Source organism: Algoriphagus winogradskyi (assembly GCF_900182815.1).
Lineage (GTDB): Bacteria > Bacteroidota > Bacteroidia > Cytophagales > Cyclobacteriaceae > Algoriphagus > Algoriphagus winogradskyi.
This window is the reverse complement of sequence record NZ_FXUA01000004.1, coordinates 173,015-230,685: the sequence shown is the minus strand read 5'-3', so window position 1 is coordinate 230,685 and position 57,671 is coordinate 173,015. Positions and strand designations below refer to the sequence as shown.

General features: G+C 40.2%; 38 protein-coding genes and 1 pseudogene (2 of these 39 running past the window's edge). 19 read left to right on the top strand and 20 right to left on the bottom strand.

Annotated features, from left to right (window positions below):
• A protein-coding gene (locus tag QOL76_RS12430) for a hypothetical protein (protein WP_283413291.1) crosses the window boundary here: on the bottom strand, positions 1 to 1,309 show its 5' portion. Its footprint begins 251 nt before the window's first position; only the first 1,309 of its 1,560 coding nucleotides appear in the window; its start codon is at positions 1,307 to 1,309; the stop codon falls past the left edge of the window.
• 3 nt (positions 1,310 to 1,312) lie between these two features.
• Positions 1,313 to 1,675, bottom strand: coding sequence for a response regulator transcription factor (locus QOL76_RS12425; protein ID WP_283413290.1), 363 nt, complete (start codon positions 1,673 to 1,675; stop codon positions 1,313 to 1,315).
• Between the two features lie 407 nt (positions 1,676 to 2,082).
• Here QOL76_RS12425 and QOL76_RS12420 point away from each other — a divergent pair, with 407 nt between their 5' ends.
• The 6 genes from QOL76_RS12420 to QOL76_RS12395 all read left to right on the top strand — a co-directional run bounded on the left by QOL76_RS12420 (position 2,083) and on the right by QOL76_RS12395 (position 10,489).
• A complete protein-coding gene (locus QOL76_RS12420; RefSeq protein ID WP_283413289.1) occupies positions 2,083 to 3,780 on the top strand; it encodes an amidohydrolase family protein in 1,698 nt (565 codons plus the stop codon).
• Positions 3,781 to 3,784: 4 nt separating this feature from the next.
• Positions 3,785 to 5,170, top strand: coding sequence for an amidohydrolase family protein (locus QOL76_RS12415; protein WP_283413288.1), 1,386 nt, complete (start codon positions 3,785 to 3,787; stop codon positions 5,168 to 5,170).
• 20 nt (positions 5,171 to 5,190) lie between these two features.
• Positions 5,191 to 6,492 (top strand): amidohydrolase family protein, encoded by a 1,302-nt coding sequence (locus QOL76_RS12410; protein WP_283413287.1) that lies wholly within the window; start codon positions 5,191 to 5,193, stop codon positions 6,490 to 6,492.
• A gap of 85 nt (positions 6,493 to 6,577) precedes the next feature.
• Positions 6,578 to 7,747: a C40 family peptidase gene (locus QOL76_RS12405; protein ID WP_283413286.1), complete on the top strand. Its 1,170-nt coding sequence runs from the start codon at positions 6,578 to 6,580 to the stop codon at positions 7,745 to 7,747.
• Positions 7,748 to 7,749: 2 nt separating this feature from the next.
• On the top strand, positions 7,750 to 9,855 hold the full coding sequence (locus tag QOL76_RS12400) for a M28 family peptidase (protein ID WP_283413285.1): 2,106 nt from the start codon (positions 7,750 to 7,752) through the stop codon (positions 9,853 to 9,855).
• A gap of 328 nt (positions 9,856 to 10,183) precedes the next feature.
• On the top strand, positions 10,184 to 10,489 hold the full coding sequence (locus tag QOL76_RS12395) for a DUF3784 domain-containing protein (RefSeq protein WP_283413284.1): 306 nt from the start codon (positions 10,184 to 10,186) through the stop codon (positions 10,487 to 10,489).
• 100 nt (positions 10,490 to 10,589) lie between these two features.
• On the opposite strand, the gene QOL76_RS12390 is transcribed toward QOL76_RS12395, so the two are convergent.
• Both QOL76_RS12390 and QOL76_RS12385 read right to left on the bottom strand, forming a co-directional pair.
• Complete coding sequence (locus QOL76_RS12390; RefSeq protein ID WP_283413283.1) at positions 10,590 to 12,146, bottom strand: S8 family peptidase; 1,557 nt, start codon at positions 12,144 to 12,146, stop codon at positions 10,590 to 10,592.
• A 187-nt stretch (positions 12,147 to 12,333) separates the two neighbouring features.
• Positions 12,334 to 13,245: a helix-turn-helix transcriptional regulator gene (locus QOL76_RS12385; protein WP_283413282.1), complete on the bottom strand. Its 912-nt coding sequence runs from the start codon at positions 13,243 to 13,245 to the stop codon at positions 12,334 to 12,336.
• 232 nt (positions 13,246 to 13,477) lie between these two features.
• Here QOL76_RS12385 and QOL76_RS12380 point away from each other — a divergent pair, with 232 nt between their 5' ends.
• Positions 13,478 to 15,061, top strand: a complete 1,584-nt coding sequence (locus tag QOL76_RS12380; protein WP_283413281.1) for a hypothetical protein — start codon at positions 13,478 to 13,480, stop codon at positions 15,059 to 15,061.
• A gap of 80 nt (positions 15,062 to 15,141) precedes the next feature.
• Here QOL76_RS12380 and QOL76_RS12375 read toward each other — a convergent pair whose 3' ends face one another.
• The 5 genes and pseudogenes from QOL76_RS12375 to QOL76_RS21275 all read right to left on the bottom strand — a co-directional run bounded on the left by QOL76_RS12375 (position 15,142) and on the right by QOL76_RS21275 (position 18,350).
• The gene (locus tag QOL76_RS12375) at positions 15,142 to 16,005 is read right to left on the bottom strand and encodes a DUF5777 family beta-barrel protein (protein WP_283413280.1); all 864 of its coding nucleotides are present in this window, start codon (positions 16,003 to 16,005) and stop codon (positions 15,142 to 15,144) included.
• Positions 16,005 to 16,544 carry a YceI family protein gene (locus tag QOL76_RS12370; RefSeq protein WP_283413279.1) on the bottom strand — a complete coding sequence of 180 codons (540 nt, stop codon included), beginning with the start codon at positions 16,542 to 16,544 and terminating at the stop codon, positions 16,005 to 16,007. Before QOL76_RS12370 ends, QOL76_RS12375 begins: the two co-directional genes overlap by 1 nt.
• On the bottom strand, positions 16,544 to 17,038 hold the full coding sequence (locus QOL76_RS12365; protein ID WP_283413278.1) for a QcrA and Rieske domain-containing protein: 495 nt from the start codon (positions 17,036 to 17,038) through the stop codon (positions 16,544 to 16,546). Before QOL76_RS12365 ends, QOL76_RS12370 begins: the two co-directional genes overlap by 1 nt.
• Before the next feature lie 137 nt (positions 17,039 to 17,175).
• The gene (locus QOL76_RS12360) at positions 17,176 to 17,730 is read right to left on the bottom strand and encodes a hypothetical protein (protein WP_283413277.1); all 555 of its coding nucleotides are present in this window, start codon (positions 17,728 to 17,730) and stop codon (positions 17,176 to 17,178) included.
• Positions 17,731 to 17,984: 254 nt separating this feature from the next.
• A pseudogene (locus QOL76_RS21275) lies at positions 17,985 to 18,350 on the bottom strand (GxxExxY protein).
• A 333-nt stretch (positions 18,351 to 18,683) separates the two neighbouring features.
• Between QOL76_RS21275 and smc the strand changes: the two are divergent.
• The 6 genes from smc (at position 18,684) to QOL76_RS12325 (ending at position 31,784) form a co-directional block, all read left to right on the top strand.
• Entirely contained in the window at positions 18,684 to 22,223 is a 3,540-nt protein-coding gene (smc, locus tag QOL76_RS12350) for a chromosome segregation protein SMC (protein ID WP_283413276.1), read from the top strand.
• Positions 22,224 to 22,497: 274 nt separating this feature from the next.
• Positions 22,498 to 23,133, top strand: a complete 636-nt coding sequence (locus tag QOL76_RS12345; RefSeq protein WP_283413275.1) for a Crp/Fnr family transcriptional regulator — start codon at positions 22,498 to 22,500, stop codon at positions 23,131 to 23,133.
• Between the two features lie 184 nt (positions 23,134 to 23,317).
• Entirely contained in the window at positions 23,318 to 26,488 is a 3,171-nt protein-coding gene (locus QOL76_RS12340) for a TonB-dependent receptor (RefSeq protein WP_283413274.1), read from the top strand.
• A gap of 64 nt (positions 26,489 to 26,552) precedes the next feature.
• Positions 26,553 to 27,911, top strand: coding sequence for an alkaline phosphatase family protein (locus QOL76_RS12335; RefSeq protein WP_283413273.1), 1,359 nt, complete (start codon positions 26,553 to 26,555; stop codon positions 27,909 to 27,911).
• Between the two features lie 1,193 nt (positions 27,912 to 29,104).
• Positions 29,105 to 31,276 (top strand): catalase, encoded by a 2,172-nt coding sequence (locus QOL76_RS12330; protein WP_283413272.1) that lies wholly within the window; start codon positions 29,105 to 29,107, stop codon positions 31,274 to 31,276.
• Between the two features lie 49 nt (positions 31,277 to 31,325).
• The gene (locus QOL76_RS12325; RefSeq protein ID WP_283413271.1) at positions 31,326 to 31,784 is read left to right on the top strand and encodes an ankyrin repeat domain-containing protein; all 459 of its coding nucleotides are present in this window, start codon (positions 31,326 to 31,328) and stop codon (positions 31,782 to 31,784) included.
• 431 nt (positions 31,785 to 32,215) lie between these two features.
• Here QOL76_RS12325 and QOL76_RS21300 read toward each other — a convergent pair whose 3' ends face one another.
• The 4 genes from QOL76_RS21300 to QOL76_RS12310 form a co-directional block, all read right to left on the bottom strand.
• Positions 32,216 to 32,542, bottom strand: a complete 327-nt coding sequence (locus tag QOL76_RS21300; protein WP_465251384.1) for a four-helix bundle copper-binding protein — start codon at positions 32,540 to 32,542, stop codon at positions 32,216 to 32,218.
• A 228-nt stretch (positions 32,543 to 32,770) separates the two neighbouring features.
• A complete protein-coding gene (locus tag QOL76_RS12320; RefSeq protein ID WP_283413270.1) occupies positions 32,771 to 33,142 on the bottom strand; it encodes a PAS domain-containing protein in 372 nt (123 codons plus the stop codon).
• Positions 33,143 to 33,706: 564 nt separating this feature from the next.
• Entirely contained in the window at positions 33,707 to 34,450 is a 744-nt protein-coding gene (locus QOL76_RS12315; RefSeq protein WP_283413269.1) for a LytR/AlgR family response regulator transcription factor, read from the bottom strand.
• 8 nt (positions 34,451 to 34,458) lie between these two features.
• A complete protein-coding gene (locus tag QOL76_RS12310; protein WP_283413268.1) occupies positions 34,459 to 36,228 on the bottom strand; it encodes a tetratricopeptide repeat-containing sensor histidine kinase in 1,770 nt (589 codons plus the stop codon).
• Between the two features lie 143 nt (positions 36,229 to 36,371).
• On the opposite strand from QOL76_RS12310, the gene QOL76_RS12305 reads away from it, so the two are divergent.
• Both QOL76_RS12305 and QOL76_RS12300 read left to right on the top strand, forming a co-directional pair.
• Entirely contained in the window at positions 36,372 to 36,839 is a 468-nt protein-coding gene (locus QOL76_RS12305; protein ID WP_283413267.1) for a hypothetical protein, read from the top strand.
• Positions 36,836 to 37,420 carry a hypothetical protein gene (locus QOL76_RS12300; RefSeq protein WP_283413266.1) on the top strand — a complete coding sequence of 195 codons (585 nt, stop codon included), beginning with the start codon at positions 36,836 to 36,838 and terminating at the stop codon, positions 37,418 to 37,420. The genes QOL76_RS12305 and QOL76_RS12300 overlap by 4 nt, the downstream gene beginning before the upstream one ends.
• Positions 37,421 to 37,511: 91 nt before the next feature.
• Here the strand turns inward: QOL76_RS12300 and QOL76_RS12295 are convergent, their stop codons facing one another.
• The 4 genes from QOL76_RS12295 to QOL76_RS12280 form a co-directional block, all read right to left on the bottom strand.
• Positions 37,512 to 41,645 (bottom strand): ATP-binding protein, encoded by a 4,134-nt coding sequence (locus QOL76_RS12295; RefSeq protein ID WP_283413265.1) that lies wholly within the window; start codon positions 41,643 to 41,645, stop codon positions 37,512 to 37,514.
• A gap of 121 nt (positions 41,646 to 41,766) precedes the next feature.
• A complete protein-coding gene (gene murQ / locus QOL76_RS12290) occupies positions 41,767 to 42,579 on the bottom strand; it encodes an N-acetylmuramic acid 6-phosphate etherase (RefSeq protein ID WP_283413264.1) in 813 nt (270 codons plus the stop codon).
• Positions 42,580 to 42,609: 30 nt separating this feature from the next.
• On the bottom strand, positions 42,610 to 43,467 hold the full coding sequence (locus QOL76_RS12285) for an N-acetylglucosamine kinase (RefSeq protein WP_283413263.1): 858 nt from the start codon (positions 43,465 to 43,467) through the stop codon (positions 42,610 to 42,612).
• A gap of 180 nt (positions 43,468 to 43,647) precedes the next feature.
• Entirely contained in the window at positions 43,648 to 44,283 is a 636-nt protein-coding gene (locus QOL76_RS12280) for a response regulator (protein ID WP_283413262.1), read from the bottom strand.
• A gap of 498 nt (positions 44,284 to 44,781) precedes the next feature.
• On the opposite strand from QOL76_RS12280, the gene QOL76_RS12275 reads away from it, so the two are divergent.
• From QOL76_RS12275 to QOL76_RS12265, 3 genes are all read left to right on the top strand, one after another.
• Positions 44,782 to 48,033, top strand: a complete 3,252-nt coding sequence (locus QOL76_RS12275; protein WP_283413261.1) for a SusC/RagA family TonB-linked outer membrane protein — start codon at positions 44,782 to 44,784, stop codon at positions 48,031 to 48,033.
• 12 nt (positions 48,034 to 48,045) lie between these two features.
• Complete coding sequence (locus tag QOL76_RS12270; protein WP_283413260.1) at positions 48,046 to 49,752, top strand: RagB/SusD family nutrient uptake outer membrane protein; 1,707 nt, start codon at positions 48,046 to 48,048, stop codon at positions 49,750 to 49,752.
• Between the two features lie 91 nt (positions 49,753 to 49,843).
• Positions 49,844 to 51,685: an outer membrane protein assembly factor BamB family protein gene (locus QOL76_RS12265; protein ID WP_283413259.1), complete on the top strand. Its 1,842-nt coding sequence runs from the start codon at positions 49,844 to 49,846 to the stop codon at positions 51,683 to 51,685.
• Between the two features lie 101 nt (positions 51,686 to 51,786).
• Here the strand turns inward: QOL76_RS12265 and QOL76_RS12260 are convergent, their stop codons facing one another.
• Positions 51,787 to 52,002 carry a hypothetical protein gene (locus QOL76_RS12260; RefSeq protein WP_283413258.1) on the bottom strand — a complete coding sequence of 72 codons (216 nt, stop codon included), beginning with the start codon at positions 52,000 to 52,002 and terminating at the stop codon, positions 51,787 to 51,789.
• A gap of 176 nt (positions 52,003 to 52,178) precedes the next feature.
• On the opposite strand from QOL76_RS12260, the gene QOL76_RS12255 reads away from it, so the two are divergent.
• Positions 52,179 to 54,545, top strand: a complete 2,367-nt coding sequence (locus tag QOL76_RS12255) for a DNA topoisomerase 3 (protein ID WP_346771409.1) — start codon at positions 52,179 to 52,181, stop codon at positions 54,543 to 54,545.
• Positions 54,546 to 54,694: 149 nt separating this feature from the next.
• Here the strand turns inward: QOL76_RS12255 and QOL76_RS12250 are convergent, their stop codons facing one another.
• Complete coding sequence (locus QOL76_RS12250; RefSeq protein WP_283413257.1) at positions 54,695 to 56,305, bottom strand: sulfatase family protein; 1,611 nt, start codon at positions 56,303 to 56,305, stop codon at positions 54,695 to 54,697.
• 658 nt (positions 56,306 to 56,963) lie between these two features.
• On the bottom strand, positions 56,964 to 57,671 hold the end of the coding sequence (locus tag QOL76_RS12245; RefSeq protein ID WP_283413256.1) for a RagB/SusD family nutrient uptake outer membrane protein. It continues 918 nt past the right edge of the window; 708 of the gene's 1,626 nt are visible here — the last part of the coding sequence; its start codon lies beyond the right edge, outside the window; it ends in the stop codon at positions 56,964 to 56,966.

Sequence of the window (57,671 nt, the reverse complement as noted above, 5' to 3'; positions counted from 1 at the left end):
GGCTGCTGTTAATTAGTTCTTGGTGACTGGGAACAGCCAAATATTCGAAAGTTTTGATGATCTCAATTTTTTCTTCATCAGTGACAGAAACAAACTTTGTGTCCAAATGTGCTAAAAGATCGACCCGTCCTATCACACGAACTAGTTTGTACCCAAATAATCTGATGCTTTGATTTTTAGAGTCAAATAGATTTTCAATATTCAGCTCTCTATTAGAATGTAGGTATTTGATAATCCTCAAATAATTCATCTGCTGCCAACGTGAAAGCGGAAAAGCCTGATCACGCAGGAAAGAAAGATCAATATGTTCTGATAAATTGAGTACTGTAGCTACCGCCTGGGATCGGATGTGGAAATTAGGAGAATTGACATGCTTCTTTACTTCTTTCAAAGCCTCACTTAAATCCATTTCGTTTACTTCCACCAATCCTGTCACAACAGTATCCCATTTGGAACTATGGAGCTTTTCTATGGTCGCTTTATCCAGTTTAAGCCTTTTGTAAAGTGCTTTAAGCTTTAACTTAAAATCACCCTTCATTTTCTTGTTAAGTGCTAATATTCGCTCAACAAGCACCTGTTTATACAACTGTTTTTTTAAGTGTTTTTCAGGGAAGTTTTGGTGTAGTTCATCATCACTTAGGGATTCTAATTCTTCTAGACTTCTATCAAATAATATTTCTGAAAGTGGTCCTACCACCTGTTCATCATACGATGCTAATAATACTTCTCTCCTATTTCTTTTTGCTTTGAAGATTATCATGAAGAGAATCATTGAAAATGCAAAAACAAAGAAGAGGGACATGATAACAGTGACAGCAAAAATCTTAAAATCCCCAAAATACGCATAAGTACCTGTAATTGAAGGCGTATACTGCTCTCTATAAGCCAGAGAAATTAGGTCTTTACTGTTCAGGGTATCCTGAGTTTTAATTTCTATGTCATTATTCCTCAAAAGGTTCGACACGTATTCTTGGGAGGCGGGGAAGGTATTTGCTTCCTTGTATATAAGAAACTGCACCTCTGCATGAACAGAATCAGATTGGAAAAGACTATCCTTTATTGTCAAGACTTTCGCGTATTCGGAGAACAAACCAAATCTTGAATTAGGATCTAATAAACTGTCCAAAGCTATTCCAGTTTCAGCATTTATCAGGTTAAACTCCAACCCCGGAATTTCTCCCTGCTTTATTAAAAAATCTACAAATGAAGTCGAATCAGATAAAAACGATTTTTCCTGACCAAAAACCTCGCTGGTTTTGATCATTGAAAAAAGTAAGAACACAAGTATCAATGCGCTTTTACCTTTCATAGATCAAGATTTGAGAATTCGTTTAACACGAATAGCCAACTCATTGGGATTAAACGGTTTGGGAATAAAATCGGCAACTCCCAGATTAAAGGCCTCCAATACAATTTTTTCCTCTTCACCTAGTGAACTTAATACTATAATAGGTGTATTAGGCTTTGTTTTAATTGCATGGTGGATGATCTCAATTCCGTTTTTAAATGGAATCATAACATCTGTAATGATCAAATCTAAAGTTTCAGTATCAATTGCGCTGATACCAGCATTGCCATCTTTTACCAAAACTGTCTCATACCCATCTTTTTTCAGACGAAATTGAACTAAGCTAGAAATCAGTAAGTCATCCTCAATGATCAGGATTTTTTTCATTTTTATTGGGGTGATTCTAAGCTCAAATATAAGATGTTCAGTGTAAAACAATAGCCTATCAACCAATCAAATAAATTATCTCCAGGCACTATGATTCTTGAAGAATTAAAAGCGCATTTCAAATCCAATATCCTGCCATTGATCAAATAATAAGGAGTAAAAAATAATTCCAAATGGATTCTGAAATCCCTTTTATTAGCTTGCTTTTCTATTTTCAACCATCAATCTATAGGAACTTGTCATGATTCAACCTTTAAATTCAAATTTCTGGTTATTCTGTCAACCACCCCTATTTACCAAAAACCAAATCAATAATATGAAATCGAGCAGGACTCCAGCGTAGTACCCTGGATCAAGTATCAACCCTGTTAGTTTCCATATGCACATCAAAAAACAATTTTAGACACATGAAAAAACCACTACTGTACGCAGGTGTTTTTTGCTTCATGGTTTCTGGATTGCTTTCTTCTACTTTGGCACTTGCCCAAAGTGATCCCACGGGAAAGAAACCTATCACAGATACTTATGCAATTACAAATGCAACCGTCTTCACCTCACCTGGACAAGCTGGTATGAAAGCCACAGTCCTTATTAAAGGCGGACTAATCCAAGGCGTTGGAAGTAATCTTGCTTTACCGAAAGAAGCTAAAACCATTCCTGGAGATTCCCTTTTTATCTACCCGGGCTTTATAGCTGGGGCAAGTGATGTCGGCATTACCAGACCAAAGGATCCAGATAAGCCAGATGATTTTGTATCATCAAATCCGCCTGATGAAATCGCCGGCATAACTCCATGGAGATCCGCAGTCGATCAATTTTCCGGTAAGGATAGCAAAATCGATGACTTTAGAAAAGTCGGATTCACAGTTGCTCAGATTGTCCCAGAAGGAGGAATGATCCCTGGAAAAGCAGCTATTGTCCTTTTAGGATCTGAAAACTCAACCAATTTGCTGATGGAAAACACAGCGCTTGCGGCCAGTTTTAGAGGATCTAGAGGAATGTACCCAGGAACAGCTGTAGGAGTAATGGCCAAATTCCGGGAGATATATGACAACACAAAGCTTACTTCAGAAAGATCACAGAAGTATAACACTGTGGCGGGGTTGAAGCGACCTGAGATCACTCCTACTTACAGCGCTATGCAGGAGGTTACCACAGGGCAAATCCCTGTAATGTTCACCACTTCTTCCGAATTAGAAATAAGAAGGGCGATCAGTCTGCAAAAAGAAAAGGGTTTCAAATTAGTTCTAACAGGTTTAGAAGATTACGAAGGCGTACTGGATGTGATCAAATCATCTGGGGTAGCGGTTTTAATTAAATTGGAAATTCCTGATGACAAGGCGGTTAAAGCAATGAAAGATGACGCATCTGAGGAAGTGAAGACCTTGAATGCCCGCGTGAAAAAAGCATACGATGACGCAATCGCTCAGGCAAGTAAGTTGGAGGAAGCTGGTATTCCTTTCGCATTCTCTACTGTAGGTGTAAAATCTGGCGATATCATGAAAGCGCTTCAAAAAATGATTGAAAGTGGACTTTCTGAGAAAGCTGCACTTGCTGCATTGACTACGAATCCTGCATCAATCTTAGGCTTGGCTAAAGTAGCTGGGTCAATTGAAAAGGGTAAAATGGCCAATTTGATCTTGAGTACAGATTCTCTATTCACCGAAGACGCTCAATTCAAACATGTGATCGTAGATGGCATCATCTACGATTATGAAACAAAAGCGAAAAAGAAAGCCTCCCAAGACAGTAAAGGCGACGGAGTAGTAAAAATTGAAGGTAATTGGGAATATACTTCTGAAAGTCCTGCTGGATCTTCAGGAGGAAATCTTGTTATTAAAAAAGATGGTGCAGACTATTCTGGAACCATCACCTATGACGATCCTTCTGGCGCTGGTACCGCTACATCTGATATCAAAAATGTGGTGTTAGATGGAAGCAATTTGTCGTTTTCGTTTGATGTATCTGCTAGTGGAATGGACATCACTGTGGACGTATCGGGTGAAGTAAGCGAAGGCAGCTATGACGCATCAATGACGGTTGGTGAATTCGGATCATTTCCTTTCAAAGGTACACTTACTCCAACTCTAATCGCAAACAAGTAAAGACATGCAAAAATTTAATTATTTTCTTGCCGCTCTGTTGGGTCTGAGTATTCAGTTTGCTTCAGCTCAAGTAGAAAAGGGCAGTGTATTGATAAAGAACGCAACCGTTCTTACGGTTACAAAAGGGACTTTGGAAAATTCAGATGTTCTTGTTCAAGATGGCATCATCAAAAAAGTGGGTCAAAATCTTAATGCTCCAAATGGAGTGACGACCATTGATGCTACCGGGAAATACCTAATGCCTGGAATCATAGATGCTCACTCGCACCTTGGTTTGGATGTGGTCAATGAAGCCACTTCCCCAATAGTAGCAGAAGTGAGAATGAAGGATATGGTAAATCCATTTGAAGTAGGAATTTATCGCGCACTTGCCGGTGGGGTCACAATCTCACACGCTATGCACGGATCAGCTAATGTAATCGGTGGCCAGAATGCTACCTTGAAACACAGATGGGGATCTACAGATCCAGCTGACATTATCATGCAGGACGCACCTCGTACGATCAAATTCGCTTTAGGAGAAAATCCCACTCGAGTTCACGGAAGAGGAAATGGTATCCAACCACGTACGAGAATGGGAGTAGAAGCGATTCTTCGTAATGGGTTCAACGAAGCAATTCAGTATAAAAAAGCATGGGCTGCTTACAATTCAGCATCTTCCCAAAAAGGAAGCACTGCAATGCCTCCAGTCCATAACGAAAGACTACAAACGCTAGCTGATATCTTAGATGGAAAGATCATCATTCATTGTCACTCCTATCGTGCCGATGAGATTTACATGTTGATCAATGTAGCCAGAGACTTTGGGATTACTAAGCTGGTATTCCAACATACCAACGAAGGCTTCAAAGTGGCACCAGAAATTGCTGAATATACCATGGGAGCTTCAGTCTTTGCTGACTGGTGGGCATACAAATTCGAAGTGTACTACTCCACTGCATACAATGCAGCAATCTTGACAGAAAATGGAGCGATTACCTCAATCAACTCTGATGATGCTGAATTGATCCGTCACTTATATCATGAAGCTGCAAAAACTCAGCGCTATGGTGGGATGACAGATGAGCAGGCTCTTTCTATGATCACAATTAATCCAGCGAAGCAATTAGGGATTTCTGATAAGGTTGGTTCTATTGAAGAAGGAAAACAGGCTGACTTGGTAATCTTTGAAGGTCACCCACTCTCCTCTTACGCCATTCCTCAGATGACTTTTGTCGATGGTGTAAAATACTTCGATATCAAAGAAGATGCGGATGATCAGCGAATGAAAGTGAGCCCAACAGAGATGGTGGAACCTGTCATGATCTACGAAGGACACGACAGCAGGTGTATGCAGGATACAGAGAGTCTTTTTGAGACTACTGAATCACTTTTCCTTTTAAATCAATAATCACCGTAATCAAAGAAGACATGAAAAGACTAAATAAAACCTTTTTCGCCTTCCTTCTTGCCTTGTTGCCAATGATGGCCATGGCTCAGATTGACGGGGAATTTATCAAACCAAGACCAGGCAAGTTCTTGCTGCAAAACGCTACGGTAGTTACAATTACTAAAGGTGTACTGAACAATACTTCTGTTTTGGTAGAAGATGGAAAAATCAAGGAAATTGGAGCTAATATCTCAGCTTCCGATGCTGAAGTGATTGATTGTACTGGGAAATTTATCTACCCAGGCATGATTGATAGCGGTACCAAACTTGGTTTGGTAGAAGTAAGTTCTGTACCGGAGACTGTCGATTACGCTGAAATAGGAAATTTCTCTCCGAATATGCAGGCATTGACTGCTGTGAATCCTAACTCCGTGGCAATTCCAGTGACGAGAGTTTCTGGAGTTACGACTGTTCTTACAGTTCCTGCAGGTGGATTATTCCCAGGTACAGCCGCTTTGATTAACCTAAATGGCTATACTCCAGATCAAATGTACGCCGGATTTAAAGGGATAGTGATGAACTTCCCTAGCTCAGGACGTAGAGGTAGATTTGACCGCAGGTCTGATGATGACATCAAAAAAGCAAATGAAAAAGCTCTTAAAGAGGCAAACGATCTTTGGGATAACGCAAAAAGCTATGCTTCTATGGCAGCAGATGGTGCAGAATTGGAATACTATCCAGAGATGGAGCAATTTGCAAAAGCAACTACGGGAGAACTTCCGCTATTGATTGAAGTAAATGCTGCTGCTGACATTCAGGCCGCTATCAAATGGGTGGAAGGAAAAGATGCCAAAGTGATTTTCACAGGCGTATCTGAAGGCTGGAGAGTTGCGGACGAAATCGCCAAAGCGGGAATCCCTGTGCTGACTGGTCCAATTCAAGCGTTGCCTACCCGAGAATCAGATCGCTATGACACCCCATATGCAAATGCCGGTAAAATGGCTAAAGCTGGTGTGAAAGTAGCCATCAGAACAAACGGACAGGAGAATGTAAGAAACCTACCTTTCTTCGCTGCTTTTGCTGCTGCTTATGGCATGGGCAAAGAAGAAGCTTGGAAAGCTGTCACCATCAATCCTGCTGAGATATTCGGCTTAGCAGATCAGTATGGTTCTGTAGAAACTGGTAAAGTAGCTAACTTGATCGTGGCTGATGGTGATCCTTTCGAGACCAAAACCAATATCATGCACGTGTTTATCGATGGATACAGAATGCCACTTTCAAACCGTCAGATCAGACTTTACCAAGAGTTCCTAGATCGTTCTCCCGGATTGAAGATGAATTAATCTTCTGTTCTAATTCATTAAATAACCACAAGTAGGGTTCAAAAATTGGGCTTTACTTGTGGTTTTCTTTTATTTTGCCCTTGTTATGAAAATAAAATATATCCCAATTTTAGTATCCCTATTTACTATCCTAATTTCCTGCGAAAGCAAGACTGATAACGAAGAAGTAAATTCTCTTATAGAAGCTAAAAGAGCTGAAGTAGCACCGGATAAACGCGTGGCGCTTTGGGACTTGACTTTTGAAAATGATTCTCTTAAAGGTGAAACTGACCAACCTGAGGCCTTAAAGGCCTTGATTGAAGAACTCAATGCTAAGCAGCTTAGTTTTACTGAAGCGGTTTCAATATTACCTGAAGCTACCTTGGGTGACAAGATCAAAGCTTTAGTCACTATCTCTGTGGCCAACATCCGAAGCAATCCAAAACATTCGGCTGAGCTCGCGACACAAGCTTTGATGGGTACACCTCTCAATGTACTTAAAGAGGATGACGGCTGGTTTCTTGTACAAACACCAGATGGCTACCTTTCTTGGGTAGATAGAGCCGGGATTCATTTAATGACTGAGGAAGAATTAGAGCGTTGGTTTAGAGAGCCGAAAGTTGTTTTCACGTCTTTGATTGGCTATGTCTGGAAAACTGAAGATCAATCGGAAATGGTATCCGACCTTGTTGCCGGTGATATTCTGACAATATCGGAAGAAACCAAAGATCAGTTGAAAGTTAACCTTCCCGATGGTCGCCAGGGCTGGATCTCTGCGTCAGACGCTCAGGACTGGGAAAGCTGGATTGCATCGAGAAATACCTCGCCGGAGGCGTTAATTACAACAGCAAAGCAAATGATGGGAACTCCTTACCTCTGGGGTGGCACATCTATCAAAGGTGTGGACTGCAGTGGTTTTACCAAAACAATTTATTACCTGAATGGACAGATTATTCCCCGTGATGCCTCCCAGCAAATCAACGAAGGTGAACTAGTCGATGCGGATAAAAATTGGGATAAACTTCAAGTTGGTGATCTACTCTTTTTCGGTGTAAAAGGCACTCCAGAGAAAAAGGAACGCGTAGTTCACGTAGGCATGTGGATAGGAAATGGAGAGTTTATTCATTCCCGAGGCTTGGTAAGAATCTCAAGTTTTGACCCAGAAAACCCTAATTACGATGAGTATGAACTAGGAAGATACCTAAGAACCAAAAGAATTGTAAATGTACCTTCAGAACACGTGCTTTCAGTTTCAGAGCTTTTAACAACTAACTAATCATGTCTATAAACAAAACTTTTTTTGGAATTGCAGCCGCTCTTTCCTTAGGATATACTACCCATGCTCAGCAGGTCACAGGCTTTTTTCCGCAGGATAAAAGCAAAGAAACCTCCTTAGAGCAGGATTATTTAAAAGCAGTCAATTTTGATCGGTTTAAAGTTCACTTAAAAGAATTGACCAAAGCTCCACACATCGCAGGAACAGTAGAAAATGAAGCTGTGGCAGCTTACATGACTAAGGTGATGAGTGAAGCGGGGATGGACGTCACCTCCTACCCTTACGACGTCTATTTACCAAATCATCCGGGTGAGTCACTTTTGGAAATTATTACCCCAGATAAAATCACACTTTCTCAGCAAGAGGGTCCTATCGAAGGTGATCCATTTTCTACGGACGCAAGGCTTTATAAGGGATTTAATGCCTACTCAGGTTCTGGAGATGTGACCGCTGAAGTGGTTTATGCTAATTATGGAGTCAAAGCCGACTTCGAAAAACTGGCCGAAATGGGTGTTGACCTGAAAGGAAAAGTGGTTATCGCTCGTTACGGAGGGAATTTCAGAGGATTCAAATCAAAATTTGCGGAGCAATATGGAGCTGCCGCTTTGATCATTTTCACTGACCCAAAAGACTCAGGTTTTGGTAAAGGAGATGTATATCCAGATGGTCCGTTTTATAATGAAACCACCATTCAGCGGGGTTCATTGTTGACTTTAGACTATACCGGAGATCCATTGACTCCTTTTGAGCCAGCCCTTCCTTTGGACGGAGATAAAAAGGTGAAAAGGCTGGATCCAAAAGATGTGGCTTTCCACACGATTCCGGTTTCCCCTGTTGGTTATGGTGCCGCAAAGGAGATTTTGAGCAGAATGAAAGGATCTGCAGTTCCAGAAGGATGGCAAGGTGGATTACCTTTTGAATACAAGATAACTGGAGGATCAGACCTGAAAGTTCGTGTAAAAGTAGAGCAGCCGGTGGATTATATCCGGGCAAATAATATTGTAGGTAAATTCGAAGGAAGCGAATATCCTGACGAATGGATTATTCTTGGCTCTCACTACGATGCCTGGAGCTTTGGCGCCACCGACCCAAATTCAGGCACTGCGATGATGTTGACTTTGGCGGAAGCTTTGGGTGAATTAATCAAAAATGGTGAGCGACCTAAGAGATCGATTTTGATTGGGCACTGGGACGCTGAGGAACAAGGTGTCATCGGTTCTACTGAATGGGTGGAGCAATTTAAAGATGAGCTGGGGGCAAAGGCAGTTATTTATATGAATTTTGACGGGGCTGTTTCGGGGAGAAACTTTGGAATCTCTGCGGCTCCTACCCTGAAAAATCTAATTATTGAAGCTACTAAGGAAGTGGCTTATCCTGATTCCTCCAAGACAGTTTTTGAGGTCTGGGCAGGAAAAAATGAGGAACCAAGAATAGGTAATCTAGGTGGCGGATCGGATCATATTGCATTCTACATGTATGCCGGAGTACCAAGTATGAGCGGTGGTTCTGGCGGAACTTCTGCCTATCACTCCAACTATGATAATTTCCACTACTACAGCAAGTTTGTGGACCCTACCTTCAAAATGGGTGGAACAGTTGCTTCTGTGATTGGAGTCCTGACTTTGAGACTGGCAAATGCTACCATCATTCCTTACGATGTGCCTCGATATGCGCAGGATTTAAGAATGCATTTTGACAATGCGGTGAAATCTGTAAAAGAAATGGACCCCTCTTTTGATTCATTTGACAAAGTAGATGCAGCTATCGAAAAACTAGAAGCTAGCTCTACCTCTTACCAAACTGCAATGAATACAGCATTGGCATCGGGTCAACTTTCAGAAAAGGAAATCCATACCTTGAACAAGGAGTTGATCGCCCTAGAAAAAAGCTGGATCGATCCAAAGGGAATGTATTTCGGAAGCTGGTATAGATCGCTTTATGTAAGTACAGATCCATTTTCAGGTTATGCTTCCTGGATTTTGCCGGGCATCAAATACGAAGTAGAAACCAATTCCACAGAACGTCTGGAAGAATGGGATACACGTTATTCTAAAGCAATTCTAGACTTGAGCAAGAAAGTGGAGAAGATGACAAAGAGCTTGAAATGAGAAGTTAGGCATCAGATTAAAGACATTAAAAAGGGCTTAGATTGATTTCTATGCCCTTTTTTAGTTTTAGCTAATTTTACCCAAAAGCTAGTTGTAAAATTGAACTAAACTGCTTGTTTCCAAACAGAGAATTGGTTATAATTCATTTGTATTTGATGTATAACCTCTTTTGTGTCAGTATGGAGTCAAAAGCAAAAAAGGATATCTTAAATTAAGAATTGAGCCCGCATCGCTTATCGGTCTAACGACTAAATAAGTAAAGAATCTAAGGTGACTGGCATCTTTGCGGATAATCATATTGTATTTTTAAACTATTACTATAATTATCATGGAAAGTATCTATGTTGGCTTATTATATATTGCGATTGCCGTCGCAGTAAAATTCTATCCTGGCCTATTGGCAGGTTACAATAGCTTATCCAATAGCGATAAAGAAAATGCCGAGGCCAATGGATTACCTACATTTACTGCTATTGTATTTGGAATTATGGGGATGATAAGTATTACAGCACACTTTGCTGCAATCTGGTTAAATCAGCCCTCTTTAAGCAACATATTCATTTTAGTGACTATAGTTGGGATGTTGGTCCTGATTGTAGTTGGAAATATTCTTGTTAACAATCGTACAAGGTAAGTGCAAAATACCCCTTTGATTTTATTATTATTCAATATCAGTTAAGGCATAAAAACGGTCTTGGATTGAACTCCAAGACCGTTTTTAGTTTATGAAACATCTAATTCACTGCTGCCTGAGCATTCAGATTTCCATAGCCAAACTCTGAGCTTTTGGAAGGGTATAAATCTGAGGTAGCTTTCATTTTATTTAATACCTGATCTTTGGTCCATGACGGGTTTTTCGCCCACACTAAAGCTGCGATTCCTGATGCGGTGGCCGTTGCGACAGAAGAACCTCCTACTGTAGATGGATCATTACTGTATAAAGCTGTAGTCAAAGGCTTAGTATTGGTTCCAGCACGTTCCATGATCACCGTGAACTCCACCTGAGAACCTGAATGACAAGTATCACATCGTTGATAGCCATTTCCTTCTTTCACACCAGTTACCGCCACAGTTTCGGTCATAGTTGCTGGAAAAATCACTCCAACCCAATTCGTAAACGTAGTGGATGTTCCCGCTGCAGCAAAAATTAATTTGCCTCTATTGTGCGCATATCGAATTGCATCAGCCACTTTGGAGTTGGAGAACAAATCACCTATGGACATGCTGATAATTTTCACATCTGATCTTTTTCCTAAAAGTACCAAAGCCTCAGCGACTCCGTCTTTCTCATTTCCTGAATTGAAAATCACATCACTTGTTCCTCGTACACTGATCAGGTTAGAATTATAAGCAACACCAACCGCATTGCCTACTGTGTTTCTAGGTGAAGCGACTACACCAGCCATTGCTGTACCGTGCCCACATTGATCATTAGGACCATCATACTTCTTCCACCACCAGTAGCCGGTTTTATAAGTCCCAAAGCTCTGTACAGTTCGACCATCGGATTGCCCACTATTGAAGCCAGCATTAAGAGATAGCTGATCTGGAGATAGCCCAGTATCTATCACACCAACAGTAATTCCCGCGCCAGTACTTTGGTTCCAGGCTTGTGATATACCCATCTGTTCGTAATTCCAGGAAGACTTGGCTCCGGGAGAAATGATAGAAAAGTCAGATCCTGAGATAGCTTGAGGCTCATTCTCACATCCAGAATCACTGCTTAGCCTGGCGTATTGATTAGCGTTTAAAAGGCTGTAATCGAACTCATAGCCTCTAGGTTCGAAATACCTTACCTCAGACATATTCCTTAGATTTTGAAGTGCTTCAAGGCTGGTAACCTTCATCTCCAGGTAAGGTAGATCTTCATGAATTTCGAACTCATCGGTTTCTCTCATATTTGAGGTCGACTTTTTTGAAGAAAATCCCGAAATCATACCTATGATTTTGCCGGCAGCTTCCTTCATCTCAGGGCTGTCCACGGATTCCAACCCAATCCTAGCATTTACCAGCTCCTTTCCACTCGCCTGATAACCTATGCTAAGAATAGAATCACTTTGAATCAAAGCACTCCAGATCAATTCATCGGATTCATTTCCCCAGATAAAATCACCTGATTCTTGCAGGGATTTGAGAATGATATGATCGATTTCAGAGGAAGGGATTACTTCAGAATCTGATACTGCAAACTCCGCTTGGGAGACCGTTGGCTGCTCTTCTGTACTACAAGAGACTACAAAAAGGGCTATAAAAATCAGCCCAAAAATCTGATTGTTTTTTAAATACTTCATAAAAATTTTAGGTTTTAAAAATTGATAATCAATAAGTTAAAAAAAAATGCAATTATCTGCAATGGATCAAGTAGCCTTATTTACATCAATATTCAAATCTCCTACATTTCGAAAAACCGGTAAATATTGTACAGAGCAATTTCGATAAGGTTGGTGACGACGTAATCAACCAAGAAAAAACAGCTATTTACAATACCATCTTAGATAGTTGCTCAGCCAAATACGTTGTAAGTTCCTCTCCTTCTTCCACCTTTATTTCACCCGGTAAACCCAAAATAAACCTTCCTAATCCAGGAAGCTGAGGTACTTCACCATGGAAATAGAATTGATTTCGATTTTTGATAGACATAAACGGGCGAGCATTAGGATGCTCTTCCATCATCAGTTGGTATGCTTTTTTACTGAGTTTTAATTTGACCTGAAACTTACTCTTCCCCGTAAACCCAAAAAGTTGAGTACCCGGAAGCTGATGTTTGGATTCATATTTCCAAGGACTCTGACTTAAAACTACTTCCCCTATTCTCTCAATTTTAAAAACCTTCATGCTTTTACTTGCAGGTTCGAAGGCATGTATAGTCTCATAATTTGAAGAGAATGCCACTGGCTCCACTAAGCGATCACTGGTAGTATCGGAGCTCAAGGAATAGTAATCCTTCAGCCAAACTTGCTTTTTCTGCTGGATACCGAGGCCAATTTCATCAACTAATCTACTCAGGTTAGCTTTGAACAACTGATCAGTGCCCTGCTTCACTTCCGATCGAACATCCAGTTTTTTAATAATAGAGTCATGCAGCAAATTGCCTTTACCTTGGCTTTCTATCATAGACCGGAGCCACTGGCTTTCCTCTTGGGAGAAAGTTCCATAATTCAGCGTCTGATCCATACCTGCTTTTTGCTGAATCTTGTATTTGCTAAATTCTTTAACAACCTCAAATCCCAACGCCTCTAGCAGCTTGAAATACCGATAAATAGTGCGTTCATCCGTTTCCAGCAGTTCCGCAAGTCTATGCACAGGTTTACCGATATTGCTTTGCAAAAGGTTAATCAATTTGAAAACGCGAAGAATTTTTTGCTGTTCGATCTTTCCGGCCTGGCTCATAATAAGTTGTGAATTTGGAATATTAAAAGTACGCAAAAGCCTAAAGGGATTTTCATTATTGACGTGTATTGTCAGTAAAAAAATTGACAAAATGTGTCATACCTACGGCAGCTCAACTATTCCAACATACGATTCCTACCAAATTTGTGTGCCTCTGGCACAAATTATTAGATTACAAATGTGCTTTAATAAGTGCAGAGACTAGAAATTAGGTATTTTTGACCTAACCCTTATGAACCTATCACCTGAGCACCATACATTCAGAAATACTTTTAAAACCCCATTTTTAGCTGGCCTTCTCTTCCTATTTGCTTACTGGCTCTTTGGTTTTGATGGCATTACGTTTAGCGATGATATCTACTATTTACTTGCTGGGCAAAAGTTTTGGGAAGGCACGATGGAGATCAATGATTACCACTTTTCCAGTCGTTGGGGAGCGTATGTTCCGTCAGGATTAATTGGATTTTTTTTAGGTTTTGATCCTCATAAGATCTCTTTAATCTCATTCTTAAGCTATGGGCTGACTCTATTCTTATTGCTGAAAATCCTTCCAAAATCTACTCCAGCCTGGGTATTGGTACTCTGGTTTTGTACACAGGTCTATTTCCTGCATTTTCTGACCAAGGTTTATCCAGATAGCTTATTAGTACTGTGGACTTGCCTGGTTCCTGCAGCAGCAGTTTACCGGAAAAGCAATCCAGCAATTGCAGGCTTTGTACTTATAGCAGCATTATTTATGGGTTTTCTTACCAAGGAAACCATTGTTCTTTTAGGGCCATTTCCTATCCTATTATTTTACTTAGATTGGAAAAAGCAGAACCTAAACAAAACATTCTATACCGCTATTCTAGTAACAGGAATCCTACTTTCTGTAGGATATTTGGGCTATTTTTGGATCAAATTTGGCGATCCACTCCACCGGGTTACTTCCATCAATGCCGGTCATTACATCTCCGAATTCACCTATGCAGACAAGGGATTTTGGTCCATAGTTAAAAGACTTACTATTCTTCCAATAATCACTTTTGTAGAGCGTTCATACTGGGCCTGGATGGTATTCGCTATACCTGGGATCGCTTTGGGTTTGAGGTCAAGAAAAACACCGATAGTTGAGTTTTCTCTGGCTTTTTTATGCTTGCTGATCGGCTTTTGGTTTATGACCTCTACGCTGGATTTCTACAATCCTATTTACCTCAATCCAAGACATTTGATTATCCTAGTTCCCATACTGAGTATGTTAATTGCTATGGGCTGGAAAGAGTGGAAAAACTCCCAAAATTGGAAGATTTTTTTAATTGCTCTGTTGCTGTTGGGGGTTGGCATTAGCCTAATTCAAATGGACTTAAAAATGGCTTTCTTCAATCTGGCATTAGCAGCAGGGGTTTGGTTTTCTAATTTGAAAATCTTCCCGATTTTTATGGGGGTAATTCTAATTGCGCCTGCCATTATTGCTATTCCATATCAGCAGAAATTAAAGCAATACGAACATTTAATCAATACCTTAAGAACAGAAACTCAATACACTGATTCAAAACAGGTTATATATACCCATAGCTTTTTGGAATTCAGTAAACAAGTCTTACTTCCAGAGGATGCAATTGCTCAGGAATTACTCATTCCTATGTACCAGTTCCCAAGAAATCCTAGCCAATTCCCAAAGCAAATAAAAGTATTGATATACGATTATTATGTGCATGCCTATCCTGAGGAACAGAAAGATATTGAGAAGATTTCAGAATGGCTTGACAAAAACTATCAGCTTATGAATACTTATAAAACCGGGAATATCAACGTGAGTGAGTATAGACTAAAGTGAGACGTGGGAAGTTGGAACTGGGAAGTACGAAGAGCTAGAAGTTTGATTCATTCCTGTCCAACTACTGCATCTGCAAACTGCTATTTCTTCTTCCCTGTGGCAAAAATACGGTTCACATTAAAGCCCAATCGAAACTCATCACCAATAGTACCGTTTCCTCCGGCTAAAAGATACTGTTCATTAAGGGCCTGTGAGGTTACGAAATACATCTGAAAAACATGTCCACCGGCTTCTACATCCCAACCAATTCCAAAATTACTTCTCAGATCTGTATTCAAATTGGGGATGAATTGCAAGGCTAGTGAGGAGCGATCAGTTACTTTCCATTTACCGCTAAAACCAAGTGCCAAATACAAATTTTCGGTACCCTCAATCTGATAAACCGGCCGAGGATTAGTAAAATAGGCCATCATTGGAGTCAATTGAAAACTGATTTTCGGAGAAAACTTTCGCGCTAACATTACTTGACCAAAATAACTCATCCGCTCGCTAAAATTCGGAGCTGGCTCAGGAAGAAAGTCGTATTTCGATGTATTCACGCCTCCGCCCCCAGCAACACTCAACGAGAATGGCTTGCTCCCACTTTGGGTTTGCTGAAAAATGTGATAACGTCCAAATACATTGTAAACTTTATCTCTACTACTTCTAGATGCCGCCACGGATAGTTTTTCACTTAGGGCAAATTCGAAACTGAATTGAATATTGGCGCCATTATCCAAGCCAAAGAGGTTTTGAATCCCGCCATCAAGTGTCCCAAACGTATGCATAATGGCAAAGTGCATGGATTTCTTACTTAACGGCTCGACTGTCAATAAATTAATGTGACGCGGGGCATGGAAAATTAATTCCACTGGTTGATCCGGATTGGCCAAAGTTCGCTCCAGTTGTGCAAAAAGAGAAAATGGCATTATCCCCATGAGAATCACTAGTATAAATCGATTCATTATTTTTTGGGTTTGAATACTGCGTTGAAAGTAACTTCCTGTTTTTCTGCAAGCTCGTAGAACACCAGTTTTGGTATTTCAATGTTATAATCTGATAAAAACACATCAAATCCTCCCTCCAATTCCAGATAACCATCGGCATTCTTACTTAAGGTTCCTTGGACTTCTATCTCCCGTTCTACCCCGTGAATTTTAAAGTTTCCAATGGCAGTCACCGGCGTTTTTGTACCAGAAATCAATGTGGGAATGACGCTCAAATTTCCGGTAAATTCTGCAAATGGGTATTTATCCGTTTCCAGGTAATTATCCCGCATATGCTTATCCCGAAGTCCTATTCCTGTTTGCAGCGTGTTGAGATCTATATAGAAATCCAATAAATTCTGGGAGAGATCAATCAAACCCTTCAATTGATCCGACTCTCCGTTAAATTCATTTAATGATGCTTTGGAAAGGAAGTTCACATATCCAGATTCCGTGATAAAAGTCTGAGATTGTGCAACAGTGCTAACAAAGTAGAGGAAAAGTAGTAGACGTTTCATTACTTGGTAATTGTCAAAGATGTACCACTCAATGCTGTTGCATAAGATTGCAAAGGTTGAGTTGCCGGTCCTTGAAGCACATTTCCAGAAGTGTCAAACTGAGAGCCATGACAGGTACACGTAAACCTGTTATTTGTAAATGTCCAATTACGATCGCAGGCAGAATGTGTACAAACTGAGGTCATTGCCATATAGGCTCCTCCCACATTCACCACCAGGGTCTTTGCACTCAGAATCAATAACCATCCACCTGCCGCTGCAAGTCCTGTTTGAGTAGTTAAATCAATCGTAATTGTACTACCTGTAATTGTGATTCCAGTGGTGCTTGTAGGTGGTGATGGAGTTGGATTGGTGGGGTTTTGATCCTCAGAGTCAGAGCACCCAGTAAAAAAGGTAAGTCCAAATGAAGACATTACTACACTTATACCCGCACGCTCAATAAATTCCCGGCGGGACTGACTTAAGGTTCCTGTTTTAGATTTGACCTGCTCCATAATTTCCATTTTTTGGTAATTACGAAGTAAAACATAGGAGTGGATGCGAATGTTTTTGGTTTAAAAAATTGCAATAGAAAAATCACAAGAGAAACAGGACTTCAATAAATTTTCAATTTCAAGTTTGAAATTAATTACTAAAAATATTTTCTGTCCAGGATCTCCTTAAGCACCACAGCATCTCTGATGCCTTGCGGGTTCTTTAGCAGGTGAGCATATCTATTTCTTCCTGAATTAGAAGATTCTACCGTCGCTTCTTTCAAGGAAGGTATTTCTGGAATTCCCTTGGAAGTCTTAGTTAAATCTGACTTAGTCTTTTCAAATGCACCTTGATAGTATTCAATCTCATCGTCATCATCCTCCAATTTCCGGGTAGGAAACCTCTTCACCGCAGGAGCAGGATCTGCTCTCCACTCAGGCCTGGAACTAGTATCTCCAGCTCGCTCATAAACCACTTCCTTGGGCTGTGCAACTGGGGTAGGTTGCATTCTAGGCTTAGCTGGCTCAACAGTTTTTGGTTTTTGAGCATCTCGGATTTCCCTCATCAGATCCTCAAAAGTAACTGACTTTTCCTGAGGCTCATCAGGCATTTCTGGCTGATCTCCAGTCTGGTTTTTCTTTTTGCCTTTGGTAGCCTGATAGATAAAATAGGCCAAGACTGCGACGATATAAACTATATTTCCTAAATCCACGAGGGTAAGTTAATTGTTTTCGGCAAGTAATACATGTTTTTTAACCGTGGAGTTCACGGAAGACTACACACAGACCGTAAATCAATTCTTCACAACTTGATAATTGCCTATTGATTTTGGGAATTGAAAATTTGCAAATGGTAAGGTTCGGTTAGTGAGATGAACAATGGCGGCGGTTGCATATTCAAATTTCTTTTTAACCGCGGAGACACCAAGGTCACAAAGTAGGGTCGCAAAATCTAAAACCATTTGATTTATAAATTATTGACCACTCGTTTAAGGCCATCGACCATTTTGAATACATTAAAATTCAACAATAATCCAAATCTACGGTCAGAAAGCTTTAAGTAAGTTAGAATCTGGGCTAGATGTATATCTGAAAATTCTTCAACCACTTTCTAATCTCTACAATCACCTTGTTTTCTACAAGTAAATCAATACGTTAACCAGCTTCTAAAATTCACTTCTTTGTAAATAACAGGTAGAGCAACTTGGGTTCTAACTTCTAAACCTCGCTGTTTAAGTTCATATGCTAGACAAATTTCATAACTGCTTTCCAATAGCCCTGGGCCTAAATGCTTATGCACATCTATTGCCGCTCCTATTATGATTGATGACATCTCATTTTCAGTCATTAGCTTAAAAAAATAATCTTAGCGACCCTCCTTTCCGTACTCAGCGTCCCTGCGGTTAAAGAATAAACATTTATCATAGCATTATGTCATTCCGGGCGATCTCAAGTATAATAATTCTATTTATAGATCATAAAGGCCTACTTGATTCCAAGCACTGAGACTGTACTCTGATCACTGCGTCTATTAACAAACAACTATCTACAATTCACTAATTATAAATTCCTTCACCACTACCAACAAAAAACAGAACACTGAAATCCTTGGACAATGGCGCAAATGATCTTATTTTGTTTGATTATTTAAGACAATTTCAAAAGGATGCTGCTCAGTAAGCTGGAGATCAAAGGGTTTAAGAGTTTTGGGGATAAAATGGTGATTAACTTCGACAAGGGAATCACCGGTGTAGTAGGGCCAAATGGCTGCGGAAAATCCAACGTGGTCGATGCAATCCGCTGGGTGCTCGGCGAGCAAAAAACCCGTATGCTCCGCTCCGACAAGATGGAGAATGTGATCTTCAACGGGACGAAAAACCGCAAAGCTTCCAACCTTGCAGAAGTTTCCCTGACTTTTGAAAACACCAAAAACCTACTGCCTACCGAGTACACCTATGTCACCATTACCCGTCGCTACTACAGATCCGGGGATAGTGAATACCAAATCAATGGGGTCACATGCCGCCTGAAGGACATCACAAATCTCTTCATGGATACAGGAATCAATTCGAATTCCTATGCCATCATCGAGCTGAAAATGATCGATGAACTCCTAAATGACAAGAATAACTCACGTAGGGATTTGTTTGAGGAGGCTGCCGGTATCTCTAAATTCAAAAACAGAAAGAAAGAAACCTTGCGCAAGCTACAGGACACAGATGATGATTTAGACCGTGTAGAAGATGTGCTTTTTGAAATAGAGAAGAACCTGAAAAGCTTGGAAAAGCAGGCTAAGCAGGCTAGCAAGTATTTCGAAATAAAGAAGGATTATCGGCTAGCAAGTATCAATCTGGCCAAAAAAAGCATAGAGAAACAAAGTAAATCCCTGATCGAAGCCAGCCAGAAAATTCAGGAAGAAGGAGACAAAAAACTCCAACTTCAAACTCAGGTAGCTGATCAGGAAGCCCTTCTCAGTCAGTTGAAGTCTGAATTAATCCTTAAGGAAAAACTGCTTGCTAGCCGTCAAAAGGCACTTAATGAGCATGTAAATAAGATTCGAACATTTGAATCGGAGAAAAAAATAAAGAATGAACGTCTTCGCTTTTTAGAAGATAGATCTCAGAAATTACGTGAGCAAATAGACACTGACCGGAAGTCAAACGATCGCGCTGGCTTCAGTATTCGCTCCCTACAGCAGGAAAAGGAATCTGCAGAGAAGATGTTGGAAGAGAAGGAAATGATTGTGTCCGAACTCCGTGAAGCATATGAAAGTCAAAAACTCATTCAAGCTGAAAAGCAGCTAGCTCAGAAGACAATCAATCAGAACTTTGAAACACTCAAGGAGAAGGTCTATCAGCTTAGTAAGGACATAGAGATTAAGCAGATTCAGCTTTCTACTCTAAAGCAAGAACTGGAGCGGACTTCATCAGATGATTCCTCCCAGGAAGCCAATCTGGTAGATTTTGAGGAGAAACTGATCACCCTGAAGGCCGAGCTCGATGAGTCCACTAAGGGCTATGGGGAGCTAAAAGCTAAGCAGGAAGATTTGGACCAAAAGATTGAGGAAACGAATCGGGTGATCGAAATGATCCGTGAGGAACTCACCCAATCCTCCAGAAAGCTTGACTCTAAAACTAACGAATTCAACCTCACCAAGTCTTTGGTGGAGAACTTGGAAGGTTTCCCGGAAGCAATCAAGTTCCTGAAGAAAAACCCAAGTTGGGGCAAGGATGTACCGCTCCTCTCCGATCTACTGACCACCTCGGAAAAGTATAGGGTAACGATTGAGAATTACCTGGACAGCTACATGAATTATTATGTGGTTGATACTGAAGCTCAGGCGATTGCTGCAATACAGCTTCTGTCAGATTCCGCTCGAGGCAAAGCCAATTTCTTTGTTTTGGAGCATTTTGAGCGTTTTAAGCCGAGCCAAAACAAGCTTTTCGCAAATGCTACAGCGGCTACCGAAATCATAGAATTTGATGTCAAGTATTCCCGTTTGATCAACTTCATTCTGGACAATGTCTATATAGTACAAGGGGAACATAGGGATTTTCCTCAGGATACAGAGGCTGTATTTATTTCAGAAAACGGTAAGTACACCAAACGAAAATTCAGTATATCAGGTGGTTCTGTGGGGCTTTTCGAAGGAAAAAGAATAGGTAGAGCCAAGAACCTGGAGAAACTGGACAAGGAAATCAAAGAGCTTAACAAGAAGGTCAGCAGCACTAGAAACAACCTTGATAATAAGCTGTCTGAACTGATGAAGCTAAAAGAAATCAGTTATAAAAAGACGTTGGAAGAATGGCAGAATAAAATCAATGCCATCAACCAAGACTTCGTGTCTGTGCGCACTAAAAAGGAGCAACTAGCTGAGCTGCTTAGTTCTAATGCCAATAAGCGGGAAGATATTCTGGATAGAATAGCCTCTATAGAAGAAAGCTTGACGGAGATTCAGCCACAGCTTTTTGATGAGCGAGCGGAGTTTGAGGCTATGCATGATGAGCTCGAAGAACTGAATGAAAGCTACGAAAAGGAATCTACTTTGCTTTCTGAAAAATCCCAGGCATTCAATGCTGAAAATATCCTTTATCACCAGCATCTCAACCGGGTCACTAGTTTGGATCAGGAAATAGAGTTCAAGCAGTCTGCCTACGAGGGCTCCAAGGAGAGAATTGGGAAATCCCAATCCGAACTTTCCACGCTTGACACGGAAGTGAAATCCCTGTTGGACAATAACGAGATAAAGGATGACGAACTAATAGAATTGTATTCAGAAAAAGAAGGCATAGAAAAAGGCGTTCAGGAAGCAGAGAAGGACTATTATGCTTCCCGAGGGCAGATCGATGAGACTGACCAAAAGATCCGAAGCATACAAAAATCCAAGGAAAGCTACGATCAGCTGATTCACGAACTGGAAAATGCAGTGAATGAAATCAAACTTAAAATGGCTGGTATGAAGGAAAGGCTCAGCGTGGAATTTGAGCTGGATCTGGACGAGTTAATGGAGGAAAATCCAGAAATAGACGAAGAATTCAGGGAGTTTGCAGAGGATAAATTACGCGAGTTAGTTAGCAAGCAAAAAGAGAAACTGGACAAAATCGGACCTATCAATCCCATGGCCATGGAAGCCTACGATGAAATTAAGGTTCGTTATGATTTTATTATCACACAGAAAGAAGATTTGATCAAAGCCAAGCAATCCCTCTTGACTACGATTCAAGAAATCGATCAGGTGGCCAAGGATACATTTTTGGATGCCTTTGCCAAGATCAAGGAGAACTTCGTGAAGGTATTCCGCTCGCTGTTCACCGAGCAGGATGATTGTGATCTGACTTTGGTAGATCCTAGTAATCCCCTGGAATCTGCGATTGAGATTTTGGCCAAGCCAAAGGGCAAGCGTCCATTAAGTATCAATCAGCTATCCGGAGGGGAAAAGACCTTAACTGCCACTTCCCTACTCTTTTCTATTTATCTGCTGAAGCCAGCGCCTTTCTGTATTTTTGATGAAGTAGATGCCCCGCTTGATGACGCCAATATTGATAAGTTCAATCAGATCATTCAGAAGTTCAGCGCCGAGTCCCAGTTTATCATCGTGACACATAACAAACGCACCATGGCTAGCACGGATATAATTTACGGTATTACCATGATCGAAGCGGGCGTTTCTAGGGTTGTTCCGGTGGATTTAAGGGAGTTGGCTTAGAAATTAACAACCTCCAGCTAAATCAGGAGTAAATACAATTGAGATCTAAATTTTATGCAAATGATTAAAAATGCGTCTTTAGCTCATTCCTAAAAGAAATTCAATCCTGAATTAGCGTGGGCTTTAACCTCTCCCTAAATTGAATCCAATGGAATAGGTATGTGGCTATGTCCTGAGCAGACCGTCAGTGCTAAAAACATAAGAATTCCTTCATTGAAAATTAACCTCCAACACTTTTCAAATCAGTAATTTCAATGAAGCAATTCTATAAAAAATGTCAATTCCCGTACGCCCTCTTAATGAAACTCACTTAGGCTTTGATTTCTTCAACTTTATCTCCAATAACCACAGCTCTGAGTCCTTTGGCAAAATAAAAGAGATCACTGTCAAAAAGAATGAATATCTCTATGACCCTTCCTCCGAGCATCTCTTTATTTTTGAAATCCTGGATGGAGCAGTAAAGCTCGGAAGCTATACGGATGACGGCGAAGAATTCACCTTTGATGTTTTACTTTCAACTGATTTTTTTGGGGATTTAAAATACCTAAACAACCAATTTTTCGAATTCTCCAAGGCATTAGTAGATACACGAATCCGAATCTATAACCGGGATTTTTTCAAAAAAATGGTGGTTCAATCACCTGAAGTTTCCGAATGGTTTATTTCCTATTTAGTCAAACGCTGGTGCAGTACTGAGAAAAAGCTTAAGAAACTTCATGAGAAAAAAGCCCAGGAAAAACTCATGTTTTTAAGTACATATTTTGATTTGACAGTTCAGGATGCCAATGGGAAGTCTTTTAATCTAAATGAATTGTTAACACAAAAAGATTTGGGAGATTTAATCGGAGTGACTAGACAAACTGTGGCAAATTCTTCCAAAGTAAAATTACGTGAACCCGCAAGGAGATAGCTGAAAAAGCTTTCATATAATCAGGATCCTAAGGCCCTAATTTTAGAAACCAAATGAACTTATTGTTAGATTTTTATCTGCGCTATTATCATTCTGTTACCTCTATTTCCAATGTTAATTTTTAACATTTCAAGATACTGCTGAAATCTAGTTTTGGATAAAATTAAACCATTATCCAACGACTATGAGTTCAAAAAATTCTACCCACTTATTTACAGGAATACTATTGCTATTCCTATTCCTTGGAATCAGGATTCAGACTTATTCCCAGGCTACCAATGCCTCGATTTCTGGCATAGTTACAGATGCAGAGGGCGAACCTCTGATTGGAGCTGCCCTGTTAATCAAAAATGAGATGACCGGATTTACCGCATCGGCGATCACCAATCTCACAGGATCTTACACGGTGAATCAACTTCCACTTGGAACCGATTATTCTGTTACCTGCACCTACCTAGGTTATGGCACAAAGGTTTTTACCGGCTATTCTTTCAATCAAGGAGAACGTATCAAGTTGGATATTTCCTTAAGTGAATCAACCCAAAACCTAAGCGAAGTCAGCGTAACTGCCAACTCATTGAGCAATAGCATTGACAGATTTGGAAGTTCCACTGCAGTGACCGCCAGAGATATGTCCACTTTACCTGTAAACGGAAGAAATTTCAATTCCCTGGTAGACTTATCCCCAGTTTCAAACGGCAGCAATTTGCTTGGTCAATTGTACTCCTCGACCAATTACACCATTGATGGGATGACCAACAAAAGTCCATTATCAAGTGGATCAACCAACAGAGGTCCATTTTCCATCTCTATGGAAGCAATCCGGGAGTTTGAAGTAGTGACCAACGACTATGATGTAACCAATGGAAGAAGCGGTGGCGGGATAATAAGTGCTGTGACCAAAACAGGAACAAATGAGCTTCATGGATCAGCGTTTTTATTCAACCGTGCAGATTGGCTGGCCAGTAAATACGACACCAGAGGAAATAAAAGAGAGGATGAATTCTCCATCCAACAATATGGTTTGACGCTAGGCGGAGCCATCATCAAAGACAAACTACATTATTTTATTGCCTATGATGGGCAGCGGGATGCTAGACCTCTTTACATCGCTGACATCAGAACTCCTGAGGACGAGAACAGATATAACCTATCCCAGGAATCTCTGGACAGATACCTACAGATAGGTAGGGACAAATATGGCCTTGCGGACTCTCCACAGACAGGGAGTTTCAGTAAAAAAAGATATTCCCACACTGCTTTTGCAAGGATTGACTATCAGATCAATAAATCCAATTTATTGACCATCAGAAATAACTTCTCGCGTGACTTAAACAGTCAGGGTGTATCTGATAACAGTTCGATCAACCTATATGAAGTTTATGGAGATCACCTTTCCACAGCTAATAGTTTGATGGCCTCTCTACGGACAGAAATTAACAATAATCTCACGAATGAATTAAAACTTCAGTACTTATATACGCTTGATGATGGCAGACCTAATGCCCAATTGCCAAGTTCAAATATCCCAAGAGCAATCGTACAGCGGGTAGAATCTGTAGTGGATGGAAGTGATGTGAATACGACGATTCAGCTAGGTGGTCAGCGTTATCTCCCTGAGCGATTTGAGTCAAATGTTTATCAATTTGTGAACAACCTCTACTATAACAAGGGAAAAACCAATTACACCTTTGGAATGGACTTGCTCTTAAATGACCTCACTTCACTTGCAACGAGTGAGTTTAACGGGAGGTTCTATTTCACCGGACTTGATAATTTCGATGACTTAAAACCATACCGTTATGCAAGAGAAGTAGCAACAGAAGATCCTACAGTAGAGCAAAGTATTTTTGGAGGCGGGATTTATGCACAGGCTGATACTGATCTTGGAAGAGGAATGAACCTGATCCTCGGTCTTCGCGGAGACTATACTACCTATAAAAATAGCCCAACGTTTAACCAGACTGTCTTTGATGAATTGGGATTGAGAACCGATGTGAAAACAGGTGGTTTTCAGATCCAGCCAAGATTCCAGTTTACCTGGGACATCAACGAGAAGCAACAGGATATCCTAAGAATTGGAGGCGGTATTTTCGGTTCGGCGCTGAATAACTACTCAGATGTCAACAACCTACAGTTTGACGGAACAAAGATTTTTGCTGTGGATATCACAGGAGAGAATGTGCCAACTCCGAATTTTGAATCATACAGAAATGATCCGAGCACTGCACCTGGTGTTGACTTATTGAATCAGCCAGGCATCACCCCTGTGACCACCATCAATATGAACAGTGAGGATCTGAAAGTACCTACTGTGTATAAGGGCAATGTGATGTACAATAGGGTTTTCAATAATCGATTGAGATTGGGAGTGAACTTTATAGCCTCCATCGCGAGAAACAACTACATGTATGTGGACAGAAATATGGTAGATCAGCCTTATTTCAGACTTTCTGAAGAGGATAATCGAGGTGTATATGTTCCGGCAGAATCTATCAGTACTTCCAATGGAAATGCGGATTGGACCAAAGGCAGAAAAACAGATCAAATAGGTCGAGTGCTGGAATTGAACAGCGAGGGGAAAAACAATACCTATACCATGGTAATCGATGGAACCTACCGCTATTTTAAGGATGGGCAGATTACTGCCAGTTATACCTGGAATGACAGTAAGGATAATACCTCCTACAATGGCAATGTGGCCAACAGTGCAACCTTAAGCCAGATGGTTGTGGATGATCCTAGAGATTTATCCATGATGAACTACTCCAACGGACAATACAGAAGCAAGGTGGTGGTATATGGCACCCTTCCTACTTTCAAAGGATTTACAGTGGGCGTTCGATATTCAGGAATTGGTGGAACACGCTATTCACTACGGGTGAACGGAAACGTAAATGGTGACTTTGTCAACTCTAATGACCTGGCTTTTGTATTTGACCCCTCTGCCCCAGGGATCTCGGAGACTATGGCGGAAGCTATGAATAATGTACTGCAAAACCCTGACAACCTAGCTAAGGATTATATCCGGGAAAGTCTTGGAAATGTAGCAGTTAGAAACGGTGGGGTAAATGGATACTTTGGGAACTGGGATCTACGTGCTACCAAGAAAATATTCTTTACTGCAGCTAAGAAATCAGGTTTTGAACTTGGACTGGACATCTTCAACGTAGCGAACCTGCTTAACAAAGAATGGGGAACTTCGAAAACACTGGGTAATCAAAACTTATTGACCATCAGGAATTTTGATCCGGAGAAAATGGCCTATGAATACCAAGTTAACTCTAATGTAGGTGTTACTACTCCGGGAGGCACACCTTATCAATTACAAATCTCAGGAAGAATCTTTTTCTAAAACCACCAATTAGTCCACTGCCTCACAATAGAGCAGTGGGCTTTTTCAATTCTTAAATACAATTATGCAATCATATTTTATTAGGAAATCATTCCTCCTTTTCGTCTTCGCTTTTTTAACAAACATTTCCCTAGCTACAGCTCAAGCAAAACCATCGGAGCATGTAATTCTTATTTCCATAGACGGATTCCGGCCAAACTTCTACCTTGAAGAAAAATGGCCAGCTCCAAACCTTCAGACTATGGCTAAGGAAGGGGCAAGATCACTCGGCGTGACTGGTGTATTTCCATCGGTGACCTATCCCTCCCATACCACAGTCATCACAGGTTTTCCTCCTGCCAAGCATGGTATTTATTATAATGCTCCGTTTGAACCTGAAGGACAAACAGGCAAGTGGTATTGGGAATCCGAATTGATTCAAGTTCCAACACTCTGGGATGCTGTCAGGGAAGCTGGAATGAAAAGTGCCAGTTTCCTTTGGCCTGTTTCCGTCAATGCTCCTATAGATTACAATATTCCAGAATACTGGAGTCTGGAAAATGGTGGAAGGATTGAGCCAATGCGGGATATGGAAACTCCCAAAGGACTTATGGCAGAAATGGAACTTCAGGTATTGGGTAAGATGAATGAAAGAACCTTCAATGGGGATTACCTCAACAGGGAAGACAGAACCGGGGAGATGGCAGCTTATGTATTGGAGACTTACAAACCAAACTTGACCAATATTCATCTAATCGCTGCAGATCACTTTCAGCATAGTGAAGGAAGAGATGGAACTATGGTTTACAAGTCCATTGCAGCCATAGACCGGGCAATAGGCAAAATTATGGAAGCCGCCGAACGTGCTGGCATCGCAGATAAAACCACTTTCATTATCACTGGTGATCATGGCTTTGTCAATACCCACAGCTCCATCTCCCCAAACATCTGGTTAGTGGAAGCAGGTTTGATGGAAGATTCCAAAGACAGAGGCAATTGGAAAGCCGCATTCCATACCAGTGGTGCTTCCGCTTTTCTACACCTAAAGGATCCAAATGATCAGGAATCTGCCAAGCAAGTGGAGAAAATTCTAGCCAATCTACCAGCTAACATTAAAAAGCTATTCCGAGTAGTTGACAGAGAGGAACTGGACAAAATCGGTGCTGATCCTAATGCAGTACTGGCCTTGGCCCCCATTCAGGGCATTTCATTCTCGAGTTCCACAAGTGGAAATATTTTAAAGCCAGCTAATGGTGGTACCCATGGATATTTTCCTGATTTCGATGAGATTGAAACTGGCTTTATCGCTTGGGGAGCAGGTATCAGAGAAAATGTAGAGATCCAGGAAATGGGACTGGTAGATGTCGCACCAGTAGTGAAGTATTTATTGAATTTACCTATTGACTTACCTGAGAGTAATCTGTATCCAGGGATTAAGAAATAATGTAAGACAAATGTCTGATTAAGGAGAAGTGGGGAAACCTGCTTCTCTTTTTTTTTTTGACTTCGCAAAATTTAAATCTGTATCCAAAATCCCCCAGAGAACCGAAATCATTTAGAATCAGGAAAAAGTCCCAAAGAGACAAGCTATAGGTAACCCTGTGGTTTACAGAGAGTAGCCGAATGCTCATGATAATCTTGTTTTTTAATAGTAGTCAGTTTGGGATTAGTTGAGTTGCATAGGTTAGTATCAATGCTATTTATACTATTTAAATCTCCTATTGGCTATAGAAAAAGGTTCTACCCTGAATTTAATGGAAAGATAAGTTGGCCACTAAACTAATATCTACAGAAGAAAGTATAGCTTCTGTTTTATTATTGAATAATTTTTCTGGAAAGAATCAACATCACATACACCTTCCTCCATTTTATATAGGTTTTATCTTTGTCACTTTTTGGCGGCCAAAAAGTGACCAAAAAGCCCTGAGCCTCGGTCTTTTCTTTCCGCTGATACCGTTTTTTATTCATTTTAAACAGCAACACAGCGGAATTTTGTTCTGCGTTTCTCACCTAAAAATGACTCCCTCCCAAAACCTGGCCCAAGTCCAAAATGCCCACTTGGCATTTTTAGACTTGTCCTCTCGTTCCTCGGGAGCTAAGTCATTTTCTTAACGGTGTTCAACCCATTACAAAACCGAAAATCCCGCAAGGCTCACCCATCCGGATGATAGCCTCCGGAAACCATCATCAGAAACAAATAAATTGTTAACTCCTTTAAAATGGTGGTAGTTCCAAGAAAAATTATATGAAATTACCGAGGAGCTAAAATCCCCATTTTGTTGAAAATATATCTCGCTTTATTAATTGAGTAAAAATAATTATCCGGGAATCACTTTTTGAGACCGTAAAAGTGAACGGATTTACACTAAAGTATACCGGTGTTTATGGATTGAAATTAGTGTGTATGGCGATTCTAACGTGCATTAACGCCCAATTTAATTACTTCATGGCATTTTGGGCATTATACAAACACTAGGAATATGGAAGATGGGAATGGCTCTTGGTAGTATATATATCAGTGCATTCACCTTTGATGTTTAGTGATTCCCTATCCAGCAAACGGAATTGGATATAAGAACAACAGGGTAATGCTGATTTACAAAAACATTAACCATATACTAACTAACTCCAATAATAATGACCAAGAAACAGGAACCACAAAAAGGTAACTCCAAAACTGATGACCTCAATCAGAATACTGAGAACGGTCGAGGACATGCCATGACCACCAATCAAGGTCTTAAAATTAATGATGATACGAACTCTCTAAAAGCAGGTGAAAGAGGAGCCACTCTTCTAGAAGACTTCATCCTACGAGAGAAGATCACCCACTTCGATCATGAACGAATTCCCGAACGGATTGTACATGCAAGAGGATCTGGAGCACATGGGGTGTTCAAGGTGTATGACGACTCCTTAAAAAAATATACCAAAGCGGCATTTCTTACAGATCCTTCTCGGGAGACCCCACTTTTCACTCGATTTTCCACTGTAGCAGGGTTTCGCGGATCAGCAGATGTTCCCCGGGATGTGAGAGGATTTGCTGTTAAATTTTACACCGAAGAAGGTAATTACGATTTGGTAGGTAACAACATGCCTGTGTTTTTCATTCAGGATGCTATTAAATTTCCTGACCTTATCCATGCAGTAAAGCCAGAACCACATAACGAAATTCCTCAAGCAGCTTCAGCTCACAATACTTTTTGGGACTTTGTATCCCTGTCACCGGAAACCATGCACAATATCATGTGGCTAATGAGCGACCGGGCAATTCCTCGGAGCCTAAGAATGATGGAAGGCTTTGGAATTCATACCTTCCGACTGATCAATGAGGAAGGTAAATCACACTTTGTAAAATTCCATTGGAAACCCTTATTAGGCACACATTCAGTAGTCTGGGACGAAGCTTTGAAAATAAACGGTCAAGATCCGGATTTTCACAGACGTGATTTGTTTGAGGCCATAGAAAGCGGAGCCTTCCCGGAATGGGAATTGGGAGTTCAGATTGTTCCCGAAGAAGATGAACATAACTTTGATTTTGATCTTCTCGATCCTACCAAATTGATCCCCGAGGAAATTGTACCTGTTCAAAAGGTAGGTAAAATGACGCTTAACCGTAACCCTCAGAACTTCTTTGCTGAAACCGAACAGATTGCTTTCCACCCAGGCCATTTAGTACCGGGAATAGATTTCACCAATGACCCGTTGTTACAAGGAAGATTATTTTCGTACACTGACACCCAGCTAAGTCGTCTGGGAGGACCAAACTTCCATGAAATCCCAATTAATAGGCCTATAACTCCTATTCACAACAATCAGCGGGATGGCATTGCTCGAATGGAGATAAATACCGGCAAAACCAGCTATCACCCTAACTCTATATCCCAGGGTGACCCGAGACAGGCTAAAGTAAGTGAAGGCGGATTTGCGAGCTATCAAGAAAGAGTGGACGCAAATAAGGTAAGGGCAAGAAGTAAAAGCTTTATGGACTTTTTCAGCCAACCTAAGCTATTCTATAATAGTTTGTCAGAACCAGAACAAAGTCATGTAGTAGAGGCTTTCTGTTTTGAATTGGGAAAAGTCGATATGCCTGAAATTCGTCAGCGTGTAGTGAATTTGCTATCTAAGGTAGATGGGGCATTGGCCAAAAAAGTGGCTGATGGATTAGGATTGGCGGTGAAAAAGCCTGAAGAACCTATCAACCATCAATTTGGAGCTGATGCAAATCCTCAGGATTATCAACCGGTTAAGGTAACCCCAACGCTTAAAGAATCGCCTGCACTGAGTATGGTAAATACGATCAAAGGATCAATAAAAACCCGTCAGATTGCATTTTTGGCAGCAGATGGCGTTGATTCCAAATCTCTTTCTATCATGAAAGATGCATTGGAATCAGAAGGTGCAGTAGTTAAAATAATTGCCCCTAGGTCAGGATTTATCAAAGACAGCTCAGGAAATGAGGTAAAAGTGGATCACAGTATTTTGACATTTTCATCGGTATTGGTAGATGCTATTTATGTTCCTTCAGGAGAAAAAAGCATTAACACATTAAAGCAGACTCCGAAAGTCATTCACTTCTTGGACGAAGCTTTTCTGCACTGCAAAGCTATTGCAGCTGATGATGAGGCGAGCGAACTTGTTAAAATCACATATATAGCCAAGTACCTAAATAAAAATTTGGAGAAACAGATAGATAATGGCTTACTGCTAGGAAGTATTTCAGATAAGAATTTTTCCGAAAATTTCATCAAAGCAGTTGGAAATCACAGGTTCTTTGAAAGAGAAAAAGAAGGAAAAATACCAGCTTAAAAACCACCATGGGAAACATTAATTTGTTTCCCATTTTTTAACTAAGACTATGAAAGAATTAATCGACGCAGCTAGAATAGGCGACACAGAAAAGATAAAAGCTCTTCTGGAAAATGGAGCGGACGTAAACTATAAAGATGAAAAAGGTTTTAGCGCCTTAACCATTGCAACATACAACAACCAGATTAAAGCAACCGAATTCCTGTTGGAAAATGGTGCAGATGTAAATGTACAGGACAAAAGTGGCAACACTCCCTTAATGGGAGTGTCATTTAAAGGCTATGCTGAAATTGCCCAGCTATTACTGAAATACCATGCAGATATAAATGCCACGCACGGTAATGGAGGTACAGCCCTAATGTTTGCGAGTATGTTTGGAAAAAATGAGATCGTGAAACTTTTGTTAGCAAATGGAGCTGATAAGATGATGATGGATCATAAAGGCCTGATGGCTGTGGATCACGCTGGTATGCAGGGTAATTCAGAAGGAATTGAATTGTTGGCTTAAGAAATATCGTATGAATGCAAAAAAACCAGATCTCCCCTGCTGGTAAATTAATATTATACTTTTATCCGCTTTTGTGCCAGTATGGAGTCAAAAGCAAAAAAGGGTAGGTTAAACTTAAGAATCGAGGCCGCTTCAGGTTCTCCCGCAAGTGCGGGAGGCTTCGGTCATCGGTCATCCAGCCAGAAAAGCAAAGATTCTAATGTGACTGGAATCATAACGGATAATCATTAAAGTATTAAGCGCATAACACTGCGTTACATGATTAAGAAAAATCAGTTTGGGACGAACAGGAAATCTAGAGAATAGTTCTTTGCATTTCCGCCTCTAAATTTCAAGGATTACCTGCTTTTCGAAAACGAATCATCTCTACCCTGCTTTGAATCTTATTTTAACCTCTCCACCCAAACTTATCTGGGATTTTCACAAAAAGGTTATGCTAAAATATACTCCAATTCTTCCATGCAGATCAAACAGGCGTTTGCGCACTCTTGAAATTCCACTAGTTCATGCTGTTTGAATTCATTAAGACAAATTTCACAGGTTTGATAGGTCTGATTCATTACGCGACCTCTATCGAGCTTAGCTGACTCACAAGCATCTAGACATTCCACACAGATATCGATGCATTCTTTCGCCTTTTCAATGCATTTTTCCATACCAGGGGAGTTCCTATGCTCAGATACTAGTTGATGACAATTTCGAATGCATCGCTCCAGCGCTAGTGTACAGTTACTTTTTAATTGAATAAAACGGGTCATGGCTAAAAGGTTAATTCCAATATCAGGAAACCAAATAACCCGCCATTTTAATGCAGAAAGACTAATAGGTGTTTAAATAAATATTAAGGCCACTAATCGTTTCTTAATTGATTTTAGGATTAAGTTTTAAAGGGAAAATTCTTCTCAAAATGGTGCATTCATTCCATTAGCATTCAACTTGTTTTGACATGGAAGTTTTCGAAATGTATCTATCAACTAAAGAAAATTTTATTGAGAAATATCTTCCAAAGTCCCGTTTAGCCACTTACTACATTCGTGATCGGAATACCAAACATTCCCTATTGCATGCACCTTTCTTTTTACACCCGTCATAGGATTTACAATGGTATATTCAATATCGTACTCGCCCCTAGACTCGATGGTTAAAGCACTCTGAATTGCAACTTTTACACGTTCTCTATCCTCAGGTACGATAGCATTAATTGCCATCTCGAGATCAAACTCATCTTTGGCTTCTAACCCAAACCAGGTTTTAAGCCTCTCATTGGCAAAAAAACTATTAGTGACTGGATTGTAATTCCACGTGGCTAATTCATCAGAACCTGCAGGAACATTTATAAAGTCTTTTACTTCTTTCATTTTCTAGATTTTAAATTCCTTTATAATGATCATTCAATATACTACTTGTCTTAAAAATATACACGGTAAAGTATAGAAAGCCCATAAGTAAGTACTTCTGTACACTCCTACTCTATGCAATTCATCTATTGAAGAAACCTTAAACTCTCTGAAAAAGGCAGATTTACTTGGAGTTACAAATCTAAATTAGGTAATAGATCTTCGGTAATCACTTTGGGAGTCTACATGGATCTGAAAGCGATATTGCAGTTGCAGACACCCCTTTGCTCCTCCCTTTTTTCTCGCTCATGAGAGCTGACTTGTTTGAAAATAACATCCTAAGGCTAAATTGTTTCCCTTCTTTCCTATGGCATTTCGCAGTACCTCTTTTACAGATAGTTGAAAAGGGCTGTTTGATTGGTTTTTTCACTTCATTCTTCCTAGTTATTGTGTATTGGTTTGGTTTTTTTTAAAAACCTTAAAATCTTGAGCCCTGCACTACCTGCAAGGAAAGGGTACAAACGAGCAACAGCATAGGCGCACCTAAAATCAAAAAAAATCAATTTCCCTAGTAGAATCTACCGTTCAGGATTTCAAAAATGATTCACAGGCTTTGACAAAGGCATCTTTCCTACGAACAGAAATTTCCAATTTCAATCCATTGGATAAGGTTACATACCCTGATTTTGAATAAACTTTGATGAAATTCAAATTAATAAGATGGGAATTATGGATTCTGAAAAACCCAAAATCTAACAACAGCCCCTCAAAGTACTTCAGTGTTTTAGAAACAGTATATTTTTTCCCATCCTTGGAAAACACGTGGGTATAATTAATAGCAGCCTCACATCTTAAAATGTCCTGAATTGACAGAAATTCAAAGCCATCTTTGGTAGGTAAACTGATTTTCTTTGAATTGGGTAGCTGGGAAATATGTCCCATTAGCACATCTACCCTTTCTTTAAGCTGCTTTTGATGCATTTTATCTGTGGCCTTTTGAAATGCCACTAGAAAATCCTCCCTATCGATAGGCTTCAATAAGTAATCAATAGCCGAAAACCGAAAAGCATCTAAAGCATATTGTTCATATGAAGTGGTAAAAACCAGACAAAAATCAACGTATTCACTTCCTGAAAGCACCTCAAAGCCGGTTCTATTTCCTAGCATCACATCCAAGAATACCAAATCCGGCCTGTGAATTTCCAGTCCTTCAATAGCCGAATCAACAGAATCAAAGCAAACTATAACGGATGATTTCTGATATGGCTTCAAAAAAGCAAGGATGCGATCTGTGCAATGTTGTTCGTCATCAATTATAGCTATTGTCATTTCCCAAGTCAAAAGGCAAGATGTAAAGGTAAAATGATTTCCACACGTGTTCCTGAAGCCGAAGTATTATCGATTATGCGGAGCTCACCCTGAAATCCAGATTGTTCTCGAAGGATTTTGATACGGCTTTCAGTGATAGATACTCCCATGGATTTTTTCTCAGTATCACTATTTTTATTATTTCTTCCTACTCCATTATCTTGTACGGAGCAGAGCAATTTATCTTTTTCCTTCTTAAAATTAATTTCAATCAGACCTTTTTCCTGCATTCCTAGAAAAGCATGCCAGATACAATTTTCTATAAATGGCTGTAGAATCATCGGTGGAACCAAAATATTGCCTGGCTCCAAGTCTTCTGAAATGTTGATTTGGTAAGTAAATTTACCTGCTTGTCTTTTACTCTCCACCTGCAGGTATAATTCCAAAAATCTAATATCATCACTCAGCTGAATTTCATTCAAAGCAGAATTTTCCAAAACCATTCTCATAAGTTTCCCAAACTTGGAAAGGTAGTCCTGTGCTGCATCAGCGTCATTTTTTAAAATATAATCCCCAATGGAATTCAGGGAATTAAATATAAAATGAGGGTTCATCTGAGACCTGAGGGCCTTTAGTTCAGTTTCCGAAACCAACGCCTTGAAATCGGCTTCCTTCTTTGCTGTCAAGGCATCTCTGCGTCGCATGTAAAAATAGCTGGCGATCAACAAACCTGTCAGGATTAATATACCTGTCCAGAGGGTGTATTTCCTGACCAATTTTTGCTTTTCGATTTCGGCAGCAGCTTGAGTTCTTTCTTTTTCAAAATCAAAAGCCATTTGCTTCCTATTGATCTCCACACGGCGGTTCTGATTATTCAAACTATCCTTCAAAGTAGAAAAGCTACGGTATGCATCCAATGCCTCTTTGAAGTTTCCCTCGGCAGCATAAATATCTGACAAGGTGCCCCACGCAGATTTTTGAATAAAAAGATTCCCTTGTATCAAGCTGTATTCCAGAGATTCCTGAGCTAGTGCAGCCGCTTTTTCCAAATCCCCTGTTCCAAGATAGGCCATCGCTGCATTGGCATAGGCAGTGGGTTTTACAAAATCAATTTCAAGCGAATCAACCAATTTCAGACTTTTTTCTGCTGTCGTAATCGCCTGCTCAGGTTGACCAGCCTGGGAATAGATCAATGAAAGGTTGCTGTACAAATTGGCTTGCTGGGTAGGATTGGTGTTTATCTGCGCATGCTCCAGCCCCTTGCTGAAATAGAAAATAGCTGAATCATAAATTTCTAGAGATCCATAAATATTTCCAATATTCAGGATCGCCGTCAATTCAGCAGCTGCACTGTTATCAGAGACCTCCCTAAAAAAATCAAGTGCCTTTTTAAACTCTTCCTGTTCGTAATAAATGGTAGCTATATTCCCTTTTATCCCCCACTGGTATTCATTTAGATGAGCATGGGACTCTGCCAGGTTAAGGGCCTGAAGGTAATAGTCCAAGGCCTTAAATGGGTTGGAAAACGTGTATTGATAGATCAATCCAAGTCGTTCATCAGCCATCAAAACACCTTTCTGATATCCTAAAATTTCAGCAGCCGACAAAGTTTGCAAAGCCATATCCAACAAACTGCTATCAGCAGTAATTGAAAAAAGGTTTTTCTTCAGATAATCATTTCTCTGATCAATCAGAATAGAGTCCTTTTGGGAAAGTTGGTGGATATCCAGAGCCAGAGTATCCTGGTCAACCAGCAGGAAAAAATCAAGGAAAAATACCAGTACAAGATAGAAGCCCATATCAACGAGAAAAGCTCCTGTAAATTAAAGCTTTAGAACAAAAAATAAGTCATTCTACACAATTAATCTATCAAAGTCTACAGTAAATAAATTGCTCTTTCACTGCATTTCATTCAGGTTTAAATTTATCAAAAAGCCTAGAAATGGAGATTCAAAAAATTCAAACGTATTTTTCAAAACCAGAAAAGGTTCTTTTGGGTGCCTGTGTAGCCACAGCTAGTAAAACCGGACTCTCGATCCTCGCAATTAGGATAATGATTTTGGTCCTTACCATTTTCTATATACCCATTGGTCTACTACTCTATCTCGGATTATTCCTAGGACTGGTTTTGAATAAAGGGAAGACACTAACTTTTGCCCTTTTCGGGACACTGATCGGCATTCCCTTGAGTTATTATTTTCAGCCCGAGGTAGTGCAAAACTGGAGAGGCGGATCAGGTGTTTTTGGATACTTAAAAAACTTCCTGAGCATGGTGGAAGAATATGATCGCTTGGTCGGAAATGGTTGGGCATTAGTTCAGAACATGCTGTTGGCCATAGTGGTAACCACTCTTATTGGAGGTGCAATTGGATATTATTTGGATAAGAAAAACAAAACAAATCCCTCATGAAAAAAACCCTTATTTATACGCTGCTGCTTGCAAGCACTACTTTTTTGCTGGCTTGTTCCAGTGAAGACGATTCGCTGCCCAAAGCCTCAGAATATTACTTCAGCTTCAAAGTAAATGGTCAAGCTATGGACTATCCTTATCAACCTGAAAGCCAGATTAATCTAACAGGAGGCCTTTATTTTGACGGAGTTAATGAATTAAATATCATGCAACTTTCAGGAAGTAAAGACATTTTTCAGCCCCTCAAAAATCAAGTGGTTTTCAGATTAGAGAATATAGAGGAATTTAAAGAAGGGACTAAGTATACAAATATACCGTCCAATGGCTTCTTAGTTGCCCACTCCTATTTATTTGGATATTATGACGAAAACGGTAAAAGCTTTCTTGCTTCCAAAAACAGTCCTCTTGCATCCCTCTGGGATTCCGTTGAGATTGAGTTTAGTGAAATTAATGCAAATGGAATCAAAGGAAGTTTTTCAGGAACTGCCTTAAATTATGATAGCAGTACTGGGATGAATGTACTCACTGGGAAAGTGGAAATTACCGAGGGAAAATTCCATGTGCCAAGAAATAATGAATAAGGTTGGGAAATTGCTAATAGAACCACAGCATAAGTACTTCCAACAACCACCGAATTAATTATTTTTCAATAAAATCGATACAGAAATAGTTTTAGGTATTGACAGGCAAATCAATAACTAGCAAACATCCATGATTGGGTTGATTCTCAATAGTAAATGAGCCTTTAAGCATTTGCACTTTTGCTTCAATCCCAACTAAGCCCATTCCCCAGTCTTTTCGTTCTTTTTGAATACCAATTCCATCATCCTCAACTGTAATATTCAAGGTGTCCTCATGATTTATTAATTGAACCCGAAGATGTTTTGCAGAAGCATGTTTCAGCACATTTTGTATAAGCTCCTGACAGATCCTATACACCGTTAACTCAATTTGATCTTCTAACCTTCTTTCAAACCCAAGAACCTGAAGTTCTGCAATAATTGGCGTCGATTCATTTATATCCTCTATCAGTGACTGCAAAGCAGAAGGCAGGCCAAATCTCCTCAAAGATACCGGTGACATATGATGCGCAATTTTCCTCACCTCTCCTATGGCAGCATCCAGTTTATCCAAGGTTTCTTTTCCCTCCTGTAGCAGATGATTTTCTTCGTATTTATCAAACATATTTGCCAATCGAATTTTTATAGTGGACAGTTGCGATCCCAAGCTGTCGTGCAACTCGCCGGCAATCCTCTCTCGCTCATATTCCTGTACTTTCAGCAAGTCTTTAATGTGAACATTTTTCTGCTTCTCAATTAAAGTCATTAGATCCTGTTTTTGCTCTACTTCCAATTTAATCTCCTGGTTAAGCAATAAGCTCCTTTCATAGATCCTGGCATTTTCTAGAATTATTCCGCCTTGACTTGCTAGAATACGAACCCAGCGTATAATTTCATTGGAGTAATTAGCACTACAAAAACTACTTTCCAAGTAAATGATCATAGAGAGGCTATCTGAAATGCCTACCGGGAAAATCATGCAGGATTTAATTCCAGCCTCATTTAGTAATCGAAGTTGCGGGAACCCATTATCAATTTCCAATTCATCGAAAATTAGGGGAGACTTTGTGCGGTACGACATCAGAAAAATTCCAGACAAATCAATTGCTCCAAAAATTTCCCGATTTCTTAAAGGTTTATTGAGGAGCTGCATTTCTCCCTTTTGGCCAAATTGCCCTTTCTCCTCTATTAATTGTATAGCCGCACCACTGGACGCAGAAATCCTAAGTAGGATTGTCAACAGTTTCTTTGAGATAAGCTCTGCATCCATTTCACCACCAAGTTCCCTTAGAATATTTTCTATATCCAAAGGATTGTTTTCCCTGATACTTGAATCAAATAAAAATGAGTATTGCCTCACCAGCTGCCTAACTTTTCTTTTTGCCTCCCACAATTCATAATTGTTAACTGATTCCAGGAAATAAAGCTTTGCTGAGTCGTAGTCTTTCTTTGCCAGGTAATATTTTCCGGTCAACTCATTGGATAAGGCAGCTTGATAAAGATTACTTCCGGCAAACTGACATGCTTGTTTATAATCCTGTTCTACCTGTAATTCATTTGCTCCCGATATTCTCCCAATTTCTGCTTTAAGTAACCAATAGTCAGAAGCATAGTTAGCTGGTGCATGATTGTACCATGCGTTTAAGTCCCTAAAAACGCCTTTCAGCCAAGCTAGATTTTCCCGCTTCTCCTCCTCTTTCAGGTTACCCCAGTTCTGAGTTATAGAAAAACTCAGAATCAGAATATTTGCCGGCACTAAGGGGGAGGCTTCTTGTAATTTCTTGTTTTGATTTGCTTCCTCAGCGCAAGCTTTTGCCTGGTCGTAGTATCCAAAAAGGAAAAAATACCTTGCCAGTACGTAGTTTCTGTAGAATCGCTCCTCCTGCAAAGTCAGCTTTGCCGCCAGGCCACCTGGATGCTGTTTAGGAAGGGATAGAAAAGGGCTTTCAGTGGTCAAATATCGAATCAACTCCTTTTGGTAATGCGTGATATAGTAGGTCAACTCCATACCAGGATATGATTCCCTGAAATCGAAAGATAAAAGTCCTGATATTGGTTTTCCACTTATAAAATGAAGATTAAAAAGGTGTGTTTTGAGGATGTATAAGCCAATAAGATCACCGGACTTTCTTCCAACTTCCATTCCTTCCTGCAAAAGAATCGTGCTCTCATCAAAAGCTCTTTTCCATGGTTGAATATAAAATGCAAAAACCCCCAGCACTCTACATCTGTATTGAAGATCTTCTAGGGCTGTATTAATATCAAGCCCCATTTTCCCAAATTCATATCCCCCGGTAAGATCCCCTGCAATAATCCGCATTCTTCCATAACTCACATATCCAATGGTACTTACATTGGGAAGCTTAAAGTATCGCGAACGCAAAATAAGCTGTAAGGCAGCCCAGGTCATCAAAGCTTCCGAAGTATGGTGCATCGCCATGCCTCCTATGTATAACAACCTAAGAATAGACGATTGCCTTTCATCTTCTTCTTGTTCAAAAAGGGCATCAATTTTTGAGCTTTGCAGTGAGACATGCTTTTGAAAAACCTGGATTTGCTTAGTTAATTCCTGATCATTTGAAGGTATGTCAATACCGAGTTCCCCTAATATTTCCTGAAGAATAACAACAGCTTTTCGATATCGGCCCAAGTGGTTATTTATGACAATCTTTAACTCAAAGGCTTCAGCTCTATGCTTTTGGATACTTAGATGCTCAATCAAAAAATCCAATTTGATTTCAGCTAAATCATATTCCCCAAGCAAGTATTCAATTTTAGCACTTTCTATATGTGCCTGAAAAAGAATTTCATTTACTTCATCCCATCGTAATCCTTTCAAAAGTTCAAGCGAAGCTTTTAGAAAAATCTTTGCTTGGGAATATGCATTTTCATCCTTCTGAAGCTTTGCTACTTCCAACAAGATAGTTGCCGCATGCACTTTCTCTCCGGTCTGGGAAATACTGTCTGTTCCAAATTGTAAATGTTGGGCTATAATGACCTTATCAGAGTTGCTTAAAAGACTAAAATTATCCCTGAGTAAAACTTTAGCCAGTTGAAAGTGATAGGATGATTTTTGGTTATTCGTGAGTCTGGAATAAATAAATTCCCGAAAATAACTTTCAGAAAACACATATTTACCATGATTAACCACTAATATCCCATCGGAAATAAGATGGGCTAAAACGCTTTTAGCATCAGGAATATTAGAGCAAAGGTGTTCAAGGTCATTTTCGGAAAGTTGTTCTGCACAGGCATTCAATCCTACAATTTTTTTAGCAGAATCAGAAAGGGAATTTAATCGCTCCTGATAAAACTGGGTAGAGTTAACACCCTGAAATCGAGCCTTTATCTCTGTGACATTGCCTCTCCAGCCCTCTTTGTCTTTCACCAGGAGTTTTTCCTGAACAAGCGCATCAACTAAGGTGCTCAATAATGCTGGGTTCCCTTTCCCCAGTTGATGAACCAACTGGCTCGCAGTTAATTCACATTTCCCTCCCAACAGTTGCTCTATAAAAAGCCGGCTTTGATCCAGGGTAAATTCTCCCAATTCTATCCTTTGAATATGCTTTTGGTCAAAGCCGAGTGAACCAATTAATTGATCAACTTGCCCTAAATCTTCTTCAGAATCACGAACTGCGCCTAGCCAAAGCAACTTGGATGGGGGAATGTGTGTGAGTAGGTATTGCAGTAAGTTTGCACTAGAACCATCAATCCACTGCAAATCATCTGTAAAAAGAATCAGTACCCGATCCGAAAAATCACTGAAATATTCAAAAAATACTTTAAAGAGGTAATACAGCTGATTTTCCATTTTTGGTGTATTGGAAATCTCTTGCTTGCCCCCTTTAGGTACGAGCATCGTCAGTTCAGGAATATATTCACACATCAAAGCAAAATTTTCCCCCAATGCAAGACTTAAACCTTCCGAAAATGAAACGAAGGTGTCAGGGTCCATCTCTCTGAACTTGGTTCTTAAGTAATTTCCAATTGCCAATTTCAAACCTGCGTAGGGAACATGTTGAAGTTGGGGCGATTGACTGCTGATCAACACATCAAAGCTTGAGTTTTGTAGGTATTTTTCTATTAAAAAAGTCTTGCCGGCACCAGTTTTACCGATAATTACTGCCCCATTCCATAAGGTATTCGAAGGGTGAAGCATCCTCTTCAAATATCCATCCAACTGGTCGAGTAAAAGATTATGAATGGATAGGTCTTCTGAAACACTAGGTGGGAATGAGCTTTGCATCTAAACTAAATGAAAATTAAGAAATACACTTAGTGCTAAACTAAGAAGCAAAACAAGGAGTTGGTATATTTTTAGGGGGAATTATAATACCGGGAAGCTAGAATTCTAACAGATCAAGCTGTCAACCTAAGGAATATGCGGTGATGGCATCATTCACAGAGCCATGAATCTCCAATAGTTCGGCAGCCTTTTCATAAGATAAAGATGGTATTTCTGAAATAAGCATCCGTACTCCTCTATCAACAAGTTTGGAATTGCTGAGCTGCATATGAACCATCTTATTGCCTTTCACTTTCCCTAAGCGAATCATAAGACTGGTACTGATCATGTTCAGGATCATTTTCTGTGCAGTACCTGACTTCATTCTTGTGCTTCCAGTGACAAACTCAGCTCCAACCTCCACTTCTATGGGCTGGATTGCATAGGCAGAAATAGGTGCATTGGAATTACATGAAATACTTGCTGTCAAAATCCCCTGCTTTCTTGCTTCTTTAAGTCCACCAAGTACGTATGGGGTTTTGCCTGATGCGGCAATTCCTATAACTGTATCATTCTGGTTTAAATTATACTTGGAAAGGTCTATCCAAGCTTGATTTACATCATCTTCCGCTCCTTCGACAGCAGACCTTATGGCTTTATCGCCTCCTGCTATCAACCCAACGATCAAATCCGGGGAAGCTCCAAAGGTTGGGGGTATTTCAGATGCATCCAGCACGCCTAATCTTCCGGATGTCCCTGCGCCTATGTAAAACAGTCTCCCTCCAGCATTGAAATTTACAACCAACTTTTCTACAAGCTTATCAAGCTGAGGAATTACCTGCTGAACAGCGAGTGCTACTTTTTGATCCTCCTGATTTATAGATTCTAACAGCTCTACTAAAGGCATAGATTCTAAATTATCGTAGGAAGAAGGAGATTCGGTAGCAAGATTCATAGACATCGGGGATAGGGCAAGGATTTTTCTTTAATAATTAGCCAAGGTTTGGCAATGATAATCTACCAGACCATCCATAGGACGCTGCTCTATTTTCTGGATGCTTTCTCCAAACTCTTCTGCAACTGTTTTCAGATGGACAGCAAAATGGTAGGCTATTGAACCTGTAAATACAAGGGGATCAGACTTGTGGGATTTTCTATAAGGCAAAATATAATATTCAAAAAACTGCCGGAAATTCTTGTAAATAATTGAATGTATGACTGGGTTAGAAGCGTTCTTGAGTAGAAATGGAGTAAATGAGGCCAAAAATCGATTGGCTTGGGGCTGGTTGTAAATCTTATCCAGAATCATGCGTTGACTCAGTTCATACTCCCTAAAGAATTCTTCTCGAAGGTCATCCCCCAGATTACCCTGAAGCAGTTCACGAATGAGATCTCTACATAATACTGTGCCGCTTCCGTAGTCTCCCAGAATGAAACCCAAAGAAGGGACACTACCTATAATATCTTTTCCATCGTACAAACAGGAATTTGCTCCTGTCCCCAAAATGCAAGCAATGCCTGTTTCTCCCTGGAGTAAACTTCTTGCCGCTCCCAATATATCACCGTTTACCTCGGCAGGTACTTGGGCTGGAAACAATTCATCCAGAACTCCTGCCAATTCAGCTGCTTTAGAAGGATGTCCACAGCCTGCCCCATAAAAAATAACTTTACCCACATCTGAAACCTTATCTAGCACCTTATTTCTAAGTTCTTTTTTGATTTCATCTGCGGCCAGAAAATAGGGATTAAGTCCTTTTGATTTGAGGGATACTAAGCATTCACCTGATTTATCTATTAGTCTCCAATCAGTCTTAGTAGACCCACTATCTGCCAATAAAAGCATTCAGTAGTAATTTAATAGGAAAGAGCCTAGGCATAACCGAAGCTACATGATGTACAAATATGTTTTGAATAAGAAGAATTGCCATCCCTGAAAATAGGGATTTGTCATAATCACCAGTGATTATAATTGGCTAAGTTACCTTGACTAAAGGTGGTAGAAGAAAAATGAAAAAGTATCCTATTAACTAATCAGACCTTTTTTGTAGGCATTATTTACTAATTCAGCAGTATTTTTTGCCTTTAACTTATAGAGTAAGTTTTTCCGGTGAGTTTCTACCGTATTCTTACTGATAAAAAGTTTCTCGCCTATTTCAAGCGTAGTAAGTCCAATAGCAATGCATTCCAACACTTCGGTCTCCCTTCCGGATAGCCGTTCATTTACCTCGTATTTGGAAGAATCCTTCAAAAAACTGGTCAATAGGATTTTACTCACTTCCTCACTGACATAGCTCTCACCGCTATGAATTGAGTGAATGGCATCAACTAGATCTTTTTTACCGGTATTTTTAAGTATGTAACCACTAGCACCGCTTTTTAGCATATCCGAAATAAAGTGTCGGTCCCTATGCATGGAAAGACCAAGAATTTTAAGTTTCTTATTTGTTCTACTTAGCTCTTTTGTTGCTTCCACCCCATCCATTTCAGGCATGTTCACATCCATTATCACCAGATCAACCTGATTTTCCTTGCAATGCCGAATAGCTTCTTTTCCATTACAGGCTTCACCCACTACTTTTATCCCAGGCAGGTCTTTCAACAAGGCCCTTAAACCATCGATGAACATTTGATGGTCATCGGCTATCAGCACATTAATCATAGTGTAAAAATTTAATAGTAAACTCTCTCCTCTACTTCAAGAGACTAATAGTAGTAGGTATTTATTGAATCCGACAACAAATTTCCACCAACGGAATTCTCAATTATTCAAGATCCCTCTTATCCTTTAAGTGCTCAGGAATGCCTGTGACTGAGATTTCTTTACTTACAAATTTTGAATAAACAGGCCAAAAGCACTTCCACAGTGTCTATTGCCCCATTTAAGTTTAGTGATGATGAATTCTGTAATACCTTAGAATGGTATTTCATACACTCCATAAGTTAACTAATCTACCCTTATTTAGCACTAGTGATTTATTAATATCCCTGTTTTCAGGGATTGAATAGGCTCATTTTTTAGAAAGATTTGAACGTGAAATAATCGTGGGTTTACAAAAATTGAATTCAAGGAAAAACTTCCACTTGTTTTTACTGCTGTAGTATAACTCCTCTTTTAATTCATTAAACACTATTCAACTCAATTAATTAAATGTTTAACATGAAAAAACTTTTACATTGTTCGTTTGTGACGATGTGTTTTCTCCTGTTTCATTTTCAGGTTAATGCCCAGTCCTTAAATGTGACTGGAACCATAAGCAGTGCTGAAGATGGGATATCATTACCGGGAGCAAGCATTTTGGTCAAGGGAACCACTAAAGGTGTCACCTCGGACATCGATGGAAAATACCAGATAACTGTAGAGAAAGGTCAGGTACTGGTATTCAGTTTTATAGGTTTGGTCAGCCAAGAAAGGATGATCGATGTAGGCGGAACTCTTGATATAGTTTTAGAACCTGATGCTCAGGCACTTGATGAATTTGTAGTGGTCGGTTATGGTACACAAAAACGCAGTGACCTGACTGGAGCTGTATCATCAGTAGACACCAAGGTACTGGAGTCACGACCAATTACAGATGTGGCACGTGGACTGCAAGGCTCTACTCCTGGCCTTACTATCACGACTCCAAGTGGTCAGATCGGACAAAATCCAACGATAAGACTACGAGGAACGGTAGGTACATTAAGTAATTCAGGGGGAGCCCAGCCGCTTATTTTGGTGGATAACGTGGAAATTCCAAACCTCCAGTTAGTTAACCCTGAAGATATTGAATCGATCTCTGTATTAAAGGATGCGGCTTCTTCCTCCATTTATGGGTCTAGAGGTGCTTGGGGTGTGATTCTGATCACTACCAAAAAGGGTAAAAAAGGAGAAGCTCCAAAAATCAGTTATTCAAACAACTTCGCTTGGGCAACTCCTACCGTTACTCCTACCATTGCCAATGCAGCAGATGGAGCGGAAATGGCATTCAAAGCACTACAGCGTACTAACCCTTCCACCAACGTATTTGGTGTTGTAGGTATGTATTTCGACGAAATCGGTATACAAAAAATGCGTGACTGGGAAGCTCAGTATGGTGGCCAAAACCTCGGAAATGAAATGGTCATAGGAAGAGATTTTGAAGTTAGAGACGGTAGATTATTCTTTTACCGACCATGGGATGCTGGTGACATGTTTATGAAAAACTGGACACCTCAACAGAAACATGACCTATCCGTAGCTGGTGGCTCTGAAAAAACAACTTACAGACTTGGTGTAGGTTACCTTGGTCAAAACGGTGTGCTCAAAGTAAACCCTGATGAATTCAACCGTTATACTGCTGATTTAAGCGTAAGTAGTCAGGTAACTGATTGGATGGAAGTAAGAGGAGGTGTTCTTTACAGTAATACAAAGTTCACCAGACCTTTCTACTTCTCAAGTGAGACATATGATCCATGGTATTATCTTCTCAGATGGCCTAAAAACTACCCTTATGGTACCTATGAAGGACAGCCATTCCGAAGTGCTATCACTGAGGTGCAGCAGGCAAAAATGAATGAGCAAAACACCTCTCTTACCCGCCTTAACTTAGGAACTACCATAACTCCATTGAAAGGTTTGTCTATCGTAGCGAATTACACCTTTGATTCTCAAAACTTCCATGACCACCAAACTGGTGGAGTCGTATCAGCCTATAATTTTTGGTCTACAGGAGCAAACCTTCAAAACGCACCTTATACCAGTGCATCTTATAACCGTGTTCAATATGCTTCTTCCTGGAGTAATAGAAACGTAGGAAAAGCATTTGCTACGTATGAGAAAATGTTTGGCGACCATTCATTGAAAGCTATGGTTGGTGGAGATATAGAAGCCTATGAATACTGGTACCACAGCTCCCAAAGAAGAGATTTGATGGATCTGGACAGAGGGGAACTTGACCTTGCTTCCGGTGACCAGTTTGTCGATGGATCAAGAAACCAGTGGTCAACTGCAGGTGCTTTTAGCCGACTAAACTATAACTATAAAGGTAAATACTTCCTAGAATTGAACGGCAGATATGATGGATCTTCAAGATTGTCGCCTACAGAAAGATGGGCATTTTTCCCATCCATGTCCGCAGGATATGTAATCTCTGAAGAATCATTTTTCGAGCCAGTATCCAGTGTCATTTCCTTCTTGAAGCTTCGTGGATCATGGGGAGCAATAGGAAATCAAAATGCTTACCTACGAGATATATACAGAATAATGGGTTCCACCTCTTCTGGCTGGTTGCTGGGTGCGAACAATCAATTAACATTCGGTACTCCTGGAGCACTTCCTTCTTCCCTTACTTGGGAGACGGTAACTACCTTGGATTTAGGATTTGATGCCAGGTTCTTCAAAGATAAATTCGGGGTTTCCTTCGATTGGTATAACAGAACTACTAGTGACATGCATAGTGCAGGTGAAGTCCTACCAGCCTCTTATGGAACCTCTGCGACTAAGCAGAATTTTGGCGAACTGGAGACAAAAGGCTGGGAACTGGCACTGGATTACACGCATGGATTTACCAATGGATTAAATTTAAATGCAACGGTAGTTCTTTCTGATTACAAGGAAACTATAACAGAATTTGCAGATAACACAAGTATCTATTCTAACCGTCCGGGTAGAGTAATCGGAGATATCTGGGGTTATGAGACAGACCGATTATTCACAGAGGATGATTTCGTGAAAGATGGCAATGGAGAATTAGTGTTGGACAATGGAAAATATGTACTCAAAGAAGGTATTCCTTCCCAATCCTTGTACGAAAGCGGCTGGTTCTATTATGGCCCAGGTGATGTAAAATATAAAGACCTGAATGGAGATGGTGAAATCACTTTTGGTCAAAATACTGAAGATGATCATGGGGATCTTAAAGTAATCGGTAATTCCACCCCTAGATACCAATACGGTGTACGTCTAGGAATGGACTTCAAAGGAATAGATCTGAGCTTTTTCATTCAAGGCGTAGGTAAAAGAGACTATTGGGCAAACGGTCCAATTATGATCCCTGGTTACAGACCGGGAGAAGCTTGGTTCTCACATCAATTGGACTATTGGAGCGAAGATAATCCAGATGCATTTTACCCACGTCCAACCAATGCGCTTCAATCTAATAATGCTAAAAACTTCCTTCCTCAGACCAGATATTTACTTGATTTATCTTACATGAGAATGAAGAATATCACCTTGGGTTACTCCCTTCCTTCTTCGTTGATTTCTAAGATTAGCGTGGATAAAGTAAGAGTTTATGTATCCGGAGAAAACCTATTTGAGATTGACAAATTAGACCTGCCATTGGATCCTGAAGTGGATTATACTTCTGCAGGAAGTAACGACTCGAACACCTTTGGAAGAGTTTACCCATATAGCAGAACCCTGTCATTTGGTCTACAGGTCACCTTTTAAATTGATAGCACGATGAAACTTAGAATAATAGCACTCGCTCTCAGCTTCTTTGCACTTTCCAGTTGTGAAGATTTTCTGGAAAAACCACCATTGGACAGTCTTACGGATGAGACGTATTGGACCAATGAAAGCAATGTCAGAAGTTTTTCATGGGGATTTTATACTGCCTACTTTAGTGGGTATGGCTCAGGCTATACCTGGGGTAAATTCTTCTCCGGACAAACCTTAAATGATGACTTCGCCCCTTCAAGTCCAAGTCAATTCAGAAGAACTGTCCCAACGGCAGCTACAAGTGGATATTGGAACTTCTCTTATGTGAGAAAGGCAAACATTTTTCTTGATAGAGTACAAACAGTTCCAATGGATGAAGAGGCAATTCTACATTGGTCAGGGGTAGCTCGCTTCTTTAGAGCTTTGGAATACTTTGATTTGGTTAAGCAGTTTGGAGATGTTCCTTGGTTTGATGAAGAACTAAGTGAGTCAGATCCAGAAATGCTATACAGACCTAGAGATTCCCGGGAATTTGTCATGGACAGAGTCTTGGAAGATTTCGAGTTCGCTGCAGAAAATGTGCGCATAGACGATGGTAACGATGGTCAGACCGTAAATAGAGCGGTAGTACTAGCCCTGATGTCCAGAGTATTTCTATTTGAAGGCACTTGGCAGAAATACCATAACAATAACAACGAAAAAGCAAAAGAATACTTGGAAGCCTCTAAAAGTGCAGCTGCTGAGTTGATCAGCACCGGAGGTTTCTCTTTGGGTAATTACCGGGAAGTATTTAATTCATTGAATTTGACAGGTAATCCTGAGGTGATTCTTTTCAGACATTACGAACCTGGAATCTTAACCCATGCTTTGAATTCTTATAACAACATGGAGCCTCAGACGGGGGTATCTAAAGATGCCATCGAAGCTTACTTGGCTGATGATGGGCTTCCTATTGGGTTGTCCTCAGTTTATCAAGGAGACAAAGGCATAGAGAATGTAATGGCCAATAGGGATCCAAGAATGTATGAAACCCTTGTTTCTGATGAATTGAGATTGAATGGTATAGCTTCGAATTACAGCACCACCGGCTATGCGACTCACAAATTCCTCAATGAGGTGATTAAAGATGAACCGGAAGGAAGCTCTAATCTGAACTACACGGATTCTCCTGTTTTACGATTTGGTGAAGTATTGATCAACTACGCAGAGGCTGCTGCGGAACTGGCATCAGTTGGCGGAGCTGCACTAACGCAGGCAGACATTGACATGTCTGTTAATGTGCTCCGTGACAGACCGGGAATAATGTTACCGCATCTTGAAATTATGGGCACTGAGGTAGCGGTTAATGGAATGGTTTATGACGATCCTGCCAGAGATCCCGAAATCCCTTCTATAATTTGGGAAATCCGTCGTGAAAGAAGAATTGAATTGATGATGGAAGGATTCCGAACTGATGACCTTGCGCGATGGGCAAAGTATGAGTACACCGATACAGAAGGAAACTCAGACATCAATCGTGGTGCTTGGATCAGAAAAGCAGATTATCCTGCACTTCAAAGTAGCGTTACACTAACTGAAGGTGAAGAAGGATACATCATCCCTGCCACAGCAGCAGTATCCCAACGTTTGTTTGAAGATCCCAAAGTGTACCTAGACCCTATTCCATTAGATCAAATTACACTTTACCAGGAAAAAGGCGTGACATTAACACAAAATCCAGGTTGGTAATCAGTTTACATTAAATAATACATGTCCTTCTTTCAATCAACGAAAGAAGGACATTTTTTTAGCTTACAATTCATCATAAAGTACATTTTCCATGAAGAAAATACTCATTCTCCTTTTCCTATTAAAATTTGATATCGCTCAAGCTCAAGATTTTAAGTTTGCATTCATTTCGGACACGCACATTGGTTCTCCTAACGGAGTTGCAGAAGAGGATTTGAAAAGAACGGTCTCGGATATCAATTCTTTAGGAAACATGGATTTTGCAATTGTCACTGGTGACATTACCGAAATGGGTACTAATGAAGAAATTACTACCGCCAAGAAATTATTGGATGAGCTAGCCATCCCCTACTATGTAATTCCAGGGAATCACGATACAGGATGGTCAGAATCCGGAGGAGTAAGTTTTATCACTACTTTTGGTTACGACAAATTCGCCTTTGAGCACAAAGGATTCAAGTTCATAGGAACTGCTTCTGGTCCTTACGTCCGTATGTCGGACGGCCACATACCGAGAGATGCAGTCGTTTGGTTGGATTCTGTGCTAAATGCCACTCCAGCTAATCAGCCTATCATTAATGCAAACCATTATCCACTAAACAACAGCTTGGACAACTGGTTTGAGATGACAGACCGATTAAAAAAGCACAATACTCAATTCTCCATCTGTGGTCATGGCCATGCAAATAAAGCCTTGAATTTTGAAGGAATTCCTGGAGCTATGGGGAGATCAAACCTGCGGGCCAAAGATGAAATCGGGGGATATACTATTGTTGAAATCACCGATGATACTGCCTTTTTCTCTGAAAGAACACCTGGAGTAAAAACCCAGGATCCTTGGAGAGAAATAGCGCTAAATACAAGAAACTACGAAGATTCAACTACCGATCCTAGGCCAGATTATAGTATCAATGAGCAATATCCTAAGGTAAAATCGAAATGGAGTTATCATTCTTCTGCTAATGTAACTTCAACTCCTTTAGTAAAGGATGGAAAAGTATTTTTCGGTAACAGCCTGGGCAAGTTTGAAGCATTAGATGCAGGAACAGGTCAAGTTAACTGGTCTTTTCAAACCAATGGAGGCATCTTTTCCTCTCCTTCTGCCTTCGAAGATTTAGTCATATTTGGATCCGGTGATGGGAACATCTATGCCTTGAATTCAGCCAATGGAAATTTAAAATGGAAGGCAACTACAGGTTCTGCAGTTTTGGGATCCCCTATTATTCAGGAAGATGTAGTTTACATAGGTGGAAGTGATGGTAAATTCAGAGCGCTGGATGCTGCAAATGGTAGCGTTAAGTGGGAGTTCGAAGGTATCCAAGGTGCTGTAGTCAGCAAACCTTTGTTATCTGATGGCCTGGTAATTTTTGGTGCTTGGGACAAAAACCTCTATGCTCTGGATCAACAGACCGGAGATCTCAAATGGAGCTGGAATAATGGTTCACCCAACCGAATGTACTCCCCTGCTATGTGCATACCGGTTGCTGCAAATGGCACCGTATTCATCGTCGCCCCAGACCGTTACCTAACTGCCTTGAATGTGCATACCGGTGATGAACTATGGCGAAGTAATGAGGCGACAGTCCGTGAATCAATAGGCATTTCTGAAGATAAAAAGTGGATATACAGTAAAACAATGAATGATGAAATTGTCGCGTACCCTACGAGCCGGGAAAAATCCCAAGTCGCTTGGAGAATGGATGCTGGCTTTGGGTATGAGCACGTACCTTCTATGTTGGTGGAAAAAGATGGTTTGGTATATTTTGGCACAAAGAACAGCACAGTATATAGCATCAATCCAACAACCCAAACTACCAACTGGGCACATAAAATTGATAACTCAATGGCAAATACCGTAAATGTAGTATCTGAGCATTCCTTGGTAGTAGCTACAATGGATGGAAAAGTGGAGTGGTTGGAGTTTGTCCCTTAAGGATTAATGCTCCATTTACAGCCTCCCATTCACTTCACTAACGCAGGTCTTTCATTAGATCCATCAATAAATCAACCCCAGTCAAGTAGTCGCTCAGCTTTTCAAAAAACACATTTCAATCCACGATAAAAACCCGTTTCAAATGCTTCCTGATAATTATTCAATATCATTAGCCGCTTTTGTACCGGTATGGAGTCAAAAGCAGAAAAGAATAGGTTAAACTTAGGAATTGAGGCCGCTTCTGACATCTGCCTTCCGTCCTGATAAGCAAAAAGTCTAAGGTGACTGGCAGCTTTGCGGATAATCAAATTATTCATTTCCAAAAGCTGCCTTTGTATTCATATGAATTGAACCAATACGGTTAATTATAAGGCTTATCAAAAGCACATCCAATACCTTCCCCATTCAGTAAAATTAGATTTCGAATAATGAGTTAAATACACAATATTTAACAGTATGGTTTACAGACCTTAATTCAATTCTTGGAAGTTGATTGCTCCATCAGACCGTTGACCCTACCCTATTTTTACTAGTTTTGCTCCTGATGATCGTTTGCATTGCTGAAAAACCTAGTGTGGCCCGTGAAATCGCCTCAGTTCTTGGAGCTAATACCAGACATGATGGGTACTATGAAGGAAATGGATATTGTGTAACCTATACTTTCGGACATTTTTGCACCCTATTTGAGCCTAACGATTATGAACCCTTTTGGAAGAGTTGGAGCCTCAGCCACCTTCCTATGCTTCCGGAAAAGTTCAAAACTAAAATCGTTAATAACCCAGGAATCCAAAAGCAATTCAACGTTGTAAAAAAACTATTTGACTCTGCCACACTTGTGATCAACTGTGGTGATGCTGGCCAAGAGGGAGAACTGATTCAGCGATGGGTAATTGAACAAGCGAAGTATAAAGGGGAAGTCAAACGTTTATGGATTTCATCGTTGACAACAGAAGCTATCAAGGAAGGCTTCGAGAAATTGCAACCTTCGTCTAAGTATGACAATTTATACTACGCCGGGTTTTCCAGAGCCATAGGCGATTGGCTACTAGGAATAAATGCCACACGCTTGTACACCGTGAAACATGGTGGATACAAACAGGTACTATCCATAGGAAGAGTGCAAACGCCTACCCTGGCTATGATTGTTAACCGATTTAAGGAAATTCAAAATTTCCAGCCACAACCTTATTGGGAATTACAGACGGTTTATAGAGAAACAACCTTTGCCTATGAAGAGGGGAAATTTTTAAAAAAAGAAGATGGGGAAGCCTTTGCCAAGCTGGTCAAAGAACATGACTTCGAAGTGGTTTCCATAGAAAAGAAAAAGGGGAAGGAATATGCACCTAAGCTGTTTGATTTGACAGGACTGCAGGTGTATTGCAATACCAAATTTGGGCTTTCTGCAGACGAAACACTCAAAATAGCCCAGCAACTCTATGAACAAAAAGTAATCACTTACCCCAGGGTAGATACCACTTTTTTACCAAATGACATTTACCCCAAAGCACCTGGAATCCTAGAAAAGTTAACGAATTACACCTCTTTGACCCAACCGCTTTTGGGCAAAAAGTTAAAAAAGTCCACTAAGGTATTTAATGATAAAAAAGTAACAGATCATCATGCCATCATCCCTACCGGTATGCAAAGCAATTTGCATGGGAGTCACCTCAAGGTTTATGATATTATTGCTAGGCGATTTATTGCAGTGTTTTATAACGACTGTTCGGTGGACAATACCATAGTCCTAGGAAAGGTGGATACAGTTCCTTTTAAAACCACAGGAAAAGTAATCTTGGAAAAAGGCTGGAAGGTTGTTTTTGAAACTACCGATGGGAAAGCCAAAAAAGAGAAAGACGAGCTCCCGATATTTAAAAAAGGAGAAAAAGGGCCGCATGAGCCAACTTTTCTGGAAAAAGAAACCAAGGCACCGAAGCACTACACCGAAGCTACTTTGTTGAGAGGGATGGAAACTGCCGGTAAACAAGTGGATGATGAAGAGTTGCGGGAATTAATGAAGGAGAATGGCATTGGTCGACCTTCCACCCGGGCAAATATTATTGAAACCCTGTTTAGACGACAATACATAGAGCGGAATAAAAAGCAAATTTTGCCCACAGCAACAGGTGTACAGTTGATAGAAATCATTAAAAACGAACTGCTGACCTCCGCAGAATTGACAGGACAGTGGGAAAAACAATTGAAGGAAATAGAAAAAGGGAATTTCAACGCAGGTTCCTTTGTAAAGAATATGAAAAAAATGGTGGAGCATTTGGTATCCGAAGTTCTTAACGAGCGAAACTATGCTGTAATTTCTCAACCAGCTGAAACCAAGGTTGCTGAAAAGGAAAAAGAAAAATCAAAAACTGCGACTACACTCGTGGGACAGACTTGCCCTAAATGCAAGCTTGGATCACTTTTAAAAGGAAAAGCCAGTTACGGATGTAGCGCCTATAAAAATGGATGCGACTTTCTACTTCCTTTTTCCTTCGAAGGAAAGAATATTTCAGAGAATCAATACTTACGTTTGCTCCAGAAAGGCTCTACTGTCAACTTGAAAGGATTTAAAACGTCTGCAGGAGCAAAAGAAGGATTGGTACGTTTCAATGACTCATTTCAGCTCGTTTTGGAAGAAAAGAAAGTAGTCAACGACGCCCCTGCCAAAAAAACTCCGCCAATAATTCCCTGTCCATTGTGTAAGAAGGGAACAATCATAAGAGGAAAATCAGCGTATGGATGCAGTGCCTACAAAGAAGGATGTGACTTTAGATACTCATTTGACACCCTCCGGGAAAAAGCAAACAACGAACCATTAACCGTAGAGTTAGTCACTTCTTTATTGAAGAAGAGTATTATGTCTTAAACCATTGATTTAGTGATATTTCGGGTGGTTTGTAGTCTAAATCTCCCTCTCTTTGCACGGTACTCAATTATAAGATAAAACTCCATTTACAGTCCATTCGCCCCCCCTTTTCCGCATTGTAATGCTTAATAACACACCAATTCTCCCCCCTAATTCTCACTTCCTGGTGCTGGAAATTCCCGCATAGGACTATACCTAAGATAGGAATCAAATACTTCTTTGTCCTCGCCAACGACTCTTGGATCAGCAGTTTTCACCAATTCTTCTAAAAGTGCCATTTTCAATTCCTTTTCAACATTTTCAAAACGAATATCTCCTATTAGATTAGTAATATTATCAGGGTCCTTCTTTATATCAAACAATTCATATTCCGGCCTTTTGTCATGTGCTAACCTAAAGAATAGATTCACATCATTTTCTAATCTATTTTCTATGAGGTAAGTTTTAGTAGGGCTATCATCGGTATCGGTAAAGGCCCAACCATCATGGTAAACTCCCTGCTCATCCACTCCATACATAGGCAACAACTCATTAGCTGTACCAGGTTTGATCCGTTGGGGAGCTCCAGCGGGCCAGCGATCCGGTTTTATATTCCAAATCAACAAAAAGTCTTCACTTCTAATTGCACGCTGAGGATATCCCCAATTTAGATATCGGGATGAAGAATGTCTTTCTCTCCCAGAGAAAGCATATTTACTGGATTCATCAACTACACCCTGTTTTGTAGACTCCAAAATAGGGACTAAACTTTTACCTGTAATAGGCATCATACCCACATCGCTGGTACCTGCTAGTTCAAGAATTGTAGGTGCAAGGTCTGCAAATCCTATCAGGTCATTTACAACGCGGCCTCCCGGAAAGTCTTTTGGATATCGGACAGCTAAGGGCACATGTATTCCATATTCATAGCTATTGGCTTTAGCTCTTGGAAATGGCATTCCGTTATCTGAAGTGACTATAATGATTGTATTTTCAAGTTCTCCAATTTCCTCAAGGTATTTGAGCATCTGATTTAAGTGATTATCAAACCATTCGATCTCCACAGCATAATCAAGCATATCTCCTCTGATGACAGCATTTTCCGGGAAAAAGCCTGGAACTTCCACATCAGACAATTTCTTATCAGTTCTTTTCCAAGAATCCAATTCATAGTCCCTATGCGGTTCGGTAGACCCAAACCAGAAAAAGAAAGGATTCTCACCTTTCACATTCTCCATGAAATATTTAAAATTCTCAAAATAATTCAAGTTGCTAACCTTAGTACTTGGACGGACATCTTCGGCTGATCCAACCTTATACTGAATTTCACTATGGGAAATTCCAGCGGCATCGGTTTCCCTCCAAGTAGAATCCTGTTCATTTCGGGCATATTGAAATGGGGAAACTCCTTTTCCAGTCCTACCTGTAGCATATCCATTGGCACTGAGTAAATCCACAAAGGGCACATATTTCTTCAACCATGGCGCTGCATGCTGACCGGACTGCTCATTTTGCCAATGATGTCTTCCTGTGATGATAGCACTTCTGGAAGGTGCACAGCCAGGCGAACCTGCTATGCAATTCTTAAAGTAAATCCCCTCAGAAGCTACTTTGTCAAACGCTGGTGTATTAACAAAAGGACTTCCCTCAAAACTCGTATGGGCAAAAGATTGATCATCGCTGATGACAAAAAGTATATTGGGGCGCTTTTCATTTGTCTGCGATTTTGCAGCTAGCTGAAGAGCAATAAGTAAAAAGAGAATTAGAGAAGATTTCTTCATTTGGGTTGTTGTCTTTGAATTTTTGAGGACATGATGTTTTTAAATAACGCTATCCAATACCTAACCTACTGTATAACAAAGGTCTTTGAGTTAGTAATTCTAATACCTGTTTCCATATCCTTCGATAAAATACCAATTCAAAGTTTTATCACAAGGAATTAATTTAAATGTATATCCGCTTTTCTACCAGTAAAAAGGGAAAAGCAATCTAGAATTTGCTCAAAATTATAATTGAGGTCACTTCAGCCTGTCCCGTTAGTACGGGAGTCTTCGGTCATCGGTCTTCCGACCAGATAAGCAAAGAATCTAAGGCAACTGGCATCATTGCGGATAATCACATTAATTTAATACGAATTGGCATTTTTTTACGGTTTGAACCAATTTTCAAATTAGTAACAATAGGTAAAATCCATGGTAAAACACCAATTGATAGGTTTTTTAAAAAGTAAACTTATCTCTTTAAGAATAGCGAAATACATGTCTAAAATCATTATCCTCTCACATTTAATCCCACAAAGTTGCACTAAACAAAAAGTACAGAAACCTGAATTCCAATCTCTTATTAAGAGATATGACATAACTTCTTAGCTGTTGGGTTTAAAAAAAATCCGCACCAACTGGTACGGATTTTCTAATTATAAACCCCTTAACAATTAACTCAATCGTACGCAGGATTTTGTGGGAAATCCTTGTTTTGGTTCAAATCCAATGCTGCCTGAGGAATTGGTCTGAGAATCTTCAGATTTCCACCAGCGCCTTGGAAATTGGCAGGTGTGATCCAGCTATTGTAAGCAGATGCCCGCTCAATCAACTTACCAGTTCTCTTTAGATCAAACCAACGATGATTTTCACCAAGTAATTCTCTTGCTCTTTCGTCAAGAATGTAATCAAGGTCAAAATCTGACATCGTTGCATCGGCCACTCCTGCTCTTTGTCTCACTACATTTAATTTTTCTAATCCTTTAGCTGCTTCCCCAAGACCCAAATAGGCTTCTGCTGCAACCAAGTAAGTTTCTGCCAATCTAGAAATTATGAAATCTCTGGTGCTCGAGCCATTTCCTGAACCTGCGAAAAGTGAATTTGGATCATCAAATTTCTTCACTATCATAGTGGCTCTATCTCCAGAAATAATTCCACCCACCGGGTCTGTTGTGCCGTAGGAATGATAGATAGCCGTAGGATGAGCAGCCATGTAGTCAATACTGTCTTGGGCAGTAAACCATCTTGGTTCATAGAAATCTCGAACTGTCAAGCTGCTTTTATCAGCTACATCATAATAGTCATAGTATCGGACATACATCTCTGTCATGAAAGTTGAATACCATCTTTCGTCAGTTTCTTCGAATAAATCCAATGCAAAGCGAGT

Excerpts from the sequence above, each read along its gene's own strand:
- QOL76_RS12425 (WP_283413290.1), bottom strand. The coding sequence starts at position 1,675 with ATGAAAAAAATCCTGATCATTGAGGATGACTTACTGATTTCTAGCTTA.
- QOL76_RS12420 (WP_283413289.1), top strand. The coding sequence starts at position 2,083 with ATGAAAAAACCACTACTGTACGCAGGTGTTTTTTGCTTCATGGTTTCT.
- QOL76_RS12415 (WP_283413288.1), top strand. The coding sequence starts at position 3,785 with ATGCAAAAATTTAATTATTTTCTTGCCGCTCTGTTGGGTCTGAGTATT.
- QOL76_RS12410 (WP_283413287.1), top strand. The coding sequence starts at position 5,191 with ATGAAAAGACTAAATAAAACCTTTTTCGCCTTCCTTCTTGCCTTGTTG.
- QOL76_RS12405 (WP_283413286.1), top strand. The coding sequence starts at position 6,578 with ATGAAAATAAAATATATCCCAATTTTAGTATCCCTATTTACTATCCTA.
- QOL76_RS12400 (WP_283413285.1), top strand. The coding sequence starts at position 7,750 with ATGTCTATAAACAAAACTTTTTTTGGAATTGCAGCCGCTCTTTCCTTA.
- QOL76_RS12395 (WP_283413284.1), top strand. The coding sequence starts at position 10,184 with ATGGAAAGTATCTATGTTGGCTTATTATATATTGCGATTGCCGTCGCA.
- QOL76_RS12390 (WP_283413283.1), bottom strand. The coding sequence starts at position 12,146 with ATGAAGTATTTAAAAAACAATCAGATTTTTGGGCTGATTTTTATAGCC.
- QOL76_RS12385 (WP_283413282.1), bottom strand. The coding sequence starts at position 13,245 with ATGAGCCAGGCCGGAAAGATCGAACAGCAAAAAATTCTTCGCGTTTTC.
- QOL76_RS12380 (WP_283413281.1), top strand. The coding sequence starts at position 13,478 with ATGAACCTATCACCTGAGCACCATACATTCAGAAATACTTTTAAAACC.
- QOL76_RS12375 (WP_283413280.1), bottom strand. The coding sequence starts at position 16,005 with ATGAATCGATTTATACTAGTGATTCTCATGGGGATAATGCCATTTTCT.
- QOL76_RS12370 (WP_283413279.1), bottom strand. The coding sequence starts at position 16,544 with ATGAAACGTCTACTACTTTTCCTCTACTTTGTTAGCACTGTTGCACAA.
- QOL76_RS12365 (WP_283413278.1), bottom strand. The coding sequence starts at position 17,038 with ATGGAGCAGGTCAAATCTAAAACAGGAACCTTAAGTCAGTCCCGCCGG.
- smc (WP_283413276.1), top strand. The coding sequence starts at position 18,684 with ATGCTGCTCAGTAAGCTGGAGATCAAAGGGTTTAAGAGTTTTGGGGAT.
- QOL76_RS12345 (WP_283413275.1), top strand. The coding sequence starts at position 22,498 with ATGTCAATTCCCGTACGCCCTCTTAATGAAACTCACTTAGGCTTTGAT.
- QOL76_RS12340 (WP_283413274.1), top strand. The coding sequence starts at position 23,318 with ATGAGTTCAAAAAATTCTACCCACTTATTTACAGGAATACTATTGCTA.
- QOL76_RS12335 (WP_283413273.1), top strand. The coding sequence starts at position 26,553 with ATGCAATCATATTTTATTAGGAAATCATTCCTCCTTTTCGTCTTCGCT.
- QOL76_RS12330 (WP_283413272.1), top strand. The coding sequence starts at position 29,105 with ATGACCAAGAAACAGGAACCACAAAAAGGTAACTCCAAAACTGATGAC.
- QOL76_RS12325 (WP_283413271.1), top strand. The coding sequence starts at position 31,326 with ATGAAAGAATTAATCGACGCAGCTAGAATAGGCGACACAGAAAAGATA.
- QOL76_RS21300 (WP_465251384.1), bottom strand. The coding sequence starts at position 32,542 with ATGACCCGTTTTATTCAATTAAAAAGTAACTGTACACTAGCGCTGGAG.
- QOL76_RS12320 (WP_283413270.1), bottom strand. The coding sequence starts at position 33,142 with ATGAAAGAAGTAAAAGACTTTATAAATGTTCCTGCAGGTTCTGATGAA.
- QOL76_RS12315 (WP_283413269.1), bottom strand. The coding sequence starts at position 34,450 with ATGACAATAGCTATAATTGATGACGAACAACATTGCACAGATCGCATC.
- QOL76_RS12310 (WP_283413268.1), bottom strand. The coding sequence starts at position 36,228 with ATGGGCTTCTATCTTGTACTGGTATTTTTCCTTGATTTTTTCCTGCTG.
- QOL76_RS12305 (WP_283413267.1), top strand. The coding sequence starts at position 36,372 with ATGGAGATTCAAAAAATTCAAACGTATTTTTCAAAACCAGAAAAGGTT.
- QOL76_RS12300 (WP_283413266.1), top strand. The coding sequence starts at position 36,836 with ATGAAAAAAACCCTTATTTATACGCTGCTGCTTGCAAGCACTACTTTT.
- QOL76_RS12295 (WP_283413265.1), bottom strand. The coding sequence starts at position 41,645 with ATGCAAAGCTCATTCCCACCTAGTGTTTCAGAAGACCTATCCATTCAT.
- murQ (WP_283413264.1), bottom strand. The coding sequence starts at position 42,579 with ATGAATCTTGCTACCGAATCTCCTTCTTCCTACGATAATTTAGAATCT.
- QOL76_RS12285 (WP_283413263.1), bottom strand. The coding sequence starts at position 43,467 with ATGCTTTTATTGGCAGATAGTGGGTCTACTAAGACTGATTGGAGACTA.
- QOL76_RS12280 (WP_283413262.1), bottom strand. The coding sequence starts at position 44,283 with ATGATTAATGTGCTGATAGCCGATGACCATCAAATGTTCATCGATGGT.
- QOL76_RS12275 (WP_283413261.1), top strand. The coding sequence starts at position 44,782 with ATGAAAAAACTTTTACATTGTTCGTTTGTGACGATGTGTTTTCTCCTG.
- QOL76_RS12270 (WP_283413260.1), top strand. The coding sequence starts at position 48,046 with ATGAAACTTAGAATAATAGCACTCGCTCTCAGCTTCTTTGCACTTTCC.
- QOL76_RS12265 (WP_283413259.1), top strand. The coding sequence starts at position 49,844 with ATGAAGAAAATACTCATTCTCCTTTTCCTATTAAAATTTGATATCGCT.
- QOL76_RS12260 (WP_283413258.1), bottom strand. The coding sequence starts at position 52,002 with ATGAATAATTTGATTATCCGCAAAGCTGCCAGTCACCTTAGACTTTTT.
- QOL76_RS12250 (WP_283413257.1), bottom strand. The coding sequence starts at position 56,305 with ATGAAGAAATCTTCTCTAATTCTCTTTTTACTTATTGCTCTTCAGCTA.